This is a genomic window from Serratia sp. BNK-17, from assembly GCF_048684935.1.
Classification (GTDB): domain Bacteria; phylum Pseudomonadota; class Gammaproteobacteria; order Enterobacterales; family Enterobacteriaceae; genus Serratia; species Serratia nematodiphila.
In genome coordinates, this window is sequence record NZ_JBLQTR010000001.1 from 3406317 (window position 1) to 3462365 (window position 56049).

At 61.0% G+C, this 56049-nt stretch carries 51 protein-coding genes, 3 tRNA genes and 1 riboswitch (2 of these 55 running past the window's edge); of the genes, 37 read left to right on the forward strand and 17 right to left on the reverse strand.

Going from position 1 to position 56049, the window contains the following annotated elements; all coding sequences use genetic code 11:
- The 4 genes in view from ACMGF7_RS16160 to ACMGF7_RS16175 are tightly spaced (each overlapping or abutting the next) and all read left to right on the forward strand, a layout consistent with a single transcriptional unit that may run on beyond the window.
- On the forward strand, positions 1 to 526 hold the 3' portion of the coding sequence (locus ACMGF7_RS16160) for an ABC transporter permease (protein WP_049242395.1). It extends 365 nt beyond the left edge of the window; the window shows 526 of its 891 coding nt (coding positions 366-891); its start codon lies beyond the left edge, outside the window; its stop codon occupies positions 524 to 526.
- Complete coding sequence (locus tag ACMGF7_RS16165) at positions 523 to 2181, forward strand: dipeptide ABC transporter ATP-binding protein (protein ID WP_049242392.1); 1659 nt, start codon at positions 523 to 525, stop codon at positions 2179 to 2181. The genes ACMGF7_RS16160 and ACMGF7_RS16165 overlap by 4 nt, the downstream gene beginning before the upstream one ends.
- Positions 2178 to 3221, forward strand: coding sequence for a putative FMN-dependent luciferase-like monooxygenase (locus ACMGF7_RS16170; RefSeq protein WP_075685215.1), 1044 nt, complete (start codon positions 2178 to 2180; stop codon positions 3219 to 3221). The genes ACMGF7_RS16165 and ACMGF7_RS16170 overlap by 4 nt, the downstream gene beginning before the upstream one ends.
- Positions 3218 to 4330 carry an alkylhydroperoxidase domain protein gene (locus ACMGF7_RS16175; RefSeq protein ID WP_420286518.1) on the forward strand — a complete coding sequence of 371 codons (1113 nt, stop codon included), beginning with the start codon at positions 3218 to 3220 and terminating at the stop codon, positions 4328 to 4330. Before ACMGF7_RS16170 ends, ACMGF7_RS16175 begins: the two co-directional genes overlap by 4 nt.
- 84 nt (positions 4331 to 4414) lie before the next feature.
- Here the strand turns inward: ACMGF7_RS16175 and ACMGF7_RS16180 are convergent, their stop codons facing one another.
- Entirely contained in the window at positions 4415 to 6328 is a 1914-nt protein-coding gene (locus ACMGF7_RS16180; protein WP_049242386.1) for a sigma-54-dependent Fis family transcriptional regulator, read from the reverse strand.
- A gap of 279 nt (positions 6329 to 6607) precedes the next feature.
- Here ACMGF7_RS16180 and ssuD point away from each other — a divergent pair, with 279 nt between their 5' ends.
- From ssuD to ACMGF7_RS16220, 8 genes are all read left to right on the forward strand, one after another.
- Positions 6608 to 7780, forward strand: a complete 1173-nt coding sequence (gene ssuD, locus ACMGF7_RS16185) for an FMNH2-dependent alkanesulfonate monooxygenase (protein ID WP_049242383.1) — start codon at positions 6608 to 6610, stop codon at positions 7778 to 7780.
- Positions 7780 to 9159, forward strand: a complete 1380-nt coding sequence (locus ACMGF7_RS16190) for an FAD/NAD(P)-binding protein (protein WP_197799974.1) — start codon at positions 7780 to 7782, stop codon at positions 9157 to 9159. Before ssuD ends, ACMGF7_RS16190 begins: the two co-directional genes overlap by 1 nt.
- Before the next feature lie 84 nt (positions 9160 to 9243).
- Complete coding sequence (locus tag ACMGF7_RS16195; RefSeq protein ID WP_004940847.1) at positions 9244 to 10650, forward strand: LLM class flavin-dependent oxidoreductase; 1407 nt, start codon at positions 9244 to 9246, stop codon at positions 10648 to 10650.
- 7 nt (positions 10651 to 10657) lie between these two features.
- Positions 10658 to 11677 (forward strand): methionine ABC transporter ATP-binding protein, encoded by a 1020-nt coding sequence (locus ACMGF7_RS16200; RefSeq protein ID WP_021505840.1) that lies wholly within the window; start codon positions 10658 to 10660, stop codon positions 11675 to 11677.
- Positions 11674 to 12378 carry a methionine ABC transporter permease gene (locus tag ACMGF7_RS16205; RefSeq protein ID WP_004940850.1) on the forward strand — a complete coding sequence of 235 codons (705 nt, stop codon included), beginning with the start codon at positions 11674 to 11676 and terminating at the stop codon, positions 12376 to 12378. Before ACMGF7_RS16200 ends, ACMGF7_RS16205 begins: the two co-directional genes overlap by 4 nt.
- Before the next feature lie 2 nt (positions 12379 to 12380).
- Positions 12381 to 13256 carry a MetQ/NlpA family ABC transporter substrate-binding protein gene (locus ACMGF7_RS16210; protein WP_015378417.1) on the forward strand — a complete coding sequence of 292 codons (876 nt, stop codon included), beginning with the start codon at positions 12381 to 12383 and terminating at the stop codon, positions 13254 to 13256.
- Between the two features lie 183 nt (positions 13257 to 13439).
- Positions 13440 to 14870, forward strand: a complete 1431-nt coding sequence (locus ACMGF7_RS16215; protein WP_197799972.1) for an MFS transporter — start codon at positions 13440 to 13442, stop codon at positions 14868 to 14870.
- Positions 14871 to 14887: 17 nt separating this feature from the next.
- Positions 14888 to 16105 (forward strand): acyl-CoA dehydrogenase family protein, encoded by a 1218-nt coding sequence (locus ACMGF7_RS16220; RefSeq protein WP_015378415.1) that lies wholly within the window; start codon positions 14888 to 14890, stop codon positions 16103 to 16105.
- A gap of 8 nt (positions 16106 to 16113) precedes the next feature.
- Here ACMGF7_RS16220 and ACMGF7_RS16225 read toward each other — a convergent pair whose 3' ends face one another.
- Positions 16114 to 16749 (reverse strand): flavodoxin family protein, encoded by a 636-nt coding sequence (locus tag ACMGF7_RS16225; protein WP_075685225.1) that lies wholly within the window; start codon positions 16747 to 16749, stop codon positions 16114 to 16116.
- 115 nt (positions 16750 to 16864) lie between these two features.
- On the opposite strand from ACMGF7_RS16225, the gene ACMGF7_RS16230 reads away from it, so the two are divergent.
- The 3 genes from ACMGF7_RS16230 to ACMGF7_RS16240 all read left to right on the forward strand — a co-directional run bounded on the left by ACMGF7_RS16230 (position 16865) and on the right by ACMGF7_RS16240 (position 18842).
- A complete protein-coding gene (locus tag ACMGF7_RS16230; protein WP_049242378.1) occupies positions 16865 to 17761 on the forward strand; it encodes a LysR substrate-binding domain-containing protein in 897 nt (298 codons plus the stop codon).
- A 69-nt stretch (positions 17762 to 17830) separates the two neighbouring features.
- Positions 17831 to 18418: a nitroreductase family protein gene (locus tag ACMGF7_RS16235; RefSeq protein WP_015378412.1), complete on the forward strand. Its 588-nt coding sequence runs from the start codon at positions 17831 to 17833 to the stop codon at positions 18416 to 18418.
- A 130-nt stretch (positions 18419 to 18548) separates the two neighbouring features.
- On the forward strand, positions 18549 to 18842 hold the full coding sequence (locus ACMGF7_RS16240) for a DUF2623 family protein (protein ID WP_049242376.1): 294 nt from the start codon (positions 18549 to 18551) through the stop codon (positions 18840 to 18842).
- A 13-nt stretch (positions 18843 to 18855) separates the two neighbouring features.
- On the opposite strand, the gene ACMGF7_RS16245 is transcribed toward ACMGF7_RS16240, so the two are convergent.
- Positions 18856 to 19425 (reverse strand): helix-turn-helix domain-containing protein, encoded by a 570-nt coding sequence (locus tag ACMGF7_RS16245; protein WP_015378410.1) that lies wholly within the window; start codon positions 19423 to 19425, stop codon positions 18856 to 18858.
- 38 nt (positions 19426 to 19463) lie between these two features.
- On the opposite strand from ACMGF7_RS16245, the gene ACMGF7_RS16250 reads away from it, so the two are divergent.
- Together ACMGF7_RS16250 and ACMGF7_RS16255 are read left to right on the forward strand one after the other, a co-directional pair.
- Entirely contained in the window at positions 19464 to 19982 is a 519-nt protein-coding gene (locus ACMGF7_RS16250; RefSeq protein ID WP_420286521.1) for a GNAT family N-acetyltransferase, read from the forward strand.
- 17 nt (positions 19983 to 19999) lie between these two features.
- Positions 20000 to 20440 carry a DMT family transporter gene (locus ACMGF7_RS16255; protein WP_016927118.1) on the forward strand — a complete coding sequence of 147 codons (441 nt, stop codon included), beginning with the start codon at positions 20000 to 20002 and terminating at the stop codon, positions 20438 to 20440.
- Between the two features lie 57 nt (positions 20441 to 20497).
- On the opposite strand, the gene ACMGF7_RS16260 is transcribed toward ACMGF7_RS16255, so the two are convergent.
- A tRNA-Asn gene (locus tag ACMGF7_RS16260) sits at positions 20498 to 20573 on the reverse strand.
- A 338-nt stretch (positions 20574 to 20911) separates the two neighbouring features.
- On the opposite strand from ACMGF7_RS16260, the gene nac reads away from it, so the two are divergent.
- Positions 20912 to 21835: a nitrogen assimilation transcriptional regulator NAC gene (gene nac / locus ACMGF7_RS16265; RefSeq protein WP_049242371.1), complete on the forward strand. Its 924-nt coding sequence runs from the start codon at positions 20912 to 20914 to the stop codon at positions 21833 to 21835.
- A 35-nt stretch (positions 21836 to 21870) separates the two neighbouring features.
- Here the strand turns inward: nac and ACMGF7_RS16270 are convergent, their stop codons facing one another.
- Together ACMGF7_RS16270 and opgB are read right to left on the reverse strand one after the other, a co-directional pair.
- On the reverse strand, positions 21871 to 23334 hold the full coding sequence (locus ACMGF7_RS16270) for an AMP nucleosidase (protein ID WP_049188250.1): 1464 nt from the start codon (positions 23332 to 23334) through the stop codon (positions 21871 to 21873).
- 137 nt (positions 23335 to 23471) lie between these two features.
- Positions 23472 to 25775, reverse strand: coding sequence for a phosphatidylglycerol--membrane-oligosaccharide glycerophosphotransferase (opgB, locus tag ACMGF7_RS16275; protein ID WP_420286523.1), 2304 nt, complete (start codon positions 25773 to 25775; stop codon positions 23472 to 23474).
- Between the two features lie 286 nt (positions 25776 to 26061).
- Here opgB and ACMGF7_RS16280 point away from each other — a divergent pair, with 286 nt between their 5' ends.
- Positions 26062 to 26805: a transporter substrate-binding domain-containing protein gene (locus ACMGF7_RS16280; RefSeq protein WP_197763426.1), complete on the forward strand. Its 744-nt coding sequence runs from the start codon at positions 26062 to 26064 to the stop codon at positions 26803 to 26805.
- Here ACMGF7_RS16280 and ACMGF7_RS16285 read toward each other — a convergent pair.
- From ACMGF7_RS16285 to tenA, 7 genes are all read right to left on the reverse strand, one after another.
- The gene (locus ACMGF7_RS16285; RefSeq protein WP_049242565.1) at positions 26798 to 27622 is read right to left on the reverse strand and encodes an aldo/keto reductase; all 825 of its coding nucleotides are present in this window, start codon (positions 27620 to 27622) and stop codon (positions 26798 to 26800) included. The genes ACMGF7_RS16280 and ACMGF7_RS16285 overlap by 8 nt on opposite strands.
- A 5-nt stretch (positions 27623 to 27627) precedes the next feature.
- Positions 27628 to 28026 (reverse strand): cupin domain-containing protein, encoded by a 399-nt coding sequence (locus tag ACMGF7_RS16290; RefSeq protein WP_049242564.1) that lies wholly within the window; start codon positions 28024 to 28026, stop codon positions 27628 to 27630.
- 204 nt (positions 28027 to 28230) lie between these two features.
- Positions 28231 to 29142, reverse strand: coding sequence for a LysR family transcriptional regulator (locus tag ACMGF7_RS16295; RefSeq protein WP_049242366.1), 912 nt, complete (start codon positions 29140 to 29142; stop codon positions 28231 to 28233).
- Positions 29143 to 29251: 109 nt separating this feature from the next.
- The gene (locus ACMGF7_RS16300) at positions 29252 to 30187 is read right to left on the reverse strand and encodes an ABC transporter substrate-binding protein (protein ID WP_164095689.1); all 936 of its coding nucleotides are present in this window, start codon (positions 30185 to 30187) and stop codon (positions 29252 to 29254) included.
- 35 nt (positions 30188 to 30222) lie between these two features.
- Entirely contained in the window at positions 30223 to 30990 is a 768-nt protein-coding gene (locus ACMGF7_RS16305; RefSeq protein WP_015378402.1) for an ABC transporter permease, read from the reverse strand.
- On the reverse strand, positions 30987 to 31727 hold the full coding sequence (locus ACMGF7_RS16310; RefSeq protein ID WP_273874386.1) for an ABC transporter ATP-binding protein: 741 nt from the start codon (positions 31725 to 31727) through the stop codon (positions 30987 to 30989). The genes ACMGF7_RS16305 and ACMGF7_RS16310 overlap by 4 nt, the downstream gene beginning before the upstream one ends.
- On the reverse strand, positions 31724 to 32407 hold the full coding sequence (tenA, locus tag ACMGF7_RS16315) for a thiaminase II (RefSeq protein ID WP_049242360.1): 684 nt from the start codon (positions 32405 to 32407) through the stop codon (positions 31724 to 31726). The genes ACMGF7_RS16310 and tenA overlap by 4 nt, the downstream gene beginning before the upstream one ends.
- 62 nt (positions 32408 to 32469) lie before the next feature.
- Positions 32470 to 32572: riboswitch (TPP riboswitch) on the reverse strand.
- 150 nt (positions 32573 to 32722) lie between these two features.
- Here tenA and ACMGF7_RS16320 point away from each other — a divergent pair.
- The 4 genes from ACMGF7_RS16320 to gap all read left to right on the forward strand — a co-directional run bounded on the left by ACMGF7_RS16320 (position 32723) and on the right by gap (position 36683).
- Entirely contained in the window at positions 32723 to 33745 is a 1023-nt protein-coding gene (locus ACMGF7_RS16320) for an LLM class flavin-dependent oxidoreductase (RefSeq protein ID WP_273874387.1), read from the forward strand.
- Positions 33746 to 33758: 13 nt separating this feature from the next.
- The gene (locus ACMGF7_RS16325) at positions 33759 to 34493 is read left to right on the forward strand and encodes an SDR family NAD(P)-dependent oxidoreductase (protein ID WP_273874389.1); all 735 of its coding nucleotides are present in this window, start codon (positions 33759 to 33761) and stop codon (positions 34491 to 34493) included.
- Positions 34494 to 34619: 126 nt separating this feature from the next.
- The gene (locus ACMGF7_RS16330; RefSeq protein ID WP_004935441.1) at positions 34620 to 35594 is read left to right on the forward strand and encodes a GlxA family transcriptional regulator; all 975 of its coding nucleotides are present in this window, start codon (positions 34620 to 34622) and stop codon (positions 35592 to 35594) included.
- Positions 35595 to 35672: 78 nt separating this feature from the next.
- A complete protein-coding gene (gene gap / locus ACMGF7_RS16335) occupies positions 35673 to 36683 on the forward strand; it encodes a type I glyceraldehyde-3-phosphate dehydrogenase (protein WP_015378397.1) in 1011 nt (336 codons plus the stop codon).
- A gap of 54 nt (positions 36684 to 36737) precedes the next feature.
- Here gap and ACMGF7_RS16340 read toward each other — a convergent pair.
- Positions 36738 to 36813 (reverse strand) — tRNA-Asn (locus ACMGF7_RS16340).
- A gap of 99 nt (positions 36814 to 36912) precedes the next feature.
- Positions 36913 to 37713, reverse strand: coding sequence for a DgsA anti-repressor MtfA (mtfA, locus tag ACMGF7_RS16345; RefSeq protein ID WP_197842708.1), 801 nt, complete (start codon positions 37711 to 37713; stop codon positions 36913 to 36915).
- Positions 37714 to 37805: 92 nt separating this feature from the next.
- Here mtfA and ACMGF7_RS16350 point away from each other — a divergent pair.
- A tRNA-Ser gene (locus tag ACMGF7_RS16350) sits at positions 37806 to 37895 on the forward strand.
- A gap of 159 nt (positions 37896 to 38054) precedes the next feature.
- Here ACMGF7_RS16350 and ACMGF7_RS16355 read toward each other — a convergent pair.
- Positions 38055 to 38804 carry an AraC family transcriptional regulator gene (locus ACMGF7_RS16355; protein WP_049240784.1) on the reverse strand — a complete coding sequence of 250 codons (750 nt, stop codon included), beginning with the start codon at positions 38802 to 38804 and terminating at the stop codon, positions 38055 to 38057.
- A 219-nt stretch (positions 38805 to 39023) separates the two neighbouring features.
- Here ACMGF7_RS16355 and ACMGF7_RS16360 point away from each other — a divergent pair, with 219 nt between their 5' ends.
- The 5 genes from ACMGF7_RS16360 to ACMGF7_RS16380 all read left to right on the forward strand — a co-directional run bounded on the left by ACMGF7_RS16360 (position 39024) and on the right by ACMGF7_RS16380 (position 46394).
- A complete protein-coding gene (locus tag ACMGF7_RS16360; protein ID WP_273890072.1) occupies positions 39024 to 41114 on the forward strand; it encodes a TonB-dependent siderophore receptor in 2091 nt (696 codons plus the stop codon).
- Positions 41115 to 41135: 21 nt separating this feature from the next.
- The gene (locus ACMGF7_RS16365; RefSeq protein WP_239504338.1) at positions 41136 to 41975 is read left to right on the forward strand and encodes an iron-siderophore ABC transporter substrate-binding protein; all 840 of its coding nucleotides are present in this window, start codon (positions 41136 to 41138) and stop codon (positions 41973 to 41975) included.
- The gene (gene fhuB, locus ACMGF7_RS16370) at positions 41968 to 43953 is read left to right on the forward strand and encodes a Fe(3+)-hydroxamate ABC transporter permease FhuB (RefSeq protein WP_049240778.1); all 1986 of its coding nucleotides are present in this window, start codon (positions 41968 to 41970) and stop codon (positions 43951 to 43953) included. The genes ACMGF7_RS16365 and fhuB overlap by 8 nt, the downstream gene beginning before the upstream one ends.
- Positions 43954 to 43997: 44 nt before the next feature.
- Positions 43998 to 45599, forward strand: a complete 1602-nt coding sequence (locus ACMGF7_RS16375; protein ID WP_273874563.1) for a cyclic peptide export ABC transporter — start codon at positions 43998 to 44000, stop codon at positions 45597 to 45599.
- A 162-nt stretch (positions 45600 to 45761) separates the two neighbouring features.
- A complete protein-coding gene (locus tag ACMGF7_RS16380; protein WP_049240774.1) occupies positions 45762 to 46394 on the forward strand; it encodes a helix-turn-helix domain-containing protein in 633 nt (210 codons plus the stop codon).
- A 57-nt stretch (positions 46395 to 46451) separates the two neighbouring features.
- On the opposite strand, the gene ACMGF7_RS16385 is transcribed toward ACMGF7_RS16380, so the two are convergent.
- Entirely contained in the window at positions 46452 to 46886 is a 435-nt protein-coding gene (locus ACMGF7_RS16385; RefSeq protein WP_015378393.1) for a DoxX family protein, read from the reverse strand.
- A gap of 1610 nt (positions 46887 to 48496) precedes the next feature.
- On the opposite strand from ACMGF7_RS16385, the gene ACMGF7_RS16390 reads away from it, so the two are divergent.
- From ACMGF7_RS16390 to tssH, 8 genes are all read left to right on the forward strand, one after another.
- Positions 48497 to 49462 carry an ImpA family type VI secretion system protein gene (locus tag ACMGF7_RS16390; protein ID WP_164095692.1) on the forward strand — a complete coding sequence of 322 codons (966 nt, stop codon included), beginning with the start codon at positions 48497 to 48499 and terminating at the stop codon, positions 49460 to 49462.
- A gap of 24 nt (positions 49463 to 49486) precedes the next feature.
- Positions 49487 to 50044, forward strand: coding sequence for a type VI secretion system contractile sheath small subunit (tssB, locus tag ACMGF7_RS16395; RefSeq protein WP_004935376.1), 558 nt, complete (start codon positions 49487 to 49489; stop codon positions 50042 to 50044).
- A complete protein-coding gene (tssC, locus tag ACMGF7_RS16400) occupies positions 50041 to 51567 on the forward strand; it encodes a type VI secretion system contractile sheath large subunit (protein WP_004935371.1) in 1527 nt (508 codons plus the stop codon). Before tssB ends, tssC begins: the two co-directional genes overlap by 4 nt.
- A gap of 231 nt (positions 51568 to 51798) precedes the next feature.
- On the forward strand, positions 51799 to 52323 hold the full coding sequence (locus ACMGF7_RS16405) for an Hcp family type VI secretion system effector (RefSeq protein WP_004935369.1): 525 nt from the start codon (positions 51799 to 51801) through the stop codon (positions 52321 to 52323).
- 81 nt (positions 52324 to 52404) lie between these two features.
- Positions 52405 to 52851 carry a type VI secretion system baseplate subunit TssE gene (locus ACMGF7_RS16410; protein WP_015378391.1) on the forward strand — a complete coding sequence of 149 codons (447 nt, stop codon included), beginning with the start codon at positions 52405 to 52407 and terminating at the stop codon, positions 52849 to 52851.
- 11 nt (positions 52852 to 52862) lie between these two features.
- Positions 52863 to 54704 (forward strand): type VI secretion system baseplate subunit TssF, encoded by a 1842-nt coding sequence (tssF, locus tag ACMGF7_RS16415; RefSeq protein ID WP_273874392.1) that lies wholly within the window; start codon positions 52863 to 52865, stop codon positions 54702 to 54704.
- Complete coding sequence (tssG, locus tag ACMGF7_RS16420) at positions 54697 to 55725, forward strand: type VI secretion system baseplate subunit TssG (RefSeq protein WP_004935359.1); 1029 nt, start codon at positions 54697 to 54699, stop codon at positions 55723 to 55725. Before tssF ends, tssG begins: the two co-directional genes overlap by 8 nt.
- A gap of 16 nt (positions 55726 to 55741) precedes the next feature.
- Positions 55742 to 56049, forward strand: partial view of a type VI secretion system ATPase TssH gene (gene tssH, locus ACMGF7_RS16425; protein ID WP_197763429.1) — the 5' portion only. It continues 2278 nt past the right edge of the window; 308 of the gene's 2586 nt are visible here — the first part of the coding sequence; its start codon is at positions 55742 to 55744; its stop codon lies off the right edge, out of view.

A 56049-nucleotide genomic window follows, 5' to 3' on the forward strand; every position in this document is an offset into this window, starting at 1 on the left:
GATCGCCGGCGCGTTGGGCGGCGTGGCGGACGACGCGGTGATGCGCGTCGTCGATGTGCTGCTGTCGATCCCCGGCCTGCTGCTGTCGCTGAGCATTATCATCCTGCTTGGTTTCGGTACGGTCAACGCCGCCATCGCCGTGGGCGTCACTTCGGTTGCCAACTTTGCCCGTCTGGCACGGGCGGAAGTGGTGCGAGTGCGGCACAGCGATTACGTTGAAGCGGCTTACGGCAGCGGCGGCAGCTTTTGGGCGGTGCTGTGGCGGCATATCCTGCCGAACTCGCTGACTTCGGTGATCGCCTTCTCGGCGCTGCAGTTCGGCAGTGCGATCCTGGCGATCGCCACCCTGAGCTTCCTCGGTTACGGCACTCCGCCGCCAACCCCGGAATGGGGGCTGCTGATCGCCGAAGGGCGCAACTACATTTCCACCGCCTGGTGGCTGACCACCTTCCCGGGCATGGTGGTGGTGGCGGTGGTGTTGGCGGCTAACCGCATCAGCCGTTCGCTGGGAGGAAAAGCGCGATGAGCATGCAAGCGGCATGGCAACGGGCGGCGCGGCCGCCGGTACTGGCGCTGGACAAGGTTTCCATCGCCTATCAGGGCAACGAAGGCAGGCGAAGGGTGGTGCATGAGGTGTCGTTCACGATTGAGCCGGGGGAAGTGGTGGCGCTGGTTGGCGAATCCGGTTCCGGCAAAACCACCACGGCGCAGGCGATCATCGGCTTGCTGGCCGACAACGGCCACCTTGAACAGGGCGCCATCCGGCTGCACGGCACCGATATCGCCGGCTGGTCATCGCGGCGGCTGGATGCGGTGAGAGGGGCGCAAATCAGCCTGATCCCGCAAGATCCCGCCAGCTCGCTCAACCCGGTAAAAACCATCGGCGAGCAGGTGGCGGAGATCGTCAATATTCACCGCCGGTTGCCGCGCGGGCAGGTACAACAGCGGGTGACGGAACTGCTGACCCGCGTAGGGCTGACGCACCCGGAACTGCGGGCGCGCCAGTTTCCGCATCAACTTTCCGGCGGCATGAAGCAGCGGGTATTGATCGCCATCGCCATTGCGCTGCAGCCGGCGTTGATCATTGCCGACGAACCGAGCAGCGCGCTGGACGTGACGGTGCAAAAACGCATTCTCGATCTGATCGACGAGCTGCGGCGCGAATTCGGCACTGCAGTGCTGCTGGTGACGCACGATTTGGGCGTGGCGGCGGAACGCGCCGATCGGTTGCTGGTGTTCCGCCACGGCCGGGTGCAGGAACAGGGGGCTACCGCCGAGGTGCTGCGCGCGCCTGCCAGCGCATACACCCGTAAACTGTTAGCCGATGCGCCTTCATTGAGCGGCGCCGTTGCGCCGCCGCCGAAACGCAGCGGGCAGCCGCCGGCGATCGTGGTTCAGGCGCTGGTTAAGGATTTTCGGCTGTCCGGCGGCCAGGGGTTCCGCGCGCTGGATCGCGTGTCATTCAGCGTGCCGCGCGGCACCACCCATGCGTTGGTGGGAGAGTCCGGGTCGGGCAAAAGCACGCTGGCGCGTTGCCTGCTGGGCTTCGAGCGGCCGGATGCCGGGCAGGTCCTGATCGACGGCGTCAATGTTATCGGTCTCAGGGGCGAAGCGCTGCGTCAGTTTCGGCAGCGCATTCAGCTGGTTTATCAGAATCCGTTCGGCTCGCTCGATCCCAAACAGACTCTTTATCGGGTGATTGAAGAACCGCTGCTGAATTTCGCGCCGATCGGCAAACCGGAGCGAGATCGGCGGGTGCGTGAGCTGTTCGAACGGGTCGCGCTGCCGCCCGATTTGCTGAACCGCAGGCCGCACGAACTGTCCGGCGGCCAGCGTCAGCGGGTGGCGATTGCCCGCGCGCTGGTGCTGCAACCGCAAATATTGGTATTGGATGAGGCCACGTCGGCGCTCGACGTCACGGTGCAGTCGCAGATCCTGCATTTGTTGCAAGAGTTGCAGCAGGAGCGGGACCTGACCTACCTGTTTATTTCTCACGATCTGGCGACGGTGCGGCGGATTTCGCACAGCGTTTCGGTATTGCACCGCGGTGAACGGGTAGACGGCGGCGCCACCGCCGAGTTGTTCGCCATGCCGGGGAGCGATTACACCCGCCAATTGATCGCCGCCATTCCCGGCCGCGCATCGCATGCCGGACAGCCAAAATTCGAGGAGGCGATATGAGCGGAAAAAGACTCGGTTTCTTCACCCGATTGCTGGATCAGGGCAGCGCGCAGGAGCGCTACCGGCTGGCGACCGAACAGATCGTGCACGCCGAACGAGCCGGGTTCGACACCGCCTGGGTGGCGCAGCACCACTTTCATGCCGATGAGGGCGGTCTGCCATCACCGCTGGTGTTTTTGGCGCAGGCGGCGGCACGCACCCGCCGTATCCGGCTGGGCACCGGGGTGATCACGTTGCCGATGGAGTCGGCGCTGCGGGTGGCGGAAGACACTGCGGTACTGGATCTGTTGTCCGACGGCAGACTGGAGGTGGGCGTGGCCGGCGGCGGCACGCCGTCTTCTTTCGCCGCTTTCGGTCTCGACGCCGGGCAGCGCAACACGGCATTCGCCGAGAATTTGCGCACGTTGCTGAGCGCCTGGCGCGGAGAGGCGTTGGGCGGCGAAGACAACCGGCTGTACCCGGCGGCGCCGCAGCTGGCGCAGCGCGTCTGGCAGGCCACGTTCTCGGTGGAAGGGGGCGAACGGGCCGGCCGCGCCGGTGACGGCCTGATGCTGTCGCGCACGCAGCCGCGCCCGGCGGACGCGCCTGACCTGCCGCTGGACGAACTGCAGAATCCGATCATTGACGCTTATCTGGCGGCGCTGCCGCCAGGGGTGGCGCCGCGCATCATGGGGTCGCGCACTGCGTTTGTCAGCGAGAACGGCCAGCAGGCACGCGACTTCGCCACGGCCGGGTTGAGCCGTGGGCTGGAGCGGATGCGCGCCAGCGGCCACCGGTTGGCCGATACGTCGCTCGACGGCCTGATCCGCGCTTTCGACGTGCACTTGGGCACGCCAGATCAGGTAATAGCCTCGCTGCAACGGGACAGGGCGCTGGCGCGCGTCACCGATCTGGCGTTTCAGGTGCACTCCATCGACCCGCCGCACGCCCATATTCTGCGTTCTATCGATCTTATCGCCCGCCACGTGGCCCCTGAACTGGGCTGGCGGCGCGGCATGCCCGCCGTTGCTTATGAATATCACGTTGAGGAAAAGCTATGACGACATTACCGCACCAGGTCGATCTGCTGGCCGAACTGGCCGAGATTGCGCCGGATTCCACGCTGACGCAGGCCAGAGCCACCCGGCAGGCGGCGACCGATGCCGTTCAGTCCAGCTATCTGGCGCTGTTTGCGCCTGCGGACGCCGGCGATTTCCCGCTGGCGCAGCGGCTGCGGTTGGCTCAGCGCATCAGTGAATGGCATGGCGAGCCGCGCTTGGCCGCGCATTACGCTGCTCTGCTGGAACGTCAGGGCGACGCGCCGGAAGACGAGCGGCTGCCGGCGGCGTTGGCGCATGCAGAACGTTTGGCGTTTCAACCGGCCAACGCCAACGCCCAGCACTTGCAGGCGCTGCGGCAGACCGGCTGGTCGCTGGACGCCATCGTCACATTGTCGCAGTTAATCGCCTTTGTCAGTTTCCAAAGCCGCTTGCTGCGGGGCTACCGGTTGTTGGGCGGCAAGACGGACGACGCTGCGGCGCATCAGCCGGTAACGGCCGGCCGCTGGCGAACGGAGAGCGCGACGCGAGGCGGCCGTCACGCGCCGCCGGCGTTTACCCGGCAAGAACTGGGGTGGGAGCCGTGGATCGCCGCCAAGCCGTTGGCGGAATTCGATGACGCCGGCCGGGCGTTGCTAGAGCGGTTTGGCCACGCCGATTCCGATTACTTCCGCCTGTTGGCGCGCAACCATCCGGTGCTGGAACAACGCACGCTGGCTGACCGGGCGATTTTTTATACCTCCGGCGGGCTGTCGCGGCAGGATCGCGAGTTGGCGGCGACGGTCGCCAGCAAGGTGAACGGCTGCATCTACTGCGCCTCGGTGCATGCGCGCAAGGCGACGCAGCTGTCGAAGCGCGAAGCCGAGATAGATCGGTTGCTGGCGGTGGCGCCGGGCGGCGCGTTGAGCCAGGGGCAGGATGACGCCTGGCAAGCGCAGATAACCTTTGCCGCCGCGCTATCCGCCACGCCGCCGCAGGCTGACGCCGGGCAACTGGCGGCGTTGCGCGCTCAGGGCCTGGATGAGCTGGCGCTGTTGGATTTGGTGCAGGCGACGGCGTTTTTCGCCTGGGCCAACCGGTTGATGTTGACGCTGGGCGAACCTTATCTCTGATCTCTGCCCTCTTTCAGGCGGCGGCATTGTCGGCTGCCGCCCGGGATCCGCCGGACATCTGGCGTCGGCGCTTTCGGCAGGGGATCACAGCGGCCAGACCGCCTCGCGCACGGCGATCGCTCTGGGCAGCAGCCCGAGGGCGTAGAAGCGGTCGGCGATGCTTTGCTGCTGGCGGATCACCTGCAAATCCATGGCGCGGATCTCGTGGCTGCGGCGCGACAGCGCGAGTTCCAGCGAGGCGCTCGCCAGCCCCAGTTCGTTGGAAAGGTGACGAGCGGCTTCTCTCGGCTGCGCAGTGATGTAGCGGCCGGTGTGCTGCAATGCTTGCATCAGCGGCTGCAACAGATCGCCCGAGCGCTCGGCGAAGTCGCGGCGCGCCAGGTAGAATTGCTGATTGAGCACCCGCTGGGTGCCGTCGGCGATCACGCGCAGTTCCCCGTTGCGTTGCGCGTCGCTGAGCAGCGGATCCCACATCATCCAGGCGTCCACCGCCTGCAGATCGGTCGCCGACAGCGGATACTTCGGCGGCGCGTAGACGATACGCACGTCGTTCAACGTCAATCCCTGTTCGTCCAGCATCTGCAGCAATAAATAGTGCACGTTGGAGCCTTTGTTGAGCGCGATGCGTTTGCCGCGCAGATCGGCGGCGCTGCGTATCGGGCTGTCTTGCGGCACCACCATCGCCACGCTCTGCGGCGCCGGCGGCTCAAAACCGACGTACACCAGCGCATTGCCCTGTGCCTGGGCGAAAATCGGCGGCACTTCGCCGGTGGTGCCGAAGTCTATCTCATCGCCGTCGAGCGCGTGCAGCAGCTGCGGCCCGGCGGGAAACTCGCTCCACAGCACGCTGATGCGCTGTGTGGCGAAGAGCTGTTCCAGGCTTTGCCGCGCCTTGAGCACCCCGAGGTTGCCGAACTTTTGATAGCCGATGCGCAGTTCGCGTTCGGGCAGCGGCGCTGCGCTGATGGCCGGTGAATGTGAGGGGGCGCCGACGCTGCGGCGGCGCGGTTTGATCAGACCAAGATGCGCCAAATGGGTGCGCAGGGTATTGCGGCTGACGCCGAGCAACGACGCCGCTTGCAGCTGGTTGCCGCCGCTGCGTTCGAAGGCGTTGCGCACCAGCGCATCCAGCACCCGTTGGTAAAGCTGCGCGCTGTCGCCTTGCAACTGCTGCTGCACAAAGCGATCGATGGCGTCGTCGCCGCCGCCGCCGTTATCCGTCAGGCGATGGGTGAGCTGCAGTTGCTGCGGGGCGATCGCCCCCTCCTGGCTCAGCAAGACCGCATTATGCAGCGTGTTCTCCAGCTCGCGCACGTTGCCGGGCCAGGGGTAGTCCAGCAGCACCTGCTGCGCTTCCGCCGTCAACCGCGGCAGTGGCCGTTCCAGACGGCGGGCGTACAGCGCAAGAAAATGTCTGGCCAGCACCGGAATATCGTCCGGCCGCTGGCGCAAGGGCGGTAAAGTCACCGCCGCCACGTTCAGGCGGTAATAGAGATCTTCACGGAACCGCCGTTGGCGAATCGCGCCGGCCAGATCGACGTGGGTGGCGGCGATGACCCGCACATCGATCTTCAGCGGTTTGCGCGAACCGACGCGGGTGATCTCCCGTTCCTGCAGCACGCGCAGCAGCTTGACCTGCAGCGACAGGTTCAGCTCGCCGATCTCGTCCAGCAGCAGGGTGCCGCCTTCCGCCGCTTCGAACCAGCCCTGATGAGTGCCGACGGCGCCGGTGAAGGCGCCTTTCTCATGGCCGAACAGTTCGGCTTCCGCCAGGCTTTCCGTCAGCGCGCCGCAGTTGACCGCCAGGAAAGGTTGATGGCGGCGTGCGCTGTGGTGGTGCAGATAGCGCGCCACCACTTCTTTGCCGGTGCCGGTTTCACCGACGATCAGCACGGTGGCGTCGGTGGGAGCCAGCCGATCGAGCACGCTTTGCAGAGCGAGCGACGCCGGATCGATCAGCACCGGTTTGTCGGCGGCGAACGGTTGGGGATCGTACATGGGCGTCTCCTGTCTGACGACGATGGGGAAAAAAATCTTATCCCAGCCAATGAGCCGCCGCGAGAGGATAAAAGGCGCACGGTGCTGCATTGGCAACAGCTTTCCGCCGCCGCCTGCTGCCAATGCAGCAGCGTTTTGACGTCGATATCTCATCAATATATTGATATGCATTGGTTTTTTTAAATCTGCAATGTGGCACGCATCCTGCTTTTCTTTTTATAACCAAGCAAAGTTTTTCTATCGATAAATAATGAAAATAGTTATATAGGAAAGGCATAAATGACTGAGTCAGTGAAAGATCGCATCAACGTTTTCTGGTTTCTGCCGACCCACGGCGACGGTCGCTATCTGGGCACGGCGCAGGGCGGGCGCCCGGTGGACCTGCCTTATTTGCAGCAGGTGGCGCTGGCCGCCGACAACCTCGGCTATTACGGCGTGCTGATCCCAACCGGTAAAAGCTGCGAAGATTCCTGGCTGGTGGCGGCGGCGCTGGCGCCGATCACCCGCCGGTTGCGCTACCTGGTGGCGGTGCGCCCCGGCCTGCAGCCGCCGAGCCTGGCGGCGCGCATGGCCGCGACGCTGGATCGGCTGTCGGACGGGCGCCTGCTGATCAACGTGGTGACCGGCGGCGATCCGGTGGAAAACAAAGGGGATGGCATCTTCCTCAGCCATGCCGAACGCTATGAGGTGACACAGGAATTTCTCACGGTGTATCAACGGCTGTTGCAAGGGGAGAAGGTGGATTTCAGCGGTAAGCATATTCGCGTCGAAGGCGCCGAATTGCTGTTCCCGCCGGTGCAGGAAAACGGCCCGCCGCTCTATTTCGGCGGCTCATCGTCGGAAGCGATCGACATCGCCGCCGGGCAGATCGACACCTACCTGACCTGGGGCGAGCCGCTGGCTCAGGTGGCGGAAAAGCTGGCGGCGGTGCGCCAGCGCGCCGAGCGGCAGGGGCGTAAACTCAGCTATGGCATTCGCCTGCACGTTATTGTGCGCGAAACTGAAGACGAAGCCTGGGCGGCGGCCGAGCGACTGATCGCGCATCTGGATGACGACACCATCGCGGCGGCGCAGCAGATCTTTGCGCGCATGGACTCTACCGGCCAGCGCCGCATGAGCGAACTGCACGGCGGCTCGCGCGAGAGTCTGCGCATCGGCCCCAACCTGTGGGCCGGCGTCGGCCTGGTGCGCGGCGGCGCCGGCACCGCATTGGTGGGCAATCCGCAGCAGGTGGCGGCGTGCATACGCGAGTATCAGGCGCTGGGCATCGACAATTTCATCCTTTCCGGCTATCCGCATCTGGAAGAGGCTCACCGCTTCGCCGAGCTGGTGATGCCGCTGCTGCCGCTGGCGCAGTCGGCTCATCAGACGGCTCGCACGATCAATACCGGCCCGTTTGGCGAAACCATCGGCGGCGATCGTCGTCCCGGCGCGGCGCAGCGGGAGGGCTGATGGCGAAGCGTGCCCATATTATCGTTATCGGCGGCGGTTTCACCGGCGCGGCGCTGGCGATCCAGCTGGCGCGCGGAGCGGTGGATGTCACGGTGATCGAACCGCGCGCCGCGCCGGGCTATGGCGTGGCGTATTCGACCACCGAGCCGACTCACCGCATCAACGTCCCGGCCGAAAGGATGCAGCTGGCGGATGAACCGGCGGGGGATTTTGACCGCTGGTTCCGCAAGAGCGGCGGGCTGGCGGCCGATCCGCAGGCGTTGTGGCGCGACGGTAAAGCCTATCCGCAGCGCGGCGCCTTCGGCCGCTATGTCGAGGAACGTTTTCATCAGGCGGCGCAGTCGGGCCAGGCCCGCTTGCGGCACCTGCGCGATCGGGCGCAGCACCTGCAGCCGCAGGCGCAGGGCGCGTCCGTCATCACCGCCGGCGGCGAACGGCTGTGGGGCGACTATGTGGTGTTGGCGACCAGCCATCCGCCGCCCGCGCTGCCGCGGCAGATCGCCCCGGAACTGGCGCGCGACGCGCGTTTGATCGCCAATCCCTGGGCGGAGGGGGCGCTGGATGAGATTGAACCCGATGAATCGTTGGCGATCGTCGGCAGCGGGCTGACGATGGCCGATGCGGTAGCGGCGTTGCACCGCCGCAGGCATCGCGGGCCGATTACCGCGTTCTCTCGTCACGGCTTGCTGCCGCGTGCCAATGCCGAAGGGGAGTACCCGACGTGGTCGTTTACCCCGCCATCCGGACTGCGTGACGGGGTGCGGCAGGTGCGCCTTGAGGTGGCGCGCGCCGCTCGGCAACGGGTGCCGTGGCAGGCGGTGTTGGACGCGGTGCGCGCCCAGGGCCAGCGCCTGTGGCAAGCGTTGACGCCGACCGAACAGCAGCGCTTTCTGCGGCATCTGCGCGCCTATTGGGACGTGCACCGCTATCGCATTGCGCCGCAGGTGAGCACGCTGCTGACGGAGCAACAGGCGGCGGGCACGCTGCAGGTATTGGCCGCTCGTCTGCGGCGGGCGGAACCCATGCCGCAGGGCGTGCGCTTGACGATTCTGCCGCGCCAGGGCGCAGAGCGGGCGCTGCAGGCGCAGCGGTTGCTGATCGCTACGGGGCCGGCTCATGCCGGCCTGATCGCCGCCAGCCCGTTGCTCAGTTCGCTGGCGGAGCAGGGGGCGCTGCGCGCCGATCCGCTGGGATTGGGGCTGTGGGTCAATGCCGACAGCCAGGCGATCGGCGGCGACGGCCTTGCCAACCCGCGCCTGCTGGTGGCCGGCCCGGCGGCGCGCGGCCGCTTCGGCGAACTGATGGGGCTGCCGCAGGTGGCGGAACACGCCCAAAGCGTCGCGCAATACCTGCTGGCGCGATGTCCGGCTGCAAACTGATCGTCCATTCCCGTTTTTAACACCCTAAGACCCCCCATCCGGCCCGGCTCCGCCCGTGGCCGGCAGATAATTGTGGAGCTCGCTATGTCATCGCAACGTGAAATTCGTCTTAACGCTTTTGATATGAACTGCGTCGGCCATCAGTCGCCGGGGCTGTGGGCGCACCCGCGCGACCGTTCCTGGCAGTATAAGGATCTCGAATATTGGACCGATCTGGCGCGCCTGCTGGAACGCGGCAAGTTCGATGGATTGTTTATCGCCGACGTGCTGGGGATTTACGACGTGCTTAACGGCAGCGGCGACGCGGCGATCCGCCAGGCGACGCAGGTGCCGGTTAACGATCCGCTGGCGCTGGTGACGCCGATGGCGCTGGTTACCGAACATCTCGGCTTCGGGCTGACCGCCTCGCTGTCATTCGAGCACCCTTATCCTTTCGCCCGCAGATTGTCGACGCTTGATCACCTGACCAAGGGGCGCATCGGTTGGAATATCGTTACCTCTTACCTGGAGAGCGGCGCGCGCAATATTGGCCACCGGGCGCAGACCGATCACGATGCGCGCTACGACTACGCCGATGAATACCTGCAGGTGGTTTACAAGCTGCTGGAGGGCAGTTGGGAAGACGGCGCGATTTTGCGCGATCGTCAGCGGCGCATCTTCAGCGATCCGGCGAAAATTCATCCGATCAACCACAAGGGCGAGTTTTTCCAGGTACCGGGCATTCACCTGAGTGAGCCTTCGCCGCAGCGCACGCCGGTGCTGTATCAGGCCGGCGCTTCCAGCCGCGGCAAGCAGTTTGCCGCGGAACACGCCGAATGCGTGTTTGTCGCTTCTCCTTCGAAAACATTGCTGAAAAAAACCGTGGCCGATATCCGCCGTCGCGCCGCCGAGGCCGGGCGCGATCCGCGCAGCATCCTGATCTTCAACCTGCAGACGGTGATCGTCGGTGAAACTGACCGACAGGCGCAGGAAAAATGGCGGGAATACAAATCTTATACCAGCTACGAAGGCGCGCTGGCGCTGGTGTCCGGCTGGACCGGCATCGATTTCGGCCAGTATCAGCCGGATCAGGTGCTGAAGCATTTGCACACCAATGCCATTCAGTCGGCGGTGGAAACTTTCTCCAGCGCCGATCCCAGCCGTGAATGGACAGTACAGGGCATCGCCGAATGGGTCGGCATCGGCGGTTTCGGCCCGCTGTTGGTGGGCGGCCCGCAAACCGTGGCCGACGAACTGCAGGCGTGGGTGGAGGAAACGGATGTTGACGGTTTCAATCTGGCCTACGCCGTTACCCATGAAACCTTCACCGACGTGGTGGAACTGCTGATCCCCGAGCTGCAAAAACGCGGAGCGTACAAGCGCGACTACACGGCGGGCACTCTGCGAGAAAAATTGTTCAACCAGGGGCCGCGCCTGGCGGAGCCGCACCCGGCGGTGGGCTACCGCTGGCCGGCCGGTGCGTCCTTGGCCGATGCACTGAGCGTCAAGTGAGGATGCGATGATAGAGATTGAGGAGTTGCACAAGGCTTACCGCGCGCCGGACGGGCGCCGGATTGAGGTGCTGAAGGGCGTTTCGCTGCGGGTGCCGGCCGGATCGATTACCGCCGTGGTCGGCCCCAGCGGGGCGGGCAAATCGACGCTGGCGAAATGCATCAGCCTGCTGGAGCGGCCGAGCAGCGGCAGTATCCGGGTGAACGGCCAGGACTTGTCGCGGCTTGCGGGCGAGGCGCTGCGCAGGGAGCGGCGGGCGATAGGCACGGTGTTCCAGTCTTCCGCGCTGCTGCAGCGCAAAACCGCCTGGCAGAATGTGGCGCTGCCGTTGACCTATCTGGGCGTGGTGCCGCGCGATATCGACAAGCGGGTAAAGAGCCTGCTGGCGGCGGTGGGGCTGGCGGACAAGGCGGCGTTTTACCCGGCGCAGCTGTCCGGCGGCCAGCGCCAAAGGGTCGGCATCGCCCGCGCGCTGGCGCTGAATCCGTCGGTGCTGCTGGCGGATGAGGCCACCTCCGGGCTGGATCCGGACGCCACCGGGGCCATTCTCAGCCTGCTTAAACAGCTGCGCGATCGGTATGGCCTGTCGATCATCCTGATCACCCACGAGATGGATGCGGTGCGCGACGCCGCCGACGCGGTGGCCGAGATCCGCGACGGCGTGATTGTGCAGCAAGGGCCGGTGCGCGAGCTGTTGGCAGCACCCGATTCCTCGCTGGGCCGCCGGCTGTTCCCGCTGAAGACGCTGGCGTCCGACGCCGCGTTGCGGCTGCAGGTAACCTACTGCGCCCGTCAGCCGGCGGCCACCGACTGGATCAGCCGCATCAGCCGCCAACTCGACCTGCAGATCGATCTGTTGGGCGGCCACGTTGAAGTGGTGGGCGGCAGCCTGGCCGGGCGGTTGGAGATTGCGGTGCGTTTTGGCGGCGGTTCGCGTTCGGTGGCTGAACTGCAGGACGAGCTGCGGCGGTTGGGCATTCTCGCCGAGGTGCTGGAACAGCCGGCGGCGTTGAAGGAGGCGGTATGAAAAATCTGTCAGACAGCGTGATGAGCCAGGACACACCCTGGCGCGAGATCCATCGGTTGATGCTGCCGGCCTACGGCGAAACCTGGCTGATGGTCGGCATCGTGATGCTGTTTGTGGTGGCGATTGGCGGCGCCGTCGGCGTGGTGCTGTTCAACACCTCATCGCGCGGCTTGTTTCCGCGCCCGGCGCTGAATCGCGCGCTGAGCTGGTTGGTGAACATGGGCCGTTCGCTGCCGTTTCTGGTGCTGATGGCGGCGATTATTCCGTTCACCTTCTGGTTGACCGGCACCACCATCGGCATTCCGGCGGCGGTGATCCCGATGATCGTCGCCGGCATTCCATTCTTCGGCCGGCTGGTGGAGAACGCGCTGCGCGAACTGCCGCCGGAGGTGACGGCGGTGGGGCTGGTGTCCGGCGGTTCGATCTGGCAGATAGTCACCCGCGCGCAGCTCAGCGAGGCGCTGCCGGCGATTGTCGCCGCCATCACGCTGAACGTCATCTCGATGATCGAGTATTCGGCCATCGCCGGCACCATTGGCGCGGGCGGCATCGGCTATCTGGCGGTGGTGTACGGCTACCAGCGTTTCGACAATCACATCATGATCGCCACCATTGTGGTGCTGATCGCCACGATCCAACTGATTCAGTTTATTGGTGACCGCCTGGTCGCCGCGTTGCGTCATCATCAGGAAACCCTTTAATCATGCCTAATCACGATTTTGAGATAGTGAAGAAGAAACGCTGGCCGTGGCCGGTGGGTATCGCGGCGGTGGCGATTATCGCCGCCGCGGTTTGGCACTTCAGCGCTCGCCAGCAGCAGACGGTGCAGTTCGGCAGCACGCTGAAAGTGCACTTTGAGCCGGCGATGGCCGGAGAGCAGCGGGTGATCGAGTACGTCGGCGAGCATATCGCGCCGGATTACGGCCTCAGGCTGGAGGCGGTTGGCCTGCAGGATCCGGTGCAGGCCGATCGTGCGGTGGCGCAGGGGCAGTACGCCGCCACGATCTACCAGCACCAGTGGTGGCTAAAGCAGGTGGTGGAGGCCAACGGTTTTAAGCTGACCCCGACTCTGCCGGTGTTTCAGTGGGCGTTCGGCATCTATTCCGACCGCTATACGTCGATCGCCGAGTTGCCGGACGGCGCGGAGATCGTGGTGCCCAACGACGGCGCCAATCAGGGGCAGGCGTTGTGGCTGCTGCAGCGCATTGGACTGATCGGGCTGGATCCGGCGATCGAGGCGCGCACCGCCAGGCTGAAAGACATTCGCGAGAACAAACGCCATTTTAACTTCAAGGAGCTGGATTTGCTGACCATGCCGCGCGCGCTGAATTCGGTAGATGCGGCCATTGGCTATGTGTCGCAGTTCGACGCCGGCAAAGTGCCGCGTGAGAAGGGCATCTTGTTCCCACCGGCGCCGAAGACCTTCGCCTCGCAGCTGGTGATTGGCACGCCCTATCTGCAGGACGAAAATATTCGCAAGCTGCAGCGGGCGTTTGCCGATCCCAGGTTGCAGGCGTGGCTGAAAAACACCGACGACCCGCTGGTGAAAGGCGTGCTGGTGCCGGTATCGGCAGAATAATCCCCGCCCGAAATGGCCGTGATAAAGACCGGATTAACGCGTGTTAATCCGGCGTTTCTGTTACGCTGTAACTATATTTAATTTATTGATATTAATGATATTTATAGAAATATTTGTTGTTTGTCGGCGTAATTTTTTCACCCTATAAACGAGGTGTCACCTGCCAATTACAACGAGGAAGCTATGAGTACCTTAAATATCGATACCGCGCCGCCGTTATCTGCGCCCATCGGCTCGGCCAGCGATGTGGCGCGTTTGATTAACCAACGCAGCGAGAAAAATACCCATGCGCGCATGATCGTGCTGTTGGCGCTGGGCGGTGTTTTTCTCGATGCCTATGACCTGACCACATTGTCTTACGGCATCGATGACGTGGTGCGTGAATTCAGCCTCAGCCCGCTGCTGACCGGGGTGGTAACTTCTTCGATCATGGTCGGGACCATTCTCGGCAACCTGGTCGGCGGCTGGTTGACCGACAAGTACGGCCGCTATCAGGTGTTTATGGCCGATATGCTGTTTTTTGTGGTTTCCGCCATCGCCGCCGGGCTGGCGCCCAACGTCTGGATGCTGATCGGCGCGCGCTTTTTGATGGGTATCGGCGTCGGCATCGATTTGCCGGTGGCGATGGCCTATCTGGCCGAATTCTCCAAATTCTCCGGCAAGGCCAACAAGGCGTCGCGCCTGGCGGCCTGGTGCCCGATGTGGTACGCCGCTTCGTCGATGTGTTTTCTGATCATCTTTGCGCTCTATTTTCTGTTGCCGGCCGAACATGCGAACTGGCTGTGGCGCGCCTCGTTGATTTTCGGCGCGGTGCCGGCGCTGCTGATCATCATGGTGCGCAGCAAGTTTATGAACGAGTCGCCGCTGTGGGCCGCTAACCAGGGCGATTTGAAAGAGGCGGCGCGCATCCTGCGCGAGTCATACGGCATCGCCGCCCATGAGGCGGAACCTGACGCCGCCCAACCGGCGGCGGCGAAGGTCAGCTTCCGCGTGCTGTTCCGCAAGCCGTACCGCGAACGCACTCTGGTCTCCTGCGTGATGAACGTTTGCATTTCCTTTGAATACACCGCCATCGCCTTCTTTCTGCCGTCGATTCTGGCGCAGTTTCTCGGCGCCGGGGTGTTTGAAACCCTCTCCGCCTCGCTCGGGCTGAACGTGCTGTTCGCCTTTACCGGTGGCCTGCTCGGCATGCGTCTGGCATGGAAGTATCCGTCGCGCCACGTGGCGATCGCCGGATTTGCGCTGCAGTTTATCGCGCTGATTGCCCTGGCGTTGATCGGGCATCCGCAGGCGGCGTTCGGCGTTGGGCTGGCGATCCTGATGTTGGGCCTATGGCTGTTCGCCGAAGGCTTCGGCCCCGGCGCGCAGATGATGATTTACCCGGCGCTCTCTTACCCGACGGCGATCCGCGCCACCGGGGTCGGTTTCGGCCGTTCGCTGTCCGGTATCGGCAGCGCGCTGGCGCTGTTTATTCTGCCGATTTTGCAGGCGCGCTTCGGCACCGACATGTTTTGGATTGTTTCACTGGCGGCGGCGATCCCCATCGTCTTCCTGCTGATCATTCGCTTCGAACCGACGGCGCGCGATATCGACGATCTGGCCGATCGCGCTTAACCACAGAGGACACTGACATGACGCAACACCTGTTATCCACCGGAGCAGACTACGCACAGCTGGCCGCGCGTTTTCGGCCGATCTTCGCCGAAATCGCCGCTGGGGCGGTGGAGCGCGAGCTGTCGCGCACGCTGCCGCATGAACCGATCCGTTGGCTGAAAGAGGCGGGGTTCGGCAGGGTGCGCATCCCGCGTGAAAAGGGCGGCGACGGCGCTTCGTTGCCGCAGCTGTTCGAACTGCTGGCCGAACTGGCGGAGGCGGACTCTAACCTGCCGCAGGCGCTGCGGGCGCATTTCGCCTTCGTGGAAGATCGGCTGAACGCGCCGGACGGCCCGGAGCGCGATCGCTGGTTCGAACGCTTTCTCGACGGCGAGCTGGTCGGCAGCGGTTGGACCGAGATCGGCGGCGTGAAGCTGGGGCAGGTCAATACCCGGGTAACGCCGCAGGCCGACGGCTGGTCGCTCAACGGCGAGAAATTTTACAGCACCGGCAGTCTGTTTGCCGATTGGATCGACGTGTATGCCGAGCGCAGCGACAGCGGCGGCCCGGTGATCGCTTTGGTTAACGTCGCCCAGCCGGGCGTAGAGCGCGACGACGACTGGGACGGATTTGGCCAACGCACTACCGGCAGCGGCACCACGCGTTTTATTGATGCGCAGGTCGAGCAGGCGCACGTCTATGACTTTGCCGAGCGCTTCCGCTACCAAACTGCGTTCTATCAGCATGTGTTGCTGGCGACGCTGGCGGGGATCGGCCGCGCGGTGCTGCGAGACGTCGGCGAGGGCGTGAGGCAACGTAAAAGGATCTATAGCCACGGCAACGCCGGTTGGGTGAAGGACGACGTGCAGATCCAGCAGGTGGTGGGGCAAATCAGCGCCTGGGCCTATGCGGTCGAGGCGACGGTGCTAAAAGCGACTTCCTCGCTGCAGCAGGCTTACGAGGCGCATCGATCCGGCGATGAAGCGCTGCTGCAGGCGCTTAACGTGACGGCGGAGCTGGACGCCGCCAGGGCGCAGGTCATCGCCGGGGAGTGGGTGCAGCGCGCCGCCGGTGAATTGTTCAATGCGCTCGGCGCTTCAGATACCCGTACCGGCAAGGCGTTGGATCGCCACTGGCGCAATGCGCGCACGCTCTCTTCACATAATCCGGTGATCTACAAGGCGCGCAATATCGGTGACTGGGAAATTAACCGCCATACGCCGACCTTTATCTGGCAAATCGGCAGTGGCGGTTGAGGCCGTGGCTATTCCGTCCAAACCTGCGTGCTGCGCGGGCTGTCCATCTGATAATCCGAGTAGGGGCGGGTGAAGAACTCGCGCCCCAACTCGCGGGCGGCCCGCAGCGGGTTGCGCGGATCGCGGGCGATCTCGCCGCGCTGGTTGCCGGCGCCGTGCACCAGTCCGACGAAGGCGGAATGGGTGTAGCGGCTGAACTCCTGGATCTGATGCACGATGCCCAGCGCCGCGCCGGGATAAGTTTCTTCCGACGCCACCGCCAACCCGATGCGTTTGCCGCTCATGCGTTGGTGCACCTGTTCCGCCTGAGGGTAGGCGTTGGAATAGAAGCTGAACGAGCGATCGAAAAAGGCCTTGGTTTGCGCCGACATGCCGTACCAGTAAATCGGCGTGCAAAATACCGCGCCGTCGGCCGGCAGGAAGTGCTCCAGGAACAGCTCGGCGTAGCGATCGGCCGGCGGCGGCGCGTGGCGCTCATCGCTGAGAAAACCGCTCAGGTAATCGTCGAGAAAATGCAGGCTGGCGACGGTGCCGGCTTCGGCGGCGCCCGCCATGATCGCCTGCGCCAGCGTGGCGCTGTTGCCGTCGCGGCGCGGGCTGCCGACCAGCACCACCAGGCGCTTGGATTGATGAGCTGTATTCATGTCATGCTCCTTGGTGTGAAGTGAACTCAGCCTTAATCTAGAAGCGAACGTCTGCAGGCGACAAATGACGGTTTTTCTGCCAGGATGAACTCAACTCATCCCAAGAGGCTTCGCCATGTTCGCTACGCTGCCCGTCAACGCGTTACGCACCTTTGAATCCGCCGCTCGCCTGCGCAGCTTCAAGCTGGCGGCGGCCGAGCTGGCGGTGACGCCGACGGCGATTTCGCACCAGATCAAGGCGCTGGAACAGCAGCTGGGTTTTGCGCTGTTCGAGCGGGTGCCGCGCGGCGTGCGGCTGACGGCGAAGGGCGAAACGCTGTTTGCCGGCGTGCACGGCGCGCTGCTGGACGTCGCCGCCATGCTTGAGGGCCTGCGGCCGCAGCCCAGCAGCGGCTCGCTGTGCGTCTCGGTGACGCACTCGTTCGCGGCGCTGTGGCTGGTGCCGCGACTGGGGCGTTTCTACCAGGCGCATCCGCACTATCTGGTGCGCCTGGAGGCCTGCGCCGAGGTGATCGACCTGCAGCAGGACGCCAGCGTGGATGTGGCGGTGCGCTACAGCCGCGCGCACTATCCCGCGCTGCATCAGGCGGCGCGGCTGGAGGAAAGCTTTGGCGTCTACGCCGCGCCGGGGCTGGCCGCCGCTCCGCCGGAAAATCCGGTGCTGATCACCGTCAAGTGGGGGGATTCGGCGCTGTACGACAGCGGCTGGCATGACTGGTGCCGGGCCGCCGGCGTGGACTGGTGGCAGCGCCATGCGGCGATGCGCAGCTATCACGAGGAGCATTACGCCCTGCAGGCGGCGGTGGCCGGGCAGGGATGGGTGCTCGCCAGCTCGGTGATGGTGTCCGAGATGGTGGACAACGGTCTGCTGGTGGCGTACCGGCCGGAGGTGCGCGTACCGGGCGCCGCATACAGCGTGCTGTGCGCCCCGGGGCGCGAGCGGCATCCGCCGGTCAGGGCGTTTCTGGCCTGGCTGCGGCAGGAATTGCCGCAGGACAATGGCACGAAATAAAAGTTTTACCGTCCTAAGCTGTGGGAATATCAGCGAACTTTTGTTTTTACTTCACTGCGAGAACCTATCATGAGCCAGCCAAGAATCTCCGATTACCCGATTGACGCGCAATTTATCGAGCGCTGGTCGCCGCGCGCGATGACCAACGACGCCATCGACGATCAAACGCTGCTGAGCTTCTTTGAAGCGGCGCGCTGGTCGCCTTCGGCCTACAACATTCAGCCGTGGCGCTTTGCCTACAGCAAGCACGGCTCCGACAGCTGGGAGAACTACCTGGAGTTCCTGATCGACTTCAACCGCGGCTGGGCGCAACACGCCTCGGCGCTGGTGGTGATCGTCTCCAAAACCACCAGCCTGAACGGCGAGCGCCTGGTGGACAACCCGACCCACGCATTCGACACCGGCGCGGCCTGGGCCAACCTGGCGCATCAGGCGCATCTGAAAGGCTGGCTGACCCACTGCATGAGCGGCATTCACCACGATAAGATCAAAGCGGCGTTGCAGCTGCCGGACGACTATGCGGTGCACGCCATGGTGGCGATCGGCAAGCCGGGCGACAAAGCCCGCCTGCCGGATTTCCTGCAGGAGAAAGAAGCGCCGTCGGGCCGTCTGCCGCTCGGCAAGACCGTCAGCGAAGGGCTGAATTTCACGCTGTGATTGCCCGCTTTCTCGCAGGCCCGCTTCGCGGGCCTTTTTTATGCGGCGAGTAAAACTTAGGGAGTATGTTCTCGTTCGCTCATTCGCTGTATATTTTGTTATATAGCGATTGTGCGGTGAGGAGGAACCCGTGGGAGATCATTTTGGCAAAGGGTTGTTGGCGGGGTTAAAGGTGGAGAACCTGAAGCCGGAGGCGGAGCTGTCGCGCTTTTGCTCCGACTACAAGCGCGGTTTCGTGCTCGGTTATGCGCACCATTTGGCGCAGCGCTGCGGCGACGAGAACCGGGCGGCGTTCGAGGCCGGGCAACTCAGCCGCGCCTATGGCCTCGGCCGCGAGCCGATGAGCGAGTTCTTCTCCGGCGGCGACAGCCGGTTGGCGGAGAAGTTTTTCCACGCCGGCTATAACCAGCCGACGCAGGGGTAGCGCCGGTGAACCGTCAGGCGGCGCTCAGCACCGCCACCATATACACGCATGCCTCATCGCTTTGGTTTTCAAAGCGGCAGTCCGCCGGTGGGCCTAGCTCCAGGCAGTCTCCTTCGGCCATTTCATGGCGCGCGTCGCCCTCAAGAAAGACCAGTTCGCCGGATAAAACCCAGATCAGCTGACGCTTGAAGGCATACACCGAAGCCGGCATCGGGATCGCTGCGCCGGCCGGCAGTTCGATGCGCACCAGATCGAGCGGCAGATCGGTGCGCGGCGACACGTGGCGCCGCACGTAGCCGCTCTCCGGATCGACCCAGACCGGTTGATCTTCCCGGCGCAGCAGCCGGCCTTCCTGCGTTTCCGCGCGGGCGATCAGCTTGGACATGCTGAGGCCGAACGCCCCCGCCAGTCTGCCCAACAGCATCGCCGTCGGGCTGCTCTCGCCGCGTTCGATCTTATGCACCATCGCCCGCGATACGCCCGCCCGTTCGGCCAAATCGGACAGCGACCAGTGGCGCGCCTCGCGTTCAATGCGAATGCGCGCGCCGATCAGCTGATTTAGATTGTCTAATTTAATATTCATATCGTAGTATTATAGTGGACAATTGGCCGGGGTAAACCATGATTATACGAAATGCGACGCTCAACGATAGCGCGGCGATTGCCGCTATCTATAACGACGCGGTGTTGAACAGCACCGCCATCTGGAATGAACAAACCGTGGATGCGGCCAACCGCGCGGCGTGGATCGGCGAGCGGCAGGCGGCGGGCTACCCGGTGCTGGTGGCGGTGAACGCCGCGGACGAGGCGATCGGCTACGCGTCGTTCGGCGACTGGCGCGCCTGGGATGGTTATCGCCATACCGTGGAACATTCGGTGTATGTCCATCAGGCGCATCGTGGCGCAGGGATTGGCAAGGCGTTGCTGCTGGCGCTGATCGCACGGGCGCGGGAAATCGGCAAGCACGTGATGGTGGCCGGCATCGAATCCGGCAATCAGGCCTCGATTAAGCTGCATCTGGCGCTGGGGTTTCGCGACGTGGGGCGCATGGAACAAGTGGGCGCCAAATTCGGCCAATGGCTGGATCTGACCTTCCTGCAGCAGAGGCTCGACGAGCGGGCGACGCCGCCCGCGCGCTGATCCCGGGAGACAGGGCGATGAATATGCTGTTACTGCTGATCGCGGCGGGAATGGGGCTGGTGGTGCAGAATCTGCTGATGGTGCGCATTACCGAAAGCGTTTCGACCATCCTCATTACGCTGGTGATCAACTCCAGCGTCGGTTTGTTGTTGCTGGTGGGGTTGCTGCTGGCCAAAAACGGTCTCGGCGCGGTGGCGGAAGTGACCGGCGCCGCCAGGTGGTGGATGCTGTTGCCGGGGCTGTTGGGATCGCTGTTCGTGTTCGCCGGCATTTTGGGTTACCAGAAGCTGGGGGCGGCAGCGACCATCTCGATCCTGGTCGCCAGCCAGCTGTGCATGGGGCTGTTGGCGGACGTCTACCGCGCCGGCCCGGCGGCGCTGCGTGAGAATCTGCCGGCGCTGGTCGGCGCCTTATTGCTGGTAGCGGGCGCTTATCTGGTGGCGAAACGCAGCTTTTGACGGCGGCTGAAAGGCAAAAAGCCCGCTCGGGTTTCCCTGAGCGGGCTTCTCTAAATTTGGCTCCTCTGACTGGACTCGAACCAGTGACATACGGATTAACAGTCCGCCGTTCTACCGACTGAACTACAGAGGAATCGTTGGAACGGGGCGAATAATAGCGGGGCGGTTGCGGCTTGTAAAGCGTGAAAACGCCCGATGCGTTCGTTTGCTGCAAGATTGCCCAACCTGCTGCTTTTTCTCGCTTTTGTCGCTTATCCCGCGCGCAGCGCAGTCGAATTGCCCGTTGATCGGCGCCGTTGCCTGCCGATGGTGCAACGGTTGCCCTGCGCGGTGGCGCGCGCCGCCCGGCGAACGGCCATTTACCGCCTTGTACCCCGCTTCCACGGCCGTTTACCGACTCTGGCCTGGATCTTGCTGTGATTGCATGACCGGATTTCGGCATTCTCAATTTAGCGGCTCGCTGGAGGCACTATGAATTTCAGACGTCTGAAGTACTTCGTGAAAATCGTCGATATCGGCAGCCTGACCCAGGCGGCGGAGGTGTTGCACATCGCCCAGCCGGCGCTCAGCCAGCAGTTGGCGACGCTGGAAGGGGAGCTGAAGCAGCAGCTGCTGATCCGCACCAAGCGCGGGGTGCAGCCGACCGAGGCCGGCAACATTCTGTATGCCCACGCGCAGACCATTCTGCGCCAGTGCGAACAGGCGCAGAGCGCGGTCAACAGCGCCGGGCAGGCGATGAGCGGCCAGGTGTCTCTCGGGCTGGCGTCGGGCAGCACTGCGGCGCAGTTGGCGCTGCCGCTGTTGCAGACCCTGCGCGATCAGCAGCCGGGCATCCTGCTCAGCCTGCATGAAAACGGCGGCGCGGCGTTGGCCGGGCAGGTGGCTAACCAGACGCTGGACATGGCGATGGTCTACGGCGCCAAAATGCCCGCCGGTCTGCACGCCATCGCATTGATGCGGGAAGATCTTTATCTGGTGGCGACGCGCGCGGTGCCGCATCCCGGCAACAGCGTCGAGCTGCTGGACGTGGCGCGGCTGAACCTGTTCCTGCCGCGCGAGGGCGATGCGGTGCGCAACCAGCTGGAGGAGGCGATGGCGCTGCGCAAGCTGGCTGCCAACGTGGTGGGGGAGATCGAATCCTCGGGCGCGCTGAGCGCCGCGATCGCCAGCGGGTTGGGGGCGACCGTGCTGCCGGAATCGGTGGCGCGCGCGATGATCGGCCCGGCCAAGGCCTGGATGGCGCGCATCAATGCGCCGACGATGTCGGTGCCGCTGTCACTGTGCATGTCCAGCCAACAGGGGCTGTCCGCCCCGGCGCTGCTGGTGAAAGACCTGTTGCTGTCGCTCGCCGGCGGCCGCAGCCAGGAGAAGCGCGCGCTGGCGCTGGTGCGTTGAGGAAAAAACGGCCCGCCGCAGCGGGCCTGGCACCGTTAGCGGAACGGCGGTTCGTTGAAGGTGCGCAGCTTGCGCGAGTGCAGGCGATCGCCCTCGGCGCGCAACAAATCGATGGCGCAGATGCCGATCTGCAGGTGCTCGGAGATCGCCCCTTCGTAGAAGCGGTTGGCCTGGCCCGGCAGTTTGATCTCGCCGTGCAGCGGTTTGTCGGAGACGCACAGCAGCGTGCCGTACGGCACCCGGAAGCGATAACCCTGAGCGGCGATGGTGGCGCTCTCCATGTCGACCGCCACCGCGCGGCTGAGGTTGAAGCGGCGCGCCGAAGCGGAGTAGCGCAGCTCCCAGTTGCGATCGTCGGTGGTGACCACCGTGCCGGTGCGCAAACGCTGTTTGACCTCTTCACCGGGCATGCCGCTGACCATCTTGGTGGCGTCGTACAGGGCGCGCTGCACCTCGGCGATGCTCGGGATCGGGATATCCGGCGGCAGCACCGCATCCAGCACGTGATCGTCGCGCAGATAGGCGTGGGCCAGCACGTAATCGCCGATCTTCTGGCTTTCGCGCAGGCCGCCGCAGTGGCCGATCATCAGCCAGGCGCTCGGGCGCAGCACCGCCAGGTGATCGCAGATGGTTTTGGCGTTGGATGGGCCGACGCCGATGTTGATCAGCGTGATCCCTTGGCCGGTGCGCGAGATCAGGTGATAGGCCGGCATCTGGTGGTTTTTCCACGCCAGATCGGACACCGCCTGTTCGGGCGCGCTGGTTTCCGGCGTGATGTAGGTACCGCCGGCGCTGGAGAGCGCGATGTACGGGCTGGCCGGATCGGCGATCTGCGCGCAGGCCCAGCGCACGAACTCGTCCACATAGCGGGTGTAGTTGGTGAACAGCACGAACGGCTGGAAATGCTCCACCGGCGTGCCGGTGTAGTGCCGCAGACGCGCCAGCGAGAAATCCGCGCGCAGCGCATCGAAATGCGACAGCGGGAAATGATTGTCGGTGGCGTGGTACAGGCCGTCGGCGGTCTCGTCACCGATCTGCGCCAGCTCGGTGGTGGGGAAATGCTGCGCGATGCCGGCGCTCATTGAGCGATCGAGCGCCAGGCTGGAACCGTCGATGACATAAGGGAACGGGATCTCCTGCTGCGACGGCGCCACTTCGATATGGGCGGCGTAATCGTGTTCCAGCATCGCCAGCTGTTCGGCCAGATAGTGGCGGAACAGCTGCGGCCGGGTCACGGTGGTGCTGTAGCTGCCGGGATGGGTAAAGCGGCCGAAGGCGCGGGTTTTGCTCGGGCCGGATTGCTGCCCGTCCCAACTGACGCGCAGTTCGGGATACACGAACAGCCCGGCGGCGCGCGCCTGCGGGTCCGGCAGTGTGCCGTGGCTGATAAAGTCACTGACCGCCTGCCGCAGCGCGTCTACCGCGGCGTCATACAGGGCTTCCAGTTGATCGAGTGCCTGATCGGCGCTGAGGCCGCTGCGAGGTGGGGCATAGCTCATACTTTCTCCTTGGATGTCCCGGCTCTGTGGCGGGGTTGCGGCGTTTTACCGTCACAGGTTAGCCGAAGAAGGGCGTAAAAGCTTGGTCGAAATGACGGGCGCGGCAAAGAAAATACCGCGCCCGTGAAGGCGGGGGATCAGGAGGCGGGAGCGGCCGCTTCGACCTTCAGCGACACCAGGCCGATGCCCAGCTTCTTCGGCGTGAAGCCGCCGCTGGCGCTCTCTTTTGGCTCGGTCGGCACCGGCGGGGTAATGCTGATCTTCTGCGCGCCGCGCGGGTTGTCGAAGCGCAGGGTGACGGTGCTGTCCTGTTCACCGAGCGACACGAAGCGCTCTTCGTCGCCGACGCGCACCGAAATCGGTTCGCCGACGTTGTTGCCGTAGGCGCGGGCGCGCAGCACCAGATCGAAGCGCTTCGGCAGCGGATCGACGTAATCGATGTCGACCGCCGGCGCCAGATTGGCGTCGGACCAGCGGCCCCATTCCTCGACGGCGGAGACGCCGGTGATGGCTTTCACCTGTTCCGGCATGCCGGGCAGCATGAACTCGATGGCGTCCGCCCGGTATTTCACCGCCGCGTCGTCCACCTGCAGGCGGGCGACGGCGTTTTGGTAATCGGCGACGCTGTCCGTCGCCGGGCCGGTGAAGTTCACCTTGCCGTTGAAGCGTTCGCCGCTGGCCTGCGCGATCTGCGGCGGCGAGGCCAGGGTGCCGGAGGCCACGCAGATGTCGGTGCTCAGCGCCAACTGCGGCGCCCAGACCCGGCCGATCTCGTAGCATTTATCGACCCAGACGAATTTCTCCCCCGCCCCCAGCCCGGCCAGCTGCTTGCGCAGCGGGGTGGAGAGGTAGACGTTGAACATCGGTTCGATGCGGTTGTCGCCCACCCGCAGGATGAACGGCACCTTGTAGGTGACGCCGGAGAAGCTGAAGCTGCGTTGACGCGTATCCACGCTGTAGTCGCTGATGCGGTTCGGCAGGCCCCACTGATTGATCACCGCCGGTTTCCAGCCGTTGATCTTCTCTTCGATATTCAGGAACACCGTGGACAGCGACGGCGCCGACAGGCTGCTGCGGCCAAGGCCGATGTAGTTGTCGCCGCCCATCACGTCCAGCACCGTGGCGCCGTTGTCCAGCGTGCTGCGCTTCTCGTTGCGCTGTTCCGCCAGCGGCCGGGTGCCGTCGATGATGAAGAACAGGTTGCGGCGCTTCTGTTTGGTCAGGATGTCGTAGGCGGTGTTGTTCATCGCCAGATGATCGGAGGACACCACGATCACGGTATTGCTGAAATAGGGCGAGCGTTTGATCTTGTCGATCAGCGCGGCGATGTGTTGCTGGCTGCAGGCCACCGCGCTCAGCGAGCGGTTTTCCTTGTTCTGCCAGGCGTAGCTTTTCTTGCTGCAGCCGGCGGAGATAAAGCCGTCCGGGTGATGGGTATCGACGGTCAGGGTGAACAGCGAGAACGGCTGGCGCTGTTTGGACAGCTCGACGAACTTGCCGTACACCACGTCCAGCACGCTGTCGTCGTACCAGCCCCAGTCATTTTTGTAGCTCGGATCGGCGACCCGATCGCGCAGCTCTTTGAAGCCGTATACATGGTCGAAACCGTGGGATTTCAGGAAGGTGTCTTTACCGGCGAACGCCAGCTCGGCGCCCTGATAGAAATAGTTGCTGTAGCCGGCGGCCTTCAGCACATCGCCCAGGCAGACGTTCTCCGGGTAGAAGGTGGAGACCGCGCTGGAGGCGTTGCCGTCGAAGGGCGCGAACAGCGGAATGCCGCACTGCGAGGCGACCATGCCGGCGATGGTGTAGCCGGTGCCCGGCAATTGCTGGGTATTGCTGAAATCGATGCTGTCCGTGCGCAGGGCGTTCAGCTCGTCGGCCAGGCCGGGAAACAGCTCGGTATCGAAGTAGGTGCGCTCCAGACTCTCGGCATAGATGTACACCAGGTTTGGCCGTTTGCCCTGCACGGTCTTTTTCGGCGCCTTGTAGTAGGTGGTGAAATCGGCGGTATCGCCGACGATCTGGCTCTTGACCAGCAGCGAGATGTCTTGAAACGCCGGGGTGGTGCCGACAGAAAACAGCGCCAGCAGCACGGCGACGACGCTGTAAGCCACGCTGCTGCCTTTGGCCTTGCGGCGCAGCAGGCTGCGGGCCAGCACGGCGAAAATCACCCCCAGCGCCGCCAGCAGGCTGATAAACGGCAGCACGTATTTGCTGATGCCCGCGCCTTTGAGGCTGCTGGTGACGGTGTAGATCACCGCATCGGTGATGCCGTCGCCGGTGAAGTAGTTGCTGGCGATCAGGATGACGTTCAGCACCAGATAGCTGCCGAGCAGCGTCAGCAGAATGGCGAACCACCAGCGGTTGGCGGCGGCCCGGGTGCGATAAATCAAAATCGACGCCAAAAAGAGAACAAACGAAACGACTGCTAAAACCATCCGCCAAACCTTGTCTGATTGAAATAAAACCGTTGCTGCCCTGGTTTGCGCCGCCGAGCGTGCCGCGGCGCGAAAAGTGAAGGGTATAGCCTATTGCCGGCGGCGGAACAACGCGCGATCTCCCGCTACGGCCGACGAGCGGCGGCTATTGTACATTTTTATGACAATAGTGTGACGTTAATCACGCCGACGGCGGCCGCGGCGGCGAAAGCTTGCTGGTCGGAGGTTTCGCTCTACGCTTAATGAGCGCCACGACGGTGCATCCATCAGCCATTCAGGAGGAAGTATGCAGACAATCCCCGCAGCGGTACTCGACGATCTGGCCCCGCAAGGCGTGTTGCGCGCGGCGATCAACTACGGCAATCCGGTGCTGGCGCAGGCCGGGGCTGATGGCAAACCGCAAGGCGCTTCGGTGGAGCTGGCCGCCGCGCTGGCTCGCGAACTGGGCGTGGCGCTGGAGCTGGTGACCTATGACGCGGCCGGCAAGGTGTTCGCCGATCTGGAGAGCGGCGCCTGGAACCTGGCGTTTATGGCCATCGAGCCGGTGCGCGCGGCGCAGATTGCGTTCAGCGAACCCTACGTGATCATCGAGGGGACTTACCTGGTGGCGAACGACGCGCCTTACTTTGAGGTGGCGCAGCTCGACAGGCCGGAAGTGCGCATTGCGGTCGGCCAGGGGGCGGCGTATGACCTGTTTTTATCGCGCACGCTGCAGCAGGCGCAGCTGGTGCGGGCGGCAACCTCCGCCGAGGCGATCGCGCTGTTTTTCGAACGGGGGCTGGAGGCGGCGGCCGGCGTGCGTCAACCGCTGTTGGCCGCAGCGGCCGCCCATCCCGGCTACCGAGTGCTGGAGGGGCATTTCACCGCCATTCGCCAGGCGATGGCGGTGCCGCGGCAAAACACGCAGGGCGCCGCCTACGTGAACGCGTTTATCGAACGCTGCAAGGCCAATGGGCTGGTGAAGGCGGCCCTGCAGCGCAGCGGCCAGGGCGAGGTGACGGTGGCGCCGCCGGCCGCCTCGACTACCTGAACGCGTCGGGATCGTTGCCGACATTGAGGCCGCGATCCAGTTCGTTTATTGCCGAAAGTTCGGATGTCGATAGGTTAAAGTCGAAGATATCAATATTTTCCCGTATTCTTTGCGGCGTGCTGGACTTCGGCAGCGCAATGATTTGGTTTTCATACAGCCAGCGTAATACGATCTGGGCCGGCGTTTTATGCTGCTGTTCGGCAATTTTCAAGATGACGGGGTGGGTCAATATATTCTGGTTGCCGTGGCCGAGCGGGCTCCAGGCTTGAGTAACAATCCCGTGGGCGTGTAACCAATCAACGCATTCTCGTTGCTGATTAAACGGGTGAATTTGCAGTTGATTGACGGCAGGCAGAACACCGGTTTCAGTTTCCAGGCGGCATATCTGCTCGATGGAAAAGTTGCTTACCCCGATATTTTTGACTCGCCCGCTGTCACGGAGTTTTATCATGGCATTCCAGGCAGAAACGAACAGGTTTTGCCCGGATACCGGCCAGTGAATCAAATACAGATCGACATAGTCGCAACCGAGCTTGGTCAAGCTTTCGTTGAAAGCGTTCTCAACGTCATCATGCCGATCGTTCCATAACTTGGTGGTGACGAAGATATCCTCCCGGCGCACGTCTGCAGCTTTTATTGCGGTGCCCACTTCAGATTCGTTGCCATAGATTGCGGCCGTATCGACGAGGCGGTAGCCCGCATCAAGCGCGCATTGAACGGCGCAGATCAATTCATCTCCTCGCGACTGCCAGACGCCGAATCCGATGGCAGGTATCGCGTTGCCGTCATTGGTGAACAGGTGTTGTGAATTACGCATATTCATTACCCAATATGGCTGATGAATTTTAAATGTTCATGAGCAGGATTAATAAAGTGCACGTCAGAGGCTTCCCGACGAGGTGTATCGATAGATAAAAAATAAACGGGCTTGCCGTTAAAAGGTTTGATGCTGTGAACGGTGTTTCGCTTAAATATCACCATTTGGTTTTCGGCTAAAACTCTTTTTGCATCGTTGCCGGCCTGAAACTCCAGCGCACCTTCCACGATGATCAAGATTTCATCACATTGTTTGTGGTAGTGTGCGGGAACCTCGGCATAGACGCGGAACAGGCGGACGCTGCCCTGTGGCGAATCTTCAAGGTACATATCGACGATCAGAGAGTCGGCGGTGTCAGGAAAGTGTTTTTTCCTTTCTTCCAGATCAAAATATAATGCGTTCATACGGCACTCACTGTAAATGATGGGCGTGATTAACCGGTCACTGAAATAAAACATTCATGGCTCAAGCGGTGGTGTGGCTATGTTTTATCCCAGGCAGGATAATATTGCATGCGGACGAACACCATTATTCCGACGTTCCCGCATATCACTGACAGAATACTATACAAAGCGTTGAATGTTTTTTGACGGAGCGTTGAGCCGATATCAACCAAGGGAGCGATGCTGCGCTTTTATCAGCGCAATCAAAGGCCGCAATCCAGGTTGCAACTGGCGACGGCTGGGGTAGTACATCATAAAGGGGGCGCTGAGATGCGACCAATGGGGCATGACGCATTGCAATTCACCAGTGCGCAAGTGTTCATCGATTTGCATTTCCAGACAGTAGGCCAACCCCAGCCCGGCGAGCGCCGCTTTGATGATCATTGAGGTTTCACTGAAAGTATATTGCCCGTTCACCGACAACCGGCAATACGTTTCATCGTTGCCCAATTCCCATTGATAAACCGCACCGTCTCCCAATCGCATATTGATGCAACTGTGATCTTTCAACTCCGACGGCGAACCTGGCGCGCCATGCTTTGCCAGATAGGCCGGCGCTGCGGCGACAACCCATTTCAGACTGCCGGTCAAAGGAACGGCAATCATGTCCTTGGGGATGATCTCGCCATACCTGATGCCGGCGTCGAAACCTTCTTTGATGATGTCTACCTGATGGTTATTGACGGCCACTTCCAGCGCTATTTTAGGATGTGTTTGGGCGTAGCTTTCCATGACAGGGGCGATGAGCAAATCGAGCGCATCATGCGGAATATTCAAGCGAAGGTGGCCAATGGGTTCATCGCGATACTGTTCCAGCGTCGATAGGGCGGATTTGATGTAGTCGAATCCCCGATCGAGTTCGGTTACCAGTGCCATGCCTGCCGGGGTAGGAACGACCGAGCGGTTGGTTCTGTTCAACAGCTTTACGCCGAGGCGCTCTTCAAGCGAACGCATGGTGTGGCTGAGCGCCGAAGTGCTGACGCCGAGTTCCGCCGCCGCCAGCCGGAAACTTTTCTTTCGGCAAATGGTAGAGAACACATTGAGTTCGGCGAGTTCTGCCCGGGTGAACGTGGCCATTTTCGTCCCACTGTTTCTGTTCGAAAGGGTTTGATGATAAGCCCGGCGTACAGGGTATCGCAACCGAAGCGAACAGCCGCAGCATGCCTGCAGCGGCTGTTGCTGCTCGTTAGTCCAGCTCCACCGCGTACTGGTCTACCGGGGTGATTTTCTTGATCAGCTTATTGTCGAACAGAAATTGTTCGTATGCCTGGTAGCGCGCGCGATCCAACTTGGCCGGATCGCGGGCGAACAGCGGCAGGCTGGCTTGCCACGCCTGTTTGTTCAGCTCGGTATTCAGCTCCGGGTGCGCCTTGGCGAACGCCAACCAGGTGTCCTGCGGGTGCGCGTGCAGGTAGTCGCTGCCTTGCTTCAGCGCGGCGAGGAATTTGCGGATTTTCGGCTCGTTCACCGCATCTCGGTTGGCGACGATGATTAGCTCGTCGTAGGCCGGCACGCCGTAATCTTCGACGTTGAACACCACCGGTTCTTTACCCTGCAGCTTGAGCTCCAGCGCTTCGATGTTGCGGTAGCCGCCGATCACCGCATCGACCTGGCCCGCCAGCAGGGCGCTGGTCAGCTGGAAGTTGACGTTGATGAGCTTGATATCCTGCGGTTTGAGATGCTCGTGTTCGACCATGGTGGCCAGCGTCGCCTGTTCGATGCCGCTGACCGAGTAACCCACCGTTTTGCCTTTGAGATCCGCCGGCGAGGTGATGTTTTTATCCAGCGCGATCACCGTATTCAGCGGCGTGTTGATCAGCGTGCCGACGCGCATCAGCGGCAGGCCCTGATCGGCGAAGAAATGCAGCTGCGGCTGATAGGTGATGGCGAGGTCGGCCTGTTTGGCGGCCACCAGCCGCGGCGGCAGCGCCGGATCGGACGGCGGCACGATCTTGACGTCCAGCCCTGCGGCCTTGAAGGCGCCGATCTGCTCGGCCACCATAATCGGCGCGTGATCGGGGTTGATGTACCAGTCGAGCACCAGCGTCAGCTTGTCGGCCGCGCCGGCCTGGCCGGTGATGGCGGCGCCGAGCAACAGCCCGCAGACGGTTTGTTTGATCATGGTCGTTCCTTTATCCCTGGTTATGGTTGCAATCATCAGTCGTTTTCCGGCGCCCAGGCGATCAGGCGCCGCAGCAGCGCATCCACCGCGGCCCACAGCAGCACGGTCATCAGCACCAAAATAAACAGTGCGGCGAAGCAGACGTCGGTCTGCATGCGCGCATTGGCGTTCAGCATCACATAGCCCAGCCCTTCGGCCGAGCCGACCCATTCGCCGATGATGGCGCCGATGGGCGCGACGGCGGCGGCCATGCGCAGGCCGGAGCCGAAGGCCGGCAGCGCCGCCATCAGCCGCACGTGCCGCAGCTGCGCCCAGCGCGAAGCGCGCATCGTGCGCGCCAGATCGAGGTAGTCGTTGTTGACCCGGCGCAGCCCGTCGAAAAAGGCCGACACCACCGGGAAGAAGATCACCAGCACCGCCATCGCCACCTTGGCGCTCATGCCGAAGCCGAACCATAGCACCAGCAGCGGGGCCAGGGCGAACACCGGTATCGCCTGGCTGGTGAGCACCAGCGGCATCAGCCAGCGCTGCAGGCGCGGCGAGAAAATCATGCACAGCGCCAGCGCCGCGCCGAGCAACACGCCCAGAACCAGCCCGCTGACGATTTCCGAAGCGGTGACCAGCGTGTGCCAGGCGAGATAGCCGCGCCCGTCCCACAGCGCCTGCGCCACTGCGCCCGGCGTGGGCAGCAGAAAGGCCGGGATGCCGCTTTGCGCCGCCAGCCACCACAGCAGCAGCAGGCCGACGAATACCGTCAGCCCGCGCCGCAGGCGGGTGAGTCCACGCTCTTGGGCACTATTCATTGTGCTGCCCTCACCAGCTGCAGCAGCAGCTCGGCCTGGCTTTTCAGCAGGTCGGCGTCATCCGGCGCGCGCGGCGGTAGCCCGCTGATGCGATGAGTATCGTCGAGGCCCAGCGGCCAGGGCGACAGCACCAGCAGCCGGTGGCTCAGGCGGCAGGCTTCCATCGGATCGTGGGTGATCAACAGCACGGTATTTTGCGCCAGCAGCTCGGCGGCCAGGCTCTGGATCTCGGCGCGGGTAATGGCGTCCAGCGCGGAAAAGGGTTCGTCCATCAGCACGATCGGCTGGCGTTCGTAGAGCGTGCGGGCGATGGCGGCGCGCTGGCGCATGCCGCCGGACAGCGAGGCTGGCAGGCTGCGGCCATGCGCGGCCAGGCCCACGCGCTCCAGCAGGTGCGCCGCCCACGCCCGATCCGGCGTTTCGCCGCGCAGCCGCGAACCGAGGGCGACGTTCTCCTCGATGGTCAGCCACGGGTAAAGCAGATCTTTTTGCCCCATGTAGGCGATGCGCCCGGCGATCGGCAGGCCGTCGCTGCCGGTCACCGAACCAGAGCTGGCCTGCGCCAGGCCGGCGATGATCTTCAGCAGGCTGGTTTTGCCGGCGCCGCTGGCGCCGAGCAGGGCGACGAAGCTGCCGCCGGCGATGTCGAAGCTCAGCCGGTCGAAGACGATGTGCTGACCGAAACGCAGGCTGAGATCCCGCACCTGGATACCGGGCGTGAGAAGCGGGGAGGTCATGAGGCGTTCAGCCCCATCTGCCAAAATGCCGACTCCAGTTGGGTGGCGGTGGTGAAAATCTGCGCCAGCTCGGTGAAGCGATCCTGTGCGCCGCGCTGGCGGCCGACGGTTTCCAGCAGTTCGATGGCGGCGCGCACGCCGGCCAGATAGCCCTCGTCGCCGTAGTTGCGGATCCAGGAGGCGTAAGGATTGCCCTCCATCTGGGTGGCGGGATCGTGCAGCAGCCGCAGGCCGATTTCGGCATAGCCGGCCACGCAGGGCAGCAGACCGGCCAACAGATCGAGGGCGTCGCCGGCATGGCCGATGTCCAGCACGTAGCGGGTATAGTTCATGGTTTCCGCCGCCTCCGGCTGGGCGGCGATCTGCGCTTCGCTCAACCCCCATTCGGCGCAGTAGGCCACGTGCAACGGCAGCTCGGCGACGATGCCGTTGAGCGAGGCGGTGGCGGCGCGCATCTCCGGCAGGGTGCGCAGCTTACTGACCAGCAGCGCGTAGGCGCGGGCGAAGTGCAGCAGGAACAGATAGTCCTGGGTCAGGTAGCGGCGAAAAGCGCGTTCAGGCAAGGTGCCGGCGGCCAGCTGCTGCAGAAACGGGTGATCGACGTAGTCCTGCCAGTGGCTGCCGGCATGGTGGCGCAACCGGCCGTAAAGACCGCTTTCGAACAGGGTGGTGATGGACATGGGACCTCCTTGAGTCAGTGGAGATCCGGGCACGCTGAGGTATGAACAGGCAACGGGTGATCGCGTTGTTGCCTAACCGTCCCTTCGCTGGCATGACCCAGATCAGGTTCAAAGGGTTCGGCTTGCGCCATCTCAGCCCGTAACAGGACACCCCTCGGAGCTGCCTGTTATACGACATTTGTTTTTTGATTACAATCGCCGGGCGGCGCGGCGGCAATCGGTTCGTTTAGTGCGATCGGGGGCGATTTTGCTGGCGCAAGGCGCGCGGTTTTTGTCACTGTAGGCCGATGATTTTGCCTTTGAGGACGATGCCCGATGAAAAAGATTGGTTTTCTCTCGTTTGGCCACTGGACGCCTTCCGCCCAGTCCGGCACCCGTTCCGCAGCGGATGCGCTGCTGCAGTCCATCGATCTGGCGGTTGCCGCCGAAGATCTGGGGGCGGACGGCGCCTATTTTCGCGTGCACCACTTCGCGCGTCAGCTGGGATCGCCGTTCCCGCTGCTGGCCGCCATCGGCGCCAAAACCCAACGTATCGAGATCGGCACTGGCGTGATCGACATGCGCTATGAAAATCCGCTGTACATGGTGGAGGACGCCGGCGCGGCGGATCTGATCGCCGGCGGGCGGCTGCAGCTCGGCATCAGCCGCGGCTCGCCGGAGCAGGTGATCGACGGCTGGCGCTATTTCGGTTACGCCCCGGCCGAGGGCGAAACCGACGCTGACATGGCCCGTCGCCATACCGAAGTCTTTCTGGAAGCGCTGCGCGGCGAAGGGTTCGCTGAACCCAATCCGCAGCCGATGTTCCCCAATCCGCCCGGGCTGTTGCGGCCGGAGCCGTTTTCCGCCGGGCTGCGCGACCGCATCTGGTGGGGCGCCGGTTCGAACACCACCGCCGTCTGGGCGGCGAAGCTGGGCATGAACCTGCAAAGCTCGACGCTCAAGAATGACGAGACCGGCGAACCCTTCCATATCCAGCAGGCCAAGCAGATCCGCGCCTATCGCGCCGCCTGGCAAGAGGCCGGCCATGCGCGCGAGCCGCGGGTTTCCGTGAGCCGCAGCATCTTTGCGCTGGTGGATCAGCGGGATCGCAATTACTTCGGCGGCAGCGGCAAAGAGGGCGATCAGCTGGGGTATATCGACGCGCAGACCCGGGCGATCTTCGGCCGCAGCTATGCCGCTGAGCCGGACGCGCTGATCGAGCAGCTGGCGCAGGACGAGGCCATCGCCGAAGCGGATACGCTGCTGCTGACCGTGCCTAACCAGCTGGGCGTGGATTATAACGCCCACGTTATCGAATCGATTTTAACCCATGTCGCGCCGGCGCTCGGCTGGCGCTAAACGGAGGAGTGGCATGTCACGCATTTTCATTACCGGTTCGGTCGATGGGCTGGGCCGCGCCGCCGCGCAAACGCTGTTGGCGGAAGGGCATCAGGTGATCCTGCATGCGCGCGCCCCCGGCCGTCTGGAGGCGGTGCGCGATCTGCTGGATCAGGGCGCGCAGGCGGTGATTGGCGATCTGTCCGAGGTGCAGCAGATCCGGCAGGTCGCCGAGCAGGTGAATCGTCTTGGCCGCCCGAATGCGGTGATCCACAACGCCGGCATGTTCACCGGGCCGCAGGTGATGCCGGTGAACGTGATGGCGCCCTATCTGCTGACGGCCCTGATCGAACGCCCCGATCGCATCGTCTACCTGAGCAGCAGCATGCACTTTGACGGCGTAGCGGAACTGAACGGCGTGGACTGGCTTGGCGGCGCAGCCGGCTCCTATTCGGACAGCAAGCTGTTCGTCACCGCGCTGGCCGCCGCCGTGGCGCGCCTGTGGCCCGGCGTCATCAGCAGCGCGGTCGATCCCGGCTGGGTGCCGACCAAAATGGGCGGCGCGGATGCGCCCGACGATCTGGCGCTGGGACACGTGACGCAGGCGTGGCTGGTGAGCAGCGATGAACCGCAGACACTGGCGTCCGGCGGCTATTGGCACCACCAGCAGCGGTTTGAACCTCACGCGGCGGTGCACGATGAGGCGTTTCAAACGGCGCTGCTGGCGCAATTGGCGCGCGCCGGCGGGGTGAACCTGCCGCAGACTTGATGGCCGTTCCTTCCTGGCCCGTCGGTGATTATCGGCGGGCTTTTTTATACCCGCAGGGTGAACCGACGGGGCTTTTCTTATACAGTGGTTGCCTGGCCTGTTTTGATTGTTATTTATATTATCGCCATGCACTCATTCCTGATTATTGTCCCTGAAGGGGGCATGCTGTTCGAAGCGGCGGGCATCGCCGATATCCTGATGCAGGCCAATCGCCTGAGCCCTGCCGAGACGCCGCTGTATCAGATCGCGGTCGCCACCACGCAATCTCACCGGGTGGTGCACGGCCTGTCCGGGCTGAGCCTGTTGGCCGATCATCGCCTGGCGGATCTCGATCCGGCCCTGCCGCGCGATACCGTGATCGTCGCCGGCAAGGGGGCGACCGAAGAAGAGGGTGCTCTGGTCGCCGATTGGCTGCGCCGCGCGGCGCCGCAGGCGCGCCGTATCGCTTCCGTTTGCGGTGGCGCACTGCTGCTGGCCGAAGCCGGGTTGCTGGACGGGCGGCGGGCGACCACCCACTGGCGGCTGGCGGAAACGCTGCAGGCGCGCTTCCCGCGGGTGCAGGTCGAAAACGGCCCAATCTACGTGCAGGACGGGCCGATCTGGACCTCCGGCGGCGTCAGCTCCGGCTTCGATCTGACGCTGGCGCTGGTGGAGGATGATTACGGCTTCGTGCAGGCGCGCGAAGTGGCGCAGGATCTGGTGATGTTTCTGCGTCGCCCCGGCGGGCAGGCGCAGTTCAGCCGCTACCCGCTCAACCAGGCCAAATCGCCGGGGCCGATCCGTGACCTGCAATCCTGGATCCTGGAAAACCTCGCTGACGATCTCAGCGTCGATCGGTTGGCCGAGCGCGTGGCGATGAGCCCGCGCAACTTTACCCGGGTGTTCACCCGCGAGACGGGCATTTCTCCCGCCAAATTCGTTGAAGAGGGGCGGTTGCATACCGCCAGGCAGCGCCTCGAACAGAGCGCGGAAGGTATCGAGCAGATTGCCTTAGCCACCGGCTTCGGCAACGGCCTTAACCTGCGGCGGGTGTTTGAGCGCAAACTGCAGCTGACCCCGAGCGAATACCGCGAACGCTTTCATGCGCGCAATTTGGCGTAAATTGATTGGTAAACGTCATTTACGCCGCTTCTGGTCGGCGCTAGATTTTAGGCAAAGTCCACAAATGAGGAGTGCATCATGGTGAGAGTAGGCATTAACGGCTTCGGCAGGATCGGGCGCAACGTGCTGCGCGCGGCGCTGGGGCGCAGCGATTTTGAAGTGGTGGCGATCAACGATCTGACCGACAGCAAGACGCTGGCGCACCTGCTGAAATACGACACGCTTTCCGGCACGCTGGCGGCCAGGGTGGAAGCCGGCGACAACCAGCTGCTGCTGGACGGCCGGCCGATTCAGGTGTTTTCACAGCGCGATCCCGCCGAGATCCCCTGGAGCAGCGTGGGCGTGGACGTGGTGATCGAAGCGACGGGCTTCTTTACCGATAAAGCCAAGGCGGAAGTGCACATCACGCACGGCGGCGCCAAGCGGGTGATTATCTCGGCGCCGGCCAAGAACGACGACATCACCATCGTCATGGGGGTTAACGACCAGCTCTACGATCCGGCGCTGCATAAGGTGGTCAGCAACGGCAGCTGCACCACCAACGGGCTGGCGCCCGCCGCGCAGGTATTGCATCAGGCGTTTGGCATCGAATACGGCTTGATGAATACCACGCATGCCTATACCAACAGCCAGGCGCTGCACGATCAGCCGGAAAAAGATCTGCGCGGCGCGCGGGCGGCGGCGGAATCGATCGTGCCTTACTCCAGCGGCGCGGCCAAGGCGCTCGGCAAGGTGATCCCCGAACTGGACGGCCGCCTGACCGGTTATTCGCTGCGGGTGCCGGTGCCGGTGGTTTCCATCGTCGATCTGACGGTGACGCTGAAACGCCCGGCGACGGTGGAGGAGATCAACGCCGCTTTCCGCGCGGCGGCGGCGTCCGGCCCGCTGAAAGGGATCCTGGGGTACAGCGATGAACCGCTGGTGTCGAGCGACTATCGCGGCGATGCGCGTTCGTCGATCATCGACGGCCTGTCCACGCTGGTGATCGGCGGCAACCTGGTGAAAGTGCTCGCCTGGTATGACAACGAATGGGGCTTCTCCAACCGCTTGGTCGATCTGGCGCTGCTGATGGAACAACGCGGGCTGTAAACGCCCAACAGCAAAAAGCCCGCTTAAGTTTCCTTAAGCGGGCTTCTCTAAATATGGCTCCTCTGACTGGACTCGAACCAGTGACATACGGATTAACAGTCCGCCGTTCTACCGACTGAACTACAGAGGAATCGTGTGAACGGGGCGCATCATATCCAGCGGCTCCGGGTGTGTCAACGCTAAATTGCCCCAGGCGGTGCGACTGCTCGGTATCTGAGCAATGTGCCCGTCAATCAGCCCATTGCGCGTCGTTTTCCGCCTGGTCTCGCAGCAGGCGCGCCAGCGGATCCTGGCGGTAGAAGCGGCAAAAGTGCTGATACAGCGCCGGGAAGCGTTCGGCCAGCAGTTCGGGAGCGCTGAAGAAATACTCCGACAGCACGGCGAAGCACTCGGCCGCATCGGTGGCGGCGTAGGCATCCATGCTGGCGGCCTCTTCGCCGACCATGTCGATCTCGTCCTGCAGGCTTTCCATCGCGGCGTGCAGATCGTGTTCCCAGGCAGCCACCTCGCGCAGCGGGATCGGCGGCACGCCTGTGGCGACGCCGCCGTTGCGCATATCCAGCTTGTGCACCGCTTCGTGGATCACCAGGTTAAAACCGGAAAGATCGAAAGAGTCCTGCACGTCTTGCCAATTGAGCACGATCGGCCCCTGTTCCCAGCTTTGGCCTGACTGCACCACCGGCCCCGAGTGCACCAGGCCGATCTCGTCCTGCCATTCGTCTTCCACCACGAACGGGGTGGGGTAGAGCAGGATTTCGTTGAAGCCGTCGAGGCACTCCGCGCCGAGCTCCAGCACCGGCAAGGCGAACAGCAGGGCGATGCGCGCCTGCATTTGTGAAGTGAGCTGCAGCCCCTGCAGCGGTACGATGCGCTTTTGCTGCAAAATCTGCCCGGCGACGGCCACCAGCTGCTGCCGCTCCTGCTCATCCAGCGGCGAGAGCAGCGGGATCGCCAGCGCGTCCTGCCACTGGGCCTGAATGTCTGCCTGGGGTTGAGAGGGTTGAGTCGCTTTCCACGGCCATTTAATCATCAGGTTGCTCGTAAAGTCATCACTTGAACGTTCGGCTGCATGCTAGTGCTGTAAAAATGCCGCAAAAGCGGGCATGATAGCAAGCGTTGTCAGGAGAGATGCCGGAGCGGCTGAACGGACCAGTCTCGAAAACTGGAGTAGGGGCAACTCTACCGGGGGTTCAAATCCCCCTCTCTCCGCCATTATTCAATCACTTACGAATAAATCTTTCAACGATCCCCATCACAGATAGCGCTGACTTGGCGCCAAATCATTGAACGACAATCCACTGCCTGCCGTTGATTTTCAGCGTGTATTCGTGCGCCATATTGGCATTTCGTCATCTGAAGCTTGCCCGACTTTCACGCTTCCAGCGCGCTGTGAATATAGCGTTGCGGCGACACGCCCAGTTTTTTGCGAAACATGGCGATGAACGCGCTAGGGCTGGCGTAACCCAGTTCGTGGGCCAGTTGACCCACGGCCACGCCGCGCGCCAGATTGCATACTGCCTCCAGCAGGCGAATTTGCTGGCGCCATTCGGAAAAGCTCAGCGCGGTCTCTTCGCGGAACAGCCGGGCCAGGGTGCGTTCGCTGGCGCCGACCTTTTTTCCCCACCAGGCGAGCGTTTCGCCATGGCCCAATTCACGGCACAAAGCATCGCATACCTGGCGCAGGCGCCGGTCGCTTGGCAGGGTCACGTGACACAGTTGGCCTGTTTGCATGCGTTGAAACTCATCGCTCAGCAGATTTTGAATGAGCGTAAGCCGTTCGGCGGAAATGGCGTTTTCAAGCCCGGCGGCAATCAGGGGATGCAACAGGGGAGTGGCGCTCAGCCCCTGAGGGCGTGCGCCATAGCGGCGAGAAAAGGGCGGTGTAAAGTAGATGTTGTGCGTCACGACGTCATTGATGGCTTCCAAACCGTGCGGTGTGCCGCTGGGGAGCCAAATGGCACGGCCCGGCGAGAGCAGCCAGATATGCTGCGCGGTGGCGATTTTCGCCACGCCGCGCAGCGGCAAAATCAGCTGCCCCTGCTCATGCTGATGGACGGGCTCTTGGCTGCCGGGGCTGTAGCGCAGCTGACGCAGGCCTTCAATACCGTGATGGGATGTCATTTTTACCTGCCTCTGTCCGGTTCTCACCATTTGTGCCTATTGCTGCGATAACGGACAACGTTTGTCCGTCTGGCGACATCCTGACTGTCAGTAGCGCCATTCTGCCATGAACGGGCTTCTCTTTTAAAGTTGAATAATTATCATTTCCATAAAATTCTACTAACAGTCGGAAAGGCGATGAGACAGATGGGCAAATTTTTCAGGGAAAAACCGTTGAAAGTGCTGGTATATACGATAATCGCAGGCTATAGCGGGCAAGCCTTTACCGCGGATGGCGGGCAGAATACCGCAAAAGAAGAGACCCTGGTGGTGAGCGCGGCGGCGTCTCAGGATCAGGATGACGAGAGCACGCTGGTGGCGCACGGCGCCGCCTCCGCGACGAAGTCAAACCAGCCGATTAGCCGCACTTCACAGAGCATCTCGGTGGTGACGCAAGCGGAGATTGACGCGCAAGCGGCGAAAAACGTCCCGCAAGCGCTGCGCTATGTTTCCGGCGTCAACTCGGAGAGCGCCGGGCCGGATACTCGTTTCGACACCATCATCGTGCGCGGTTTTGAAGCCGACGAATACCTTGATGGCCTGCGGCTGCCGCGCGAAGCGTGGTGGAGCCGTCCGGCGTGGGATCCGTTCCTGCTGTCGCGTATCGAAGTGGTCAAAGGCCCTTCCTCGGTACTGTATGGCCAGGCGAATCCCGGCGGGATCGTCAACCTGGTCAGCAAAACGCCGCAGGCGACCCCGTCCGGTGAGGTTTATGTCAGCGCGGGCAACGAAAACCAGTTTGGCGCCGGCGTCGACGCCACCGGGCCGCTGAACGATAACGGCACGCTGTTGGGGCGCGTGGCGGGGACCTTTTTTGATACCAAAACCCAGGTCGATCACACCCGCTATCAGCATTACGACATCGCGCCGTCGCTGACGTGGCAGCCGGATGCGCACACCAGCCTGACGATTATTTCGCAGCTGCGCAAAGATCCGGACAGCGGATTCTACAACCAGATGCCGCTTTCCGGCACCTTGACGCCCAACCCGTACGGCCACATCTCGACCCGTTTTTACGGCGGCCAGCCGGGCTTCGACAAGTACGAACGCCAGCAGGGCAGCATCGGTTACCAGTTCCGGCACGATTTCAACGATACGGTGACTTTCCGCCAGAATCTGCGTTACCTCAGCAGCACCGGCGACTATCTGATGGTCTATCCATGGGGTGTGCATGCGGATGCGCCGCTCATCGATCGCTATTCGATGAACCTGAAGGAGAGCATGACCAACTTCGCGGTGGATAACCAGGCTGAATTCCACTTTGATACCGGTCGGGTGAAACATACGCTGCTGACCGGGATCGACCGGATGCATACCTCGGTGCGCAGCCAGTCGGGCTACGGCGACGCCAGCCCGATTAACTTTCTCAATCCGGACTATAGCGTGCCGGTGGCCATACCGCCGCTCGACAGCAGTACGCACAATACGCTCGATCAAACCGGGCTCTATATCCAGGACCAACTCGAACTGGGGAGCTGGATCCTGAACCTGGCCGGCCGTTACGACGCGGCGAAAACCAAAAGTATCGATCTGCTGAACGACGCTCGTACCGAACGTAATGACTATGCAACGACCGGGCGCGCCGGGCTGCTGTACCACTTCGATAACGGATTGGCGCCTTACATCAGCTATTCCACTTCGTTTGTGCCGAGCAGCAGCAATGACTTTTACGGCCACGCCTTTAAACCGACCGAAGGCAAGCAGACGGAAGTGGGGTTGAAATACGATCCAGTCGGGCTGGATGCCTTGTTTACCCTGGCGTTGTACGACCTGCGAGAAACCAACGTGGCGACCGCCGATCCCGATCACCCGAACTTCAGTGTGCAGACCGGCGAAGTGCGCTCGCGCGGAGTTGAGCTTGATGGCCGCATCAATATCACGCCGGCGTGGTCGGTGCTGGCGTCGTACAATCTGACCGATCCGAAAGTGCTGAGTGCCAACGACGATACGCAGGGCAAGCGTCCGGTGGGCATTGCGCGCAATACCGCCAAGCTCTGGAGCCAGTATGCTTTCGACGGTGCGCTTGACGGTGTGACGCTGGGCGGCGGCGTGCGCTATGTCGGCACCAGCTACGCCACCACGGACAACGGCCTGAAGGTGCCGGCGGCCACGGTCTACGATGCGCGCGTCGGCTATCAGTGGCGCCAATGGCAGCTGGCGCTGAATGCCTCCAATCTCGGCAACAAAACCTACCTGGCTTCCTGCTCCAACAATGGCTGCGAGTACGCGCTGAAACGCCAGTACATCGCGACCCTCAGCTATAAGTGGTGACCGATGCTGTCGCGACGCAGGTTGTTGACCGCTCTCCTGTTGGCCCCGCTTTACGCGCGGGCCGACGCCGGCCGGCCGCCGCAAAAGCTGGCCGTGTTGGATTGGGGGCTGACGGAAATTCTGTTGGCGCTGGGGGTGACTCCGGCGGGCGTCTCGGCGCCGGATTGGTATCGCAAGCTGATCCCGACGCCTGCGCTGCCTGCGTCGGCGTTGGATCTTGGCCTGCTGTTCCAGCCCAATCTGGAAACGCTGTACGCGCTGCGGCCGGACGCGATTGTCATCACACCGCAGCATGCGTTGCTGAAGCCGGCGCTTGAACGCATCGCGCCGACGATCGCGCTGCCGGCTCATGGGCTGACGGAACTCGTCAGCGCCGCCCGGCAATTGGGCGAACGGCTTCAGCGGCAGCCTCAGGCCGCGCAGATATTGGCCAGCCTGAACGGCAAGCTGAGCCGCGCCTCGCTGCTGGCGCAGCAGGTTGAACGTCCGGCGCTGCTCGCCGCCCCGGTAGATGCGCTGCACCTGCGGGTCTACACCGCAGGCAGTCTTCCCGGCGACGTATTGGCCGCCTGCGGGCTGCGCAATGGATGGCATGGCGGCGCGGGAGCGGAAGGCAGCGTGCTGGTGGAGCTGACCCGCATTGCCGACCTGAATGCGTGGCTGATGCTGTTGACGCCTGACGATCAGCGGGAGTCGGTGTCTCAATGGCGCCAAAGCCCGCTGTGGCAACGTCTGCCGCTGACCTCAGCGCACAACCTGAACCTGATAGAAGAAAACATCAGCGATGCCGGCGCCCTGATAACCGCCGGGCGCTTTGCCGATATTTTTACCGGGATGATGATGAGGTGGCGTGATGCATGAATCTTTTTCCCGCCGTCTTTCCTGGGGGGTAATCGCCGCGTTGTGGCTGACGTCGTTGCCGTTGGCGCTGGCCGATATTCATCGGCAGGGCGGCATTGTCGCGTTGTTCTCCGAGCATAATCTCGATCCGGCGGCCATTATCCTGCATAGCATGTGGTTGCCGCGTCAGGGTATGGCGATGGTGGGGGGCGCTACGCTGGGGCTGTGCGGTTGGTTAATGCAGCGTGCGCTGCGCAATCCGTTGGCGGAGCCGATGACGCTCGGCATGACCGCCGGGGCGACGTTGGCGATGGGGCTGGCATCGTTGTGGCTGCCGTCGCTGCTGGTCGGCGCGCGCACCGCCGTGGTGATTGCCGGTGAGATAGCGGCGCTCGCGTGCGTGCTGGCGCTCAGCTGGCGTCAGCGCATGTCGCCGCTGGCGATGGTGCAGGCGGGCATCATGATCAATTTGTGGTGCGGGGCACTGACTTTGCTGATCGCCATTATCAACGATCGCTTTTTACTTCAGGTGCTGATGTGGGGAGGCGGTTCGCTGGCGGTGGAAAACGGGCAAATTCTGCTGCGGATGTTGCCGTGGCTCGCCGTCTGCGTAGTGGGCCTGTTGTTCTTGCTGCGCCCGCTTGAACTGCTGCAACTGCCGGAAACCGTGGTCAGCAGCCTCGGTGCATCGCCGGTGCGCATCCGCGCCGCCGCGGTGTTGCTGGCGCTGACCATGAGCGCCTTCATCATTAACGCCGTCGGCGTCATCGGGTTTTTGGGGCTCGCAGCGCCCCACTTGGCGCGCTTTGGCGGTGCGCGAACATCCCGGCAAATGGTGCTGCATACGGCGCTCATCGGTGCGGGCCTGCTGTGGCTGACCGATCTTTGCGTCTCTCGCGTGTCGCTGGAGAGCGGCCAACTGCTGCCCGTCGGCATGCTGACCGCACTGACCGGCGGCCCGTTGCTGATGCTGCTGGCGCGTTTTGCACGGCAGCAAAGCATCGATCTTGCACCGCCGTTGCCGGTGTCGCAGACCTCGCATCAACGACGGTTCATCTGGTTGTCGGCCGGCATTCTGGCTGCGGGGATCGTGGTCTCTTTATGTTTCGGCCATGGATTGCAGCATTGGCACTGGGCGGAAAGAGGGGAGCTGGCGAACCTGCTGCCATTGCGATTGCCACGACTGCTGGCGGCGGTGAGCGCCGGTGCGCTGCTGGCGGGGGCCGGCGTGTTGATGCAGCGGGTGAGCGGGAACCCGCTCGCCAGCCCGGAAGTGCTGGGTATCGGCGGTGGCGCGGCCATGGGGGTTACGGCCTTCGTGTTTTTGCTTCCCGCTGGCGGCAGTGGCTGGCTGTTGGCGAGTAGCCTGGGGGGCGCGCTGATAAGCCTGTTGCTGACGTTGTGGAACAGCCGTCGAAGCGACTTTAATCCGCAGCGGGTATTGCTCAATGGTTTGGCGCTGAATGCACTATGCCAGGCAGCGGTCAGCATCGTTATGCTCAACAATCTTGCCGCAAGTGCGGTGTTGTTGCCGCTGATGACGGGCAGTACCTATTACGTCGGCGCGTCGTTGGCCCAAGGCGTGTTTGTCATCACGCTGGTTCTCCTGGCGTTGATGCCGCTGTTTCGCCGCTGGCTGGTGCTGTTACCGATGGGCAACGTCGCCGGCGCGCTCGGGGTGCCATTGCCGCGCGCACGTTTCAGCGTGTTGGCTATGGCGGCAGTCATGACCGGGCTGGCGACGTTGCTGGTCGGCCCGGTGTCTTTCATCGGCCTGCTGGGGCCGCATTTGGCGCGCAAGATGGGCGCGAAAGGGCCGCTGATGCAGCTTTACACCGCTGCGCTGTTGTCATCCGCCATCATGACCGTTGCCGACTGGCTGGGGCGCAATGCCCTCTATCCGCGCCAGCTGCCGGTCGGGTTGGTTGCGTCGCTGATCGGTGTCCCCCTGCTGGTATGGCCGTTAATTCGCAATAAGACATTCCAGTCAAAACCATAAAAAGTGTGAATATGAGCAAGGAATTCGGCATGTCGGTATTGATGATGTTGTTTCGTATGGTGCGCGGTTGGCTACTGCTCGCCGTGGTCGCCGGTGTCGTCAGCGGGCTGTGCAATGCCTCTTTGCTGGCGATGATCAATCATGGTCTGACGCAATCCAATGAGGCGTCATGGCTGAGTCCGGGAGGCGATTTTGCGTTACTGACGCTGTTGATGCTGGCGACGCGCGTGGTTTCTCAAACCACGTTTATGGCGCTGGGACAAAAGGTGAAGGCGCGCTTGCGCAGCGAACTGGTGCAAGACGTCAGTGAAACGCGCTGGCTGCTGTTGGAGAAAGCGGGGATGGCAAGAACGCTGTCGGTGCTGACACAGGATCTCGATACGCTGGTAGTGTTTTTCGTCAACCTGCCCAATCTGCTGATTTTCGGCGCCGTTATCGTTGGCTGCCTGATTTACCTTGGCAGCCTGTCATTGAGCGTACTGGCGCTGGCATTGGCGGTGATTGTCTGCGGCAGCCTGGGCTACCGCGCCGCGCACGGCCCTGCGATGCGTTTGTTGCGCCGATCGCGTCAGCGGGAAGATACGTTGATTCAGCAATGCAAAAAATTGTTTGATGGTGCGAGGGAGTTTCGGCTTAACGCGGTGCGCCGCCGTCAATTTGTCAGCGGTGAACTGGCGCAAAATATTGACGCGGTTCGCCGGGAGAGAACCCGCGGTTACGTGTTGTATGGTTTGGCGAGCAGTTGGGGAAGCGCGCTGTTTTTCGCTTTCATCGGCCTGGTGTTATTCAGCTTGCGTGACGGGCTGGCTTTGGACGAACGGGCGCTTACCGGCTATATCATGGTGTTTCTGTATATGATTGTGCCGGTCGAAGGGCTGTTATCCGCGCTGCCTACCCTGGCTGGCGCGCGGGTAGCCATGCAGCGGGTTCAGTCGCTGCGCGCGCAACTCAGGCCCGAAGTTCCACAGCGCCATTTTACGCCCCCCCCTTTTGCTTCGTTGGCGTTGGATAATGTCCGTTACCAATATCAGAACGAAGAAGGGGAGCATTTCACCCTTGGCCCGCTGAATATGCACATTGCGCCCGGTGAACTCATTTTTATCGTCGGTGGCAACGGCAGCGGCAAGACGACGTTGGCAAATCTGCTGGTGGGCATTTATCCTCCTGATAACGGCGCGATTTTGCTTAACGGCGAGCCGATCAACGACGATCTTTTGGAGATGTACCGTCGGCATTTTTCGGTGGTGTTCAACGACTTCTTTCTTTTTGATGATGTGGCGTTCGTCACTGAGCGCACGCAAAAGCAGGTCGAACATTTGCTGCGCCTGCTGAAGTTAAGTCATAAAGTCAGTTTTGCCCACGGCCGTTTTTCAACAATCGCGCTCTCTCAGGGGCAAAGAAAACGGCTGGCTTTACTGCAGGCGTGGTTGGAAGAGCGCCCGGTTTATCTGTTTGATGAGTGGGCCGCCGATCAGGATCCTGAGTTTAAGGCGGTGTTTTACCTTGAACTCTTGCCGATGCTGAAGGCCGAGAGCAAAACGGTCATCGCGATTACTCACGACGATCGCTATTTCTACCTGGCGGATCGCATCATCAAGCTGGAATCGGGGCAGGTGGTCCCATCGATGAGTGGCGCGCCGTCATGATGCTCATCGTTTTCACTCAGCAAGATATTTGGCTTTATTCCCTCATGCTTGATGATTCGCCCCGGCTTTCCTCAGGAAAGTGAATGCGGTGATAGTGTACTGTTGCCCGCGGGTAAGGTAATTTGCTGATGGCAATGACGACTGACGCAGGGGCCAACGGACATGAATGAAAGGATCGACTACCACATCGAGAAATACCACTTCGCGCCGCTGGATGAAACCCCGCGGCTTGCGCGCCAGTGGAGCGAGGTGTTGAACGAGTGTCGCCAGACGCAGGCCGGGGCGGAACAGCGTCTGCGCATTGCGCTGCTCAACGTGGACTATGTGACCAGTTTCGAATTGCCGTTTCGCTTATTGCTGGTGCGGGCGCCGCAGCTGATTGCCGGCCTGCGCGATGAGCTGTCGATCAGTCAAAAAAATGTGGTGTTCAACGGCAAGCGCTTTGGCTGCGTTTACAGCCTGAAAAGCGATTTAAGCGACGTGCCTGAGGCCTTCCAATATGGCCTGTCGACCCGTATTCACCGAACTTCGGCGTCGGGCGTAGACGCGCTGCCTTACCGGGAAATCGCCAAAGCGCTCAAGGCGCCGCGTGAGCGGCTTAAGCTGGCGCTGGAGCAGGGGCTACGCGTCACGGCGCTGGACGGACTGTTCTGGTTCGGCATACAGCGCATCGCCGCAGAAGTGCGCAGGCTAAGAAAAACCGGCATGACGATCGTGACGGCGGAAACGGAGATTTTCGACACCCTGACCGGCACGACGCGCCAGGTTCCGGTATACCGGTTGGCCGATCGTTAAACGCCGCTTCCGCACAGCGGAGGTTCAAACCAAGAACCTCCTTATTAATGCTACCGCTTACCGATAGGCTTCATTCCGCGCGATGGCGTATTTGCCGCTGCCCAGCAGCAGGATGGCGAGTCCGCCCATAAAGAACACCAGCTCGTTTTCAATGCCCCAGGCGCCGACGTCGGTGACGGTGAAGACCTTGCCGGTGCCCACCATCAAAAACGCCACCACCAGCGTAAAGGCGTAAACCAGCGCGGCGGGGCGGGTGAACAGCCCCAAAATGATCAGGATCGGCGCCAGGATCTCCCCCACATACACGCCATAGGCGATGAAGGCGGGTAGCCCCTGTTCCTGCAACGCCCCGGCGATCCAGCCGACGCCGTGCTGAATCTTCGCCACGCCGTGAAACAGCATTAGCCCGCCGAAGGTTAGCCTGAGCGCCAATTTGCCGGCGTCCGGGTGGTCAAAAAAGCGAGTGAATGCCGCATTGAGTGACTTAACCATGGCTTTTTCTCCTGAATAGGAATGATTTTCAATCAATATATCAGCCGGATGAATGCGAAAGCTGTTCTGGATCAGGAAAACGGCGGGCTTGGCGTTAAATCGCCGGGCGAGGCCGGCGGTGCGGCCTGATTTTTAGGTGGAATGACCTGTGCGCACCGGCCGAACCGGGGATGAGAAAAGTCATCGGCAGAGGTGGCCCGCCGCGTAGCCCATCTCTTTTCTGTATGTGTTGGCTACCCGATTTGCGTTTTCATCAAGGATTGTCAAAGGACAGGCAACGTAAAGATTCATAAGGTTTTTTTGCAGCAATGAAAAGGTGCGCGTTTTCGCTTTAATAACCCAATAGAGTTACCTTTATTTTTATTTTGAACCGCTAAATCATTAACGCTTTTTTTCGGCCTTTTTATTGGGAATTATCTTGCTTATTTTGTCTTGCGAAAGTTGATCCTGTGGGGCGTACGGCCAGTGGCGGGTTTTATTTTTATAGATTTTCTTATTTTTTGATGGCAATTCAATGCCGAAGAGAATGAGGGAGATTGACTGAGGGGGTTGTGAGGGGGGTGTAAATTCCCATGAACTATTTTTCCTGGCGTAAAAGTAATCGATTCAGTGCTGTTTTAAGTTATTGAATTGTTTGTTTTATGTATATTGATTTGTTATTTTTTTATTAAAAAAATAATATTTTTTCTTGATATTGGGTTTGCCTTTGCTAGTATCAAATTAGTGGTCTTATCAGTTAGGGAAACATTTCTTGTAAATGGAACAGATCGCTGGTCTTAACACGGTTCCTGTCGTTGCTGCGCTTACGTGGTTATTTTGCCGTTATAGTAAATGATATCTCTAATGCCACTTTAGTCTGCGAGACTCTTTACCGCAGTGGTGCTTTTGCCGCGGTAAGCCGTATGAGAACACACACGAAGGGGAATTGAATCTTAAATTATCCTGATTATTACCCTGAGTTAACTATAAAAGAATGATGCTTTATCCACCAGGCTGTTTGTGTACCAATAGGTATTCGGTGCACCACGGCGGAATGTTAATCTGTGCTTTAGCTTTAAAATTAATAATCAAAACTCTCGCCAAATTGTTTATTTTCACACCAGGTTTCGCATGTGTAAGTACTGAGTGCTGGAAATGAAAGTCACACTGCCATCGTCTTCTATTGATCATTGCGTGCTACCCGCTTGCAAGAAACGACTGGCTGTCATGGTTTTATGAAAAAATTTCACTATTTACTGTAGTTATCATTTGCTAATTAAATTATTTGTATCCAGTGGTATTACTGGAATTATCCTACCAAGGATGAAACGTTGTTTTTAGGGCAGTTTTTGATTTTTTTCCTATTCTTAGCTTGCATAATTATTGTTTTTAATTTATTGATTTTAAAAGGAAAAAATAAATATGCAAATGTAAAATAGTTTAAACCGATCACTGTTATTCTATTGATAGGTTCAACCTATTATTTTTGTTAATATTAATACATCTAAACAATTTGCGAGCTTGGTGACGACTAACTTACGCTAAAAGGACTCTGGGAAAGACTGGCGAACGTAAAAGCCCGCTTTATTAGGCTTTATGTTTCTAGTGCTGATTGAAAAGGATATCAGGCCATGAATGAAGTCATCTCAACGGAAGTGAATGGCGTCGAATTTGATCCACGATACAGTGAAATTGAATTCACGCTTTCGGAATATGACAGCCAAACCGATCCGCTTAATGCCGTAGACAATGCGCGTGATATCAATTGGCACGCCATTCGCGAGCAGTCTGCCGCGTTGCTGGAACAGTGCTTCGATTTACATGTCGTGCTGTGGTTTATGCGCGCCAATCTTCATATCGACGGTTTTTCGGCCTTCTACCAGGGCATTAAGGATATTGACGCCAAATATGCCGAGGAGGGCGCCACCATTTTCCCTCAGGCGGACATGGAACCCTCATCGGACAGCTTTCATGCGGCCGCATTAGGGTGGCTCGCCACATCGTCCTGTCTGCACGAAATCAAGAACAGCAAGATTTTTCCCGACACGCCGTTAACCACCGACGAGCTGCTGAATATGCGGCTTGACGAGCAGGAAGGCAAAAGCCTGCATTTTTCGGAGGTGGTAAAGGTGCTGGGGCAAGCCGACAGTTATTTTGCCGGCAGAAATCTGCCTTCGCTGAAAGAGCAATTGGCGCTGGAAATCGATGCGCTGGAGCGCGTCGAGAATTACGCCAATCTGCAGGCTGAAGATTATCGTTTGGACTGTCGGCAGGTGCGCGACTATTTGAAACAGTTCAGCCGCCAGCTGGCTTCACTGGAACAGCAGGAATTGCCGGCTGAACGGGATGACGCGGAGATTGACTCGCCGGATGCTGACGCGCCTGTCGTCATGCCCGGCAAATATATCCGTTCCCGGCAGGATGTCATCTTGCTGTTGGATCAGGTTTTGGACTATTTCCAAAACTATGAGCCCAGCCATCCGGCCCCCATTCTTATTCGACGTTCACAAAAAATGATCGGTATGGACTTCGCGACGATTGTTGAGGAGCTTTTGCCGGAATCTCTGGCCTCGTTAAATCAATTGTCCGGGAAGTAATTTTTATCACAAAGGAGTTTTCCAATGGCTAAGGACTCAAGCTCTCAGAAATTTATCGGTAAAAATAACGCGCCGCGCGTGCAAATTGAATATGACGTAGAGCTTTACGGTTCACAAAAGAAAGTGGAGTTGCCCTTTGTTACGGGGGTCATGTCCGATCTCTCTGGGCATCGGAAAAAGCCTTTGCTGCCGATCGAAGAGCGGAAATTCCTGACCTTTGATCAGGACAACTTCAACGATCGCATGCGCGCCATCAAGCCTCGTCTGCAATTTTACGTAGAGAACACCCTGAGCGAAGACGATGCGTTGCTGGACGTGGAATTGGAGTTTGAATCGATGGATGACTTCACGCCTGGCGCCATCGCCAAACGGGTTCCGCAGATGCAACGCCTGCTTGAAGCCCGGGAGCATCTCACGGAGCTGATCACCTATATGGATGGTAAATCCAGCGCGGAAGAAGTGGTGAAGAATCTGCTGGAGAAACCCGATTTTCTGCATCGTTTGGTGACGGATGCGCGTAAAACGGTCGCGGATGCGGAACAGGATGTGCAGGATCCCGGCAATAAAGGAGATGAGGAATGAGAGCGAGGCAACGACGCTATTCGGCTAAGCAGCAGGCTACGGCAGTCGCTGAAGTTGAAACGCAGGACACGGAAAATGAGCTTGACGGTTTGCTCAAGCGTTCATTCCGGCCCAGAACGAACGAGGCTTCGGAAGCGGTTCGTCGGGCTATCGGCACGCTGTCCGAATATGCCAACAAAGGCAAGGTCAAGGTCAGTCAGGATGTCGTATTGACCATTGAATCGTTGATTGCCCAGATCGACGAACAGCTTTCGCAACAGATGAACAATATCTTGCACCACAAGGAGTTCCAGAAGCTGGAGTCCGCCTGGCAAGGTCTGAGTTATCTGGTCGATAACACCAACGTCAGCGAAACGCTCAAGATCCGGGTGTTGAACATCAGTCAGGATGAGCTGACGCGCAATTTGCGGCGCTATCGGGGCTCCGCCTGGGATCAAAGCCCGGTGTTCAAACAGATTTACGAACAGGAATATGGTCAGTTCGGCGGCGAGCCGTTCGGTTGCATCATCGGTGATTTTGAATTCGATCACAGCCCGATGAGCGTCACGCTGCTGACCGAGTTGGCGAAAATTTCCGCGGCGTCGCACTGTCCGTTCATTTCCGCCGCGTCGCCGTCGCTGCTGCAGATGAGCAAGTGGAACGAACTGGGCAACCCGCGGGATATCGGCAAGATTTTCACCACGCCGGAATATGCGTCCTGGCGCCGCCTGCGCGAAAGCAACGACTCGCGTTACCTGGTGTTGACGATGCCGCGTTTCCTGTCGCGTTTGCCTTATGGGGCGAAAACCAACCCGATCGAAGAGTTCGCTTTCGAGGAGTCCGTCAGGCCGGATGTGGATGATGATTTTTCCTGGGCCAACTCGGCGTATGCGATGGGCGTCAACATCAACCGCGCGTTCCATGAGTACGGCTGGTGTTCGAAGATTCGCGGCATCGAATCCGGCGGCTCGGTGGAAGAACTGCCCGCCTACGCGTTTCCTTCCGATGAGGGCGGATATGAACTGACGTGCCCGACGGAAGTGGCCATTTCCGATCGGCGCGAGCAAGAGCTTTCCGACGCCGGGTTCTTGCCCCTGGTCTATCGCAAGCATTCCGATTTCGCCGCTTTTATCGGTTCTTGCACCATGCACGCGCCGGCGAAATACGAGGATCCCGACGCGACGGCCAACGCCAAGCTGTCTTCGCGCTTGCCTTATATTTTCGCCACGTGCCGATTCGCGCACTATTTGAAATGCATCGTGCGCGACAAAATCGGTTCTTTTCGGTCCAGGGACGATATGCAGCTGTGGCTGAATGACTGGCTGATGAACTATGTCGATGGCGATCCTTCCGTATCGACCGAGGCGACCAAGGCGCGTCGTCCATTAGCCGCCGCCGAGGTGCGCGTTGAAGATGTGGAAGACGATCCGGGTTATTACCGCGCGCATTTCTATTTGCGCCCGCATTACCAGTTGGAAGGCATGACCGTGTCCTTGCGACTTGTATCAAAACTTCCGTCAGCCAAAAAAGATGGGAGCAGATAAGTTACGGCTGGTCATTGGTTTGGATATTGCCGACGTTAATTATTAAATGGCGTTGGTGGGAATTGATATTTCATTGAAATTTAGTGGCGCTGTTTTTTACGCTATTGCTATTTATTAATGGCTAATGGGTTCTCATTGTCGCTATTTCAATGATCGCGTAGGCAATATAACGACTTATCTGAATAGACTTTTCAATTAACGAAGTAGACCTATCAGTCAAGGAGACAAAAAATGAGCACGAAAGCTTTAGTAGACTATTTTTTGAAAATTGAGGGTGTTGATGGTGAATCACCCGACCAAACCTACCCTGGCTGGATTCAGCTGCAAGCCTGGCAATGGGCGGAAGAAAACGCCGGCCGTTGGGGGTTCGGGAGCGGCGGCGGTTCAGGCAAAGTCGAGATGAAAGACTTTGAGTTTCGCATGGTGAGCAACAAGGCTTCGCCGAAACTGTTCCTGATGTGCGCCACCGGCGAGCATATTCCTCAGGCAAAACTTGTTTGCCGTAAATCAGGCCAGGGTCAGCAAGACTTCATTGCCGTGACCTTCAGCAACTGCCTGGTTTCCTCATTCAAGACCGTGGGTAATATGCCGCTGAATTCCACCATCGGTACTGAAATCGATACCGTGCTGCCAACCGACGTTATCAAGCTGAATTTCGCACGTATCGAAGTTGAGTACAAAGAGCAAAACAATGATGGCTCCATGGGTGCGGTAATTAAGACGGGGTATGACCTCAAGCTTAATGCCCGTATCTGATCATTGATGTCACAACACTAATTGCAGGCTGTCTGCCCGCAGCGATTGCGGGCAGACATAAGCCTTATCGCGAGGTGTTAAATGAAAGCGTCATTGCCCATGCTATTCGATAAGCTCAGCGTGAGACATCAAAGCGCCAGCGCCGATAATTGGAGGCGTGTTTTGGTGCGTGATATCGAATTTTTACTGAATGACGCATCGCGCAGCGCTGATTTGAAACTTCATGATTATGCGCACAGCGAAAGTTCGGTATTGAATTATGGCCTGCCGTCGCTGAGCCAACGCATACCGATTAATACCGATCCGTTAACGCTGGCGAGACATATACAAAGAATCATTACTTCGTTTGAGCCGCGTCTGGATCCGAAAACGATTCGTGTGGTGCCTGTAGTGAATGAACGCCAATCGTATGTGCTGGCGATTTTATTCGATATTTATGGCACCTGCTCATTACCGGGTGACGAAATGCTGGTTAATTTGCGCATCGCTCTTGATTATTCCTGTGGCGCCGTACACGTATTTGATTAATAGGGGTGACTATGTTCAGTGAGCGCTTTCTCCAATTATATAATGATGAGCTGCGTTATTTTCGCGAGGCCGGTCGTCAGTTCGCCTCTTCTCATCCCCAGGTCGCCCAGCATTTAGGCATGCATATCGACGGCGTGCTGGATCCTTTCGTTGAGCGTCTGTTGGAGGGCTCCGCGTTCCTTTGCACCCGCATCCAGGAAAAGCTGAACAATGAGCAGCCGGAATTTGCCCTGCAAATGCTCTCACGCCTGGCGCCGCTGTGGTATACGCCGGTTCCCGCAATCGCCACCGTCGCGATTAAGCCCGATCTCTCTTTTCCCCAGTGGCACAGCCAGGTTGACCTGCCGCGCGGGAGCCGCATGACCCTCAACGATATCTCGCTGAACAACAAACCCGCCACGTTCACCACGGCGCGGCATATTAAAGTGCAGCCCGTTGAGATTTCACTGGCGGAATGCGAGATTTTGCCGCCGCACCATTTGCCTGACGGCGCCGCCAGACACATGCAGGATTGCTCGGCCTACGTCAGGATATGCCTGACGACGCACGGCGTGCTTCCCGTCTCGGAGCTGGATCTCGAGCCGCTGCACCTGACGCTGGCGGAAGATACGGTGCGGGCCAATCAACTGCTGGCCGCGTTGCTTAATCGCACCTTGCGCATCGTGCTATGGGCGAAAAGCGACGACCGGCCAATCTTCAAAGTCCTGCCGCCGGGCAGCTTGCGCCTGGGCGGCGTCAGCGATGAAGAAGCCTTGTTGCCCACCGTGGTGGGGGAACTGCCCGGCAACCGGCTGATGCGTGAATACTTCGCCGCGCCAAGCCGCTTCTTCAGCCTGGAGCTGCATGGCGTGCAGGATTTTCTGCGCCAATGTGAACGCGTTCACGAGTTCGAGATCTTGTTCGCGCTGGAGCAACGCCCACTCACTCTGATCGGTCGCGTCAACGCCAGGGATTTTCATCTTTTCGCGACCCCGGTCATCAACCTGTATCGCCGCCATTGCTCGCCGGTGCTGCTGACGGATGAGCGCACGGAGCACCAGCTGGTGGTCGATCGTTTGAACACCTCGCTGTATGAGATACACAGCGTAAAACAGGTGAAAGGCATGCTGCCCGACGGCAACCCGGTGATTTTCTCTTCGCTGCAGGCCGACGTGCAGTACGACTGCGAGCGGGAGCCGGCCGGTTATACGCTGCACCGTCGCCGGGAGCCGTCGCCCTCCAAGTACAACAATCCGCACCTGCCCAACGAAGATACCTTCATCGCCATCTCGCCGGGAAAAAGCGGCATCGACATCGACGACATCACGTCGCTCAGCGTCGAGGCGCTGGTCTGCGAACGGCATCTGGTGCCGGCGCACCTTCAGCAGCCGCATTTCCAGCTGGAAACGGCGATGCCGATCCACCAGGTGGAGATCGTCCGCTACCCGAGCAACCCGGTCGCGGTACCGAACATAAGCCAGGCGTGGCAGGCGATTCAGATGCTGGCCTCCAATCCTCTGCGCCATGCGCGCCCCGACGTTCAGGATTGTTCAGCGCTGTTGCGCGACTGGCTGTCGTTGTTCTGCCATCAGGATGACTCCAGCCAGCGCAAGCGCATCGCCAGCATCAAAAATGCCTGGGTGGAGCACCACTTCGAACGCAATCAGGGGCCGGGGCCGCTGGCCTGGATCCGCGGAGCCGAGATCGCCGTCAACTTAAGCGCCAACCATCATGCCGACCACGGCGCCTATCTGTTCGGCAAAATATTGCACCACGCGTTGAGCCAATACGGCGACCTGAACCAAACGTTAAGCATGAAGCTGTTGCTGGATGGGGAAACCCACGCCGACTGGGGGGCGCTCTACTATGGCTGATATGTCGTTGATGCGTGAAACGGCGCTCTCGTTGGAACAGGCGCCGACGCCGGGGGCGCAAAGCGAAAGCGCGGGCCAGGCCGAAATCCGCGGGCTGTCCAATCGACAGGATTTTTTCGAGCTGCTGCGGCGTATCGAACGCGCGCAGCCGGATGCGCCGCGGCTCGGCGTCTCCAACGATCGCAGCCGCGAAAGGCTCTGCATTACCCAGCCGGCGGATATGGCGTTCGCTTCGCGTGAAATCGCCTCTATCGTGCAGCGCCCTAAGCAAGTGCTGATCCAGGCGCGGCATTTCGGCATGTTCGCCCCCTACGGCCCGCTGCCGATCCATGTGACCGAGCACGCGCGCACCGAAGTCATCGCCAGACGCAACCAGGCGTTTCAGCAGTTCGTCGGCATCGTCAGCCAGCGCTTCGCCGTATTGCACTACCGGGCCTGGGCGCAGCTGAAGGCGATGATCGGCCATGAGCATGACGATGACAAAAACCCGTTCTTGCGCCATTTGCGCCAGACGGTGGGCGTCGATACGGCGCTGACGGTGAACCCGCATATCCAGCGCCTGCGCGAGGCGTACCCCGGCACTTATTTGCCCGGTCGCCGCTCGCTGCGGCAGCTCAACAAGATGTTGGCGGCCTATTTCGCCGTTCCCATCACGATTACGCCGCGCTACGCCAAGTGGATCGACGACGGCAAGCAAAGCGGCAGCCAAAAGCTGGGCAAGTTGGGCAGCACGCGCATCGGCAGCCGCTTTTTCGATGCCCAGTACGGCGCGCATATTCAGATCGGCCCGCTGGGGGCCCCGCAGTATCAGCAGTATCAGCGCGGCAGCCGGCGGCTGCAGGCGCTGGTGAGTATCTGTCATGACTTTACGAGCCATCAGCTGATGCTGGATGTCAGCCTGCTGATCGCCACGGAGCCGGGCATGGCGGCGCAGCTGGGCGGCAAGTCGCTGAGTAAAGACAGCTGGCTGAAACCTAAGACAGGGACGTTTAGGCAGCTGGTTTATCAATCAACAACTTAATATAAGGAAATTTAAGGTGTATCAACGAGAACGTCTTTTTTCGCGATTGGGCCACTTTGCCTATCAGTCGTTCGTCGAAGCGACCAAGCTGTGCCGAACCTTCAGGCACGAATACGTGGAGCTGGAACACTGGCTGAAAGTCCTGGTGGACAAGGAACGCGGCGACTTGCCGCTGATCCTGGCGCACTACGCCATCAACAGTCAGCGCATCAGCGATGCGTTGGATCGCATTCTTCATACCTTGCCTAACCGCACGAATGCGGTGGTGGATCTGTCGACGCAACTGGAAACGGTGGTGGAAAGAGGGCTGCTGATGAGCCAGCT

Excerpts from the sequence above, each read along its gene's own strand:
- ACMGF7_RS16280 (WP_197763426.1), top strand. The coding sequence starts at position 26,062 with ATGCAGACAATCCCCGCAGCGGTACTCGACGATCTGGCCCCGCAAGGC.
- ACMGF7_RS16310 (WP_273874386.1), bottom strand. The coding sequence starts at position 31,727 with ATGACCTCCCCGCTTCTCACGCCCGGTATCCAGGTGCGGGATCTCAGC.
- tssB (WP_004935376.1), top strand. The coding sequence starts at position 49,487 with ATGGCTAAGGACTCAAGCTCTCAGAAATTTATCGGTAAAAATAACGCG.
- ACMGF7_RS16210 (WP_015378417.1), top strand. The coding sequence starts at position 12,381 with ATGCCTAATCACGATTTTGAGATAGTGAAGAAGAAACGCTGGCCGTGG.
- ACMGF7_RS16245 (WP_015378410.1), bottom strand. The coding sequence starts at position 19,425 with ATGAATATTAAATTAGACAATCTAAATCAGCTGATCGGCGCGCGCATT.
- ACMGF7_RS16255 (WP_016927118.1), top strand. The coding sequence starts at position 20,000 with ATGAATATGCTGTTACTGCTGATCGCGGCGGGAATGGGGCTGGTGGTG.
- ACMGF7_RS16380 (WP_049240774.1), top strand. The coding sequence starts at position 45,762 with ATGAATGAAAGGATCGACTACCACATCGAGAAATACCACTTCGCGCCG.
- tssC (WP_004935371.1), top strand. The coding sequence starts at position 50,041 with ATGAGAGCGAGGCAACGACGCTATTCGGCTAAGCAGCAGGCTACGGCA.
- tssF (WP_273874392.1), top strand. The coding sequence starts at position 52,863 with ATGTTCAGTGAGCGCTTTCTCCAATTATATAATGATGAGCTGCGTTAT.
- tssG (WP_004935359.1), top strand. The coding sequence starts at position 54,697 with ATGGCTGATATGTCGTTGATGCGTGAAACGGCGCTCTCGTTGGAACAG.
- ACMGF7_RS16250 (WP_420286521.1), top strand. The coding sequence starts at position 19,464 with ATGATTATACGAAATGCGACGCTCAACGATAGCGCGGCGATTGCCGCT.
- mtfA (WP_197842708.1), bottom strand. The coding sequence starts at position 37,713 with ATGATTAAATGGCCGTGGAAAGCGACTCAACCCTCTCAACCCCAGGCA.
- ACMGF7_RS16230 (WP_049242378.1), top strand. The coding sequence starts at position 16,865 with ATGTTCGCTACGCTGCCCGTCAACGCGTTACGCACCTTTGAATCCGCC.
- ACMGF7_RS16390 (WP_164095692.1), top strand. The coding sequence starts at position 48,497 with ATGAATGAAGTCATCTCAACGGAAGTGAATGGCGTCGAATTTGATCCA.
- ACMGF7_RS16385 (WP_015378393.1), bottom strand. The coding sequence starts at position 46,886 with ATGGTTAAGTCACTCAATGCGGCATTCACTCGCTTTTTTGACCACCCG.
- ACMGF7_RS16405 (WP_004935369.1), top strand. The coding sequence starts at position 51,799 with ATGAGCACGAAAGCTTTAGTAGACTATTTTTTGAAAATTGAGGGTGTT.
- ssuD (WP_049242383.1), top strand. The coding sequence starts at position 6,608 with ATGACTGAGTCAGTGAAAGATCGCATCAACGTTTTCTGGTTTCTGCCG.
- ACMGF7_RS16290 (WP_049242564.1), bottom strand. The coding sequence starts at position 28,026 with ATGAACGCATTATATTTTGATCTGGAAGAAAGGAAAAAACACTTTCCT.
- ACMGF7_RS16170 (WP_075685215.1), top strand. The coding sequence starts at position 2,178 with ATGAGCGGAAAAAGACTCGGTTTCTTCACCCGATTGCTGGATCAGGGC.
- ACMGF7_RS16325 (WP_273874389.1), top strand. The coding sequence starts at position 33,759 with ATGTCACGCATTTTCATTACCGGTTCGGTCGATGGGCTGGGCCGCGCC.
- ACMGF7_RS16195 (WP_004940847.1), top strand. The coding sequence starts at position 9,244 with ATGTCATCGCAACGTGAAATTCGTCTTAACGCTTTTGATATGAACTGC.
- ACMGF7_RS16180 (WP_049242386.1), bottom strand. The coding sequence starts at position 6,328 with ATGTACGATCCCCAACCGTTCGCCGCCGACAAACCGGTGCTGATCGAT.
- ACMGF7_RS16295 (WP_049242366.1), bottom strand. The coding sequence starts at position 29,142 with ATGGCCACGTTCACCCGGGCAGAACTCGCCGAACTCAATGTGTTCTCT.
- ACMGF7_RS16220 (WP_015378415.1), top strand. The coding sequence starts at position 14,888 with ATGACGCAACACCTGTTATCCACCGGAGCAGACTACGCACAGCTGGCC.
- ACMGF7_RS16305 (WP_015378402.1), bottom strand. The coding sequence starts at position 30,990 with ATGAATAGTGCCCAAGAGCGTGGACTCACCCGCCTGCGGCGCGGGCTG.
- ACMGF7_RS16375 (WP_273874563.1), top strand. The coding sequence starts at position 43,998 with ATGTTGTTTCGTATGGTGCGCGGTTGGCTACTGCTCGCCGTGGTCGCC.
- opgB (WP_420286523.1), bottom strand. The coding sequence starts at position 25,775 with ATGGTTTTAGCAGTCGTTTCGTTTGTTCTCTTTTTGGCGTCGATTTTG.
- fhuB (WP_049240778.1), top strand. The coding sequence starts at position 41,968 with ATGCATGAATCTTTTTCCCGCCGTCTTTCCTGGGGGGTAATCGCCGCG.
- tenA (WP_049242360.1), bottom strand. The coding sequence starts at position 32,407 with ATGTCCATCACCACCCTGTTCGAAAGCGGTCTTTACGGCCGGTTGCGC.
- ACMGF7_RS16235 (WP_015378412.1), top strand. The coding sequence starts at position 17,831 with ATGAGCCAGCCAAGAATCTCCGATTACCCGATTGACGCGCAATTTATC.
- ACMGF7_RS16215 (WP_197799972.1), top strand. The coding sequence starts at position 13,440 with ATGAGTACCTTAAATATCGATACCGCGCCGCCGTTATCTGCGCCCATC.
- ACMGF7_RS16205 (WP_004940850.1), top strand. The coding sequence starts at position 11,674 with ATGAAAAATCTGTCAGACAGCGTGATGAGCCAGGACACACCCTGGCGC.
- ACMGF7_RS16410 (WP_015378391.1), top strand. The coding sequence starts at position 52,405 with ATGAAAGCGTCATTGCCCATGCTATTCGATAAGCTCAGCGTGAGACAT.
- ACMGF7_RS16175 (WP_420286518.1), top strand. The coding sequence starts at position 3,218 with ATGACGACATTACCGCACCAGGTCGATCTGCTGGCCGAACTGGCCGAG.
- ACMGF7_RS16270 (WP_049188250.1), bottom strand. The coding sequence starts at position 23,334 with ATGAGCTATGCCCCACCTCGCAGCGGCCTCAGCGCCGATCAGGCACTC.
- ACMGF7_RS16285 (WP_049242565.1), bottom strand. The coding sequence starts at position 27,622 with ATGCGTAATTCACAACACCTGTTCACCAATGACGGCAACGCGATACCT.
- ACMGF7_RS16200 (WP_021505840.1), top strand. The coding sequence starts at position 10,658 with ATGATAGAGATTGAGGAGTTGCACAAGGCTTACCGCGCGCCGGACGGG.
- ACMGF7_RS16330 (WP_004935441.1), top strand. The coding sequence starts at position 34,620 with ATGCACTCATTCCTGATTATTGTCCCTGAAGGGGGCATGCTGTTCGAA.
- ACMGF7_RS16320 (WP_273874387.1), top strand. The coding sequence starts at position 32,723 with ATGAAAAAGATTGGTTTTCTCTCGTTTGGCCACTGGACGCCTTCCGCC.
- ACMGF7_RS16225 (WP_075685225.1), bottom strand. The coding sequence starts at position 16,749 with ATGAATACAGCTCATCAATCCAAGCGCCTGGTGGTGCTGGTCGGCAGC.
- ACMGF7_RS16190 (WP_197799974.1), top strand. The coding sequence starts at position 7,780 with ATGGCGAAGCGTGCCCATATTATCGTTATCGGCGGCGGTTTCACCGGC.
- ACMGF7_RS16165 (WP_049242392.1), top strand. The coding sequence starts at position 523 with ATGAGCATGCAAGCGGCATGGCAACGGGCGGCGCGGCCGCCGGTACTG.
- nac (WP_049242371.1), top strand. The coding sequence starts at position 20,912 with ATGAATTTCAGACGTCTGAAGTACTTCGTGAAAATCGTCGATATCGGC.
- ACMGF7_RS16300 (WP_164095689.1), bottom strand. The coding sequence starts at position 30,187 with ATGATCAAACAAACCGTCTGCGGGCTGTTGCTCGGCGCCGCCATCACC.
- gap (WP_015378397.1), top strand. The coding sequence starts at position 35,673 with ATGGTGAGAGTAGGCATTAACGGCTTCGGCAGGATCGGGCGCAACGTG.
- ACMGF7_RS16355 (WP_049240784.1), bottom strand. The coding sequence starts at position 38,804 with ATGACATCCCATCACGGTATTGAAGGCCTGCGTCAGCTGCGCTACAGC.